The organism is Virgibacillus byunsanensis (assembly GCF_042675965.1).
In the GTDB taxonomy this organism is placed as follows: Bacteria; Bacillota; Bacilli; order Bacillales; family Amphibacillaceae; genus Virgibacillus_R; species Virgibacillus_R byunsanensis.
Window position 1 is genome coordinate 57,672 of record NZ_JBHTKJ010000007.1, and the last position, 57,671, is coordinate 115,342.

58 protein-coding genes and 5 pseudogenes (1 of these 63 only partly in view) are annotated in these 57,671 nt (G+C 38.1%); 51 read left to right on the forward strand and 12 right to left on the reverse strand.

All coding sequences use genetic code 11. From position 1 onward, the window contains the following. The 10 genes from ACFQ3N_RS01910 to ACFQ3N_RS01955 all read left to right on the forward strand — a co-directional run. Positions 1 to 478, forward strand: the 3' end of a protein-coding gene (locus tag ACFQ3N_RS01910; protein ID WP_390359032.1) for an NAD-dependent 4,6-dehydratase LegB. It extends 524 nt beyond the left edge of the window; only the last 478 of its 1,002 coding nucleotides appear in the window; its start codon lies off the left edge, out of view; its stop codon occupies positions 476 to 478. Next, positions 475 to 1,644, forward strand: coding sequence for a LegC family aminotransferase (locus tag ACFQ3N_RS01915; protein ID WP_390359034.1), 1,170 nt, complete (start codon positions 475 to 477; stop codon positions 1,642 to 1,644). Before ACFQ3N_RS01910 ends, ACFQ3N_RS01915 begins: the two co-directional genes overlap by 4 nt. Continuing rightward, positions 1,644 to 2,804 carry a UDP-N-acetylglucosamine 2-epimerase gene (gene neuC / locus ACFQ3N_RS01920; RefSeq protein ID WP_390359036.1) on the forward strand — a complete coding sequence of 387 codons (1,161 nt, stop codon included), beginning with the start codon at positions 1,644 to 1,646 and terminating at the stop codon, positions 2,802 to 2,804. Before ACFQ3N_RS01915 ends, neuC begins: the two co-directional genes overlap by 1 nt. A gap of 4 nt (positions 2,805 to 2,808) precedes the next feature. Then, positions 2,809 to 3,708: a methionyl-tRNA formyltransferase gene (locus tag ACFQ3N_RS01925; RefSeq protein WP_390359038.1), complete on the forward strand. Its 900-nt coding sequence runs from the start codon at positions 2,809 to 2,811 to the stop codon at positions 3,706 to 3,708. Further along, the gene (locus ACFQ3N_RS01930) at positions 3,705 to 4,367 is read left to right on the forward strand and encodes a PIG-L deacetylase family protein (protein ID WP_390359039.1); all 663 of its coding nucleotides are present in this window, start codon (positions 3,705 to 3,707) and stop codon (positions 4,365 to 4,367) included. The genes ACFQ3N_RS01925 and ACFQ3N_RS01930 overlap by 4 nt, the downstream gene beginning before the upstream one ends. Continuing rightward, the gene (neuB, locus tag ACFQ3N_RS01935; protein WP_390359041.1) at positions 4,367 to 5,437 is read left to right on the forward strand and encodes an N-acetylneuraminate synthase; all 1,071 of its coding nucleotides are present in this window, start codon (positions 4,367 to 4,369) and stop codon (positions 5,435 to 5,437) included. Before ACFQ3N_RS01930 ends, neuB begins: the two co-directional genes overlap by 1 nt. Next, the gene (locus tag ACFQ3N_RS01940; RefSeq protein WP_390359043.1) at positions 5,434 to 6,054 is read left to right on the forward strand and encodes an acetyltransferase; all 621 of its coding nucleotides are present in this window, start codon (positions 5,434 to 5,436) and stop codon (positions 6,052 to 6,054) included. Before neuB ends, ACFQ3N_RS01940 begins: the two co-directional genes overlap by 4 nt. 2 nt (positions 6,055 to 6,056) lie before the next feature. Then, entirely contained in the window at positions 6,057 to 7,106 is a 1,050-nt protein-coding gene (locus ACFQ3N_RS01945; protein ID WP_390359045.1) for a nucleotidyltransferase family protein, read from the forward strand. Continuing rightward, on the forward strand, positions 7,103 to 7,801 hold the full coding sequence (locus ACFQ3N_RS01950) for an acylneuraminate cytidylyltransferase family protein (protein ID WP_390359047.1): 699 nt from the start codon (positions 7,103 to 7,105) through the stop codon (positions 7,799 to 7,801). The genes ACFQ3N_RS01945 and ACFQ3N_RS01950 overlap by 4 nt, the downstream gene beginning before the upstream one ends. A gap of 83 nt (positions 7,802 to 7,884) precedes the next feature. After that, a complete protein-coding gene (locus ACFQ3N_RS01955; RefSeq protein ID WP_390359049.1) occupies positions 7,885 to 8,124 on the forward strand; it encodes a hypothetical protein in 240 nt (79 codons plus the stop codon). A gap of 366 nt (positions 8,125 to 8,490) precedes the next feature. On the opposite strand, the gene ACFQ3N_RS01960 is transcribed toward ACFQ3N_RS01955, so the two are convergent. The 4 genes and pseudogenes from ACFQ3N_RS01960 to ACFQ3N_RS01975 form a co-directional block, all read right to left on the reverse strand. Then, entirely contained in the window at positions 8,491 to 8,658 is a 168-nt protein-coding gene (locus ACFQ3N_RS01960; RefSeq protein ID WP_390359050.1) for a hypothetical protein, read from the reverse strand. After that, positions 8,655 to 9,456: pseudogene (locus ACFQ3N_RS01965) on the reverse strand (ATP-binding protein). The gene ACFQ3N_RS01960 and the pseudogene ACFQ3N_RS01965 overlap by 4 nt, the downstream one beginning before the upstream one ends. After that, on the reverse strand, positions 9,410 to 9,667 hold the full coding sequence (locus tag ACFQ3N_RS01970; protein ID WP_390359052.1) for a hypothetical protein: 258 nt from the start codon (positions 9,665 to 9,667) through the stop codon (positions 9,410 to 9,412). Before ACFQ3N_RS01970 ends, ACFQ3N_RS01965 begins: the two are co-directional and overlap by 47 nt. Beyond that, positions 9,657 to 10,025: a Mu transposase domain-containing protein gene (locus ACFQ3N_RS01975; protein ID WP_390359054.1), complete on the reverse strand. Its 369-nt coding sequence runs from the start codon at positions 10,023 to 10,025 to the stop codon at positions 9,657 to 9,659. Before ACFQ3N_RS01975 ends, ACFQ3N_RS01970 begins: the two co-directional genes overlap by 11 nt. A 742-nt stretch (positions 10,026 to 10,767) precedes the next feature. Here ACFQ3N_RS01975 and ACFQ3N_RS01980 point away from each other — a divergent pair. Further along, positions 10,768 to 11,322: pseudogene (locus ACFQ3N_RS01980) on the forward strand (ATP-binding protein); the annotation flags it as partial. 3 nt (positions 11,323 to 11,325) lie between these two features. Next, complete coding sequence (locus ACFQ3N_RS01985) at positions 11,326 to 11,676, forward strand: magnesium chelatase subunit ChlI family protein (RefSeq protein ID WP_449369431.1); 351 nt, start codon at positions 11,326 to 11,328, stop codon at positions 11,674 to 11,676. A gap of 254 nt (positions 11,677 to 11,930) precedes the next feature. Here ACFQ3N_RS01985 and ACFQ3N_RS01990 read toward each other — a convergent pair whose 3' ends face one another. After that, positions 11,931 to 12,422, reverse strand: coding sequence for a competence protein ComK (locus ACFQ3N_RS01990; RefSeq protein WP_390359056.1), 492 nt, complete (start codon positions 12,420 to 12,422; stop codon positions 11,931 to 11,933). Positions 12,423 to 12,591: 169 nt separating this feature from the next. Beyond that, the gene (locus ACFQ3N_RS01995) at positions 12,592 to 12,846 is read right to left on the reverse strand and encodes a helix-turn-helix domain-containing protein (protein WP_390359058.1); all 255 of its coding nucleotides are present in this window, start codon (positions 12,844 to 12,846) and stop codon (positions 12,592 to 12,594) included. Between the two features lie 677 nt (positions 12,847 to 13,523). Between ACFQ3N_RS01995 and ACFQ3N_RS02000 the strand changes: the two genes are divergently transcribed. From ACFQ3N_RS02000 to ACFQ3N_RS02040, 9 genes and pseudogenes are all read left to right on the forward strand, one after another. Beyond that, a complete protein-coding gene (locus tag ACFQ3N_RS02000; protein WP_390359059.1) occupies positions 13,524 to 14,078 on the forward strand; it encodes a sigma-70 family RNA polymerase sigma factor in 555 nt (184 codons plus the stop codon). A 58-nt stretch (positions 14,079 to 14,136) separates the two neighbouring features. Next, a complete protein-coding gene (locus tag ACFQ3N_RS02005; RefSeq protein ID WP_390359061.1) occupies positions 14,137 to 14,439 on the forward strand; it encodes a hypothetical protein in 303 nt (100 codons plus the stop codon). A gap of 3 nt (positions 14,440 to 14,442) precedes the next feature. Continuing rightward, a complete protein-coding gene (locus ACFQ3N_RS02010) occupies positions 14,443 to 14,907 on the forward strand; it encodes a hypothetical protein (protein WP_390359063.1) in 465 nt (154 codons plus the stop codon). Positions 14,908 to 15,186: 279 nt separating this feature from the next. Continuing rightward, a pseudogene (locus ACFQ3N_RS02015) lies at positions 15,187 to 16,199 on the forward strand (IS5/IS1182 family transposase); the annotation flags it as partial. Between the two features lie 75 nt (positions 16,200 to 16,274). Further along, positions 16,275 to 18,359: a S8 family peptidase gene (locus ACFQ3N_RS02020; RefSeq protein WP_390359065.1), complete on the forward strand. Its 2,085-nt coding sequence runs from the start codon at positions 16,275 to 16,277 to the stop codon at positions 18,357 to 18,359. A 217-nt stretch (positions 18,360 to 18,576) separates the two neighbouring features. After that, a complete protein-coding gene (locus tag ACFQ3N_RS02025) occupies positions 18,577 to 19,617 on the forward strand; it encodes a glycosyltransferase family 2 protein (protein WP_390359066.1) in 1,041 nt (346 codons plus the stop codon). 26 nt (positions 19,618 to 19,643) lie between these two features. After that, on the forward strand, positions 19,644 to 20,939 hold the full coding sequence (locus ACFQ3N_RS02030) for a lipopolysaccharide biosynthesis protein (RefSeq protein ID WP_390359068.1): 1,296 nt from the start codon (positions 19,644 to 19,646) through the stop codon (positions 20,937 to 20,939). Positions 20,940 to 20,942: 3 nt separating this feature from the next. Beyond that, on the forward strand, positions 20,943 to 22,703 hold the full coding sequence (locus tag ACFQ3N_RS02035; protein ID WP_390359070.1) for a hypothetical protein: 1,761 nt from the start codon (positions 20,943 to 20,945) through the stop codon (positions 22,701 to 22,703). A gap of 14 nt (positions 22,704 to 22,717) precedes the next feature. Next, positions 22,718 to 23,461 carry a 7-cyano-7-deazaguanine synthase gene (locus ACFQ3N_RS02040; protein WP_390359072.1) on the forward strand — a complete coding sequence of 248 codons (744 nt, stop codon included), beginning with the start codon at positions 22,718 to 22,720 and terminating at the stop codon, positions 23,459 to 23,461. Between the two features lie 353 nt (positions 23,462 to 23,814). Here the strand turns inward: ACFQ3N_RS02040 and ACFQ3N_RS02045 are convergent. Next, positions 23,815 to 23,925: pseudogene (locus tag ACFQ3N_RS02045) on the reverse strand (LCP family glycopolymer transferase); the annotation flags it as partial. Positions 23,926 to 24,155: 230 nt separating this feature from the next. After that, complete coding sequence (locus ACFQ3N_RS02050; RefSeq protein ID WP_390359074.1) at positions 24,156 to 24,299, reverse strand: hypothetical protein; 144 nt, start codon at positions 24,297 to 24,299, stop codon at positions 24,156 to 24,158. A gap of 168 nt (positions 24,300 to 24,467) precedes the next feature. On the opposite strand from ACFQ3N_RS02050, the gene ACFQ3N_RS02055 reads away from it, so the two are divergent. The 17 genes and pseudogenes from ACFQ3N_RS02055 to nagA all read left to right on the forward strand — a co-directional run bounded on the left by ACFQ3N_RS02055 (position 24,468) and on the right by nagA (position 38,753). Next, positions 24,468 to 24,692, forward strand: a complete 225-nt coding sequence (locus tag ACFQ3N_RS02055) for a DUF1659 domain-containing protein (protein ID WP_390359076.1) — start codon at positions 24,468 to 24,470, stop codon at positions 24,690 to 24,692. A gap of 40 nt (positions 24,693 to 24,732) precedes the next feature. Beyond that, positions 24,733 to 24,948 (forward strand): DUF2922 domain-containing protein, encoded by a 216-nt coding sequence (locus tag ACFQ3N_RS02060; protein ID WP_390359078.1) that lies wholly within the window; start codon positions 24,733 to 24,735, stop codon positions 24,946 to 24,948. 110 nt (positions 24,949 to 25,058) lie between these two features. Beyond that, positions 25,059 to 25,193 carry a YvrJ family protein gene (locus ACFQ3N_RS02065; RefSeq protein WP_390359080.1) on the forward strand — a complete coding sequence of 45 codons (135 nt, stop codon included), beginning with the start codon at positions 25,059 to 25,061 and terminating at the stop codon, positions 25,191 to 25,193. 370 nt (positions 25,194 to 25,563) lie between these two features. Beyond that, positions 25,564 to 26,141, forward strand: a pseudogene (locus ACFQ3N_RS02070) (group II intron maturase-specific domain-containing protein); the annotation flags it as partial. A 145-nt stretch (positions 26,142 to 26,286) separates the two neighbouring features. Next, entirely contained in the window at positions 26,287 to 27,186 is a 900-nt protein-coding gene (locus tag ACFQ3N_RS02075) for an ROK family protein (protein WP_390359081.1), read from the forward strand. Between the two features lie 77 nt (positions 27,187 to 27,263). Then, positions 27,264 to 28,517: an ABC transporter substrate-binding protein gene (locus ACFQ3N_RS02080; protein ID WP_390359082.1), complete on the forward strand. Its 1,254-nt coding sequence runs from the start codon at positions 27,264 to 27,266 to the stop codon at positions 28,515 to 28,517. Between the two features lie 35 nt (positions 28,518 to 28,552). Further along, complete coding sequence (locus tag ACFQ3N_RS02085; RefSeq protein ID WP_390359084.1) at positions 28,553 to 29,470, forward strand: carbohydrate ABC transporter permease; 918 nt, start codon at positions 28,553 to 28,555, stop codon at positions 29,468 to 29,470. Between the two features lie 14 nt (positions 29,471 to 29,484). After that, entirely contained in the window at positions 29,485 to 30,312 is an 828-nt protein-coding gene (locus ACFQ3N_RS02090; protein WP_390359086.1) for a carbohydrate ABC transporter permease, read from the forward strand. Between the two features lie 37 nt (positions 30,313 to 30,349). Continuing rightward, complete coding sequence (locus tag ACFQ3N_RS02095; RefSeq protein ID WP_390359087.1) at positions 30,350 to 31,603, forward strand: Gfo/Idh/MocA family protein; 1,254 nt, start codon at positions 30,350 to 30,352, stop codon at positions 31,601 to 31,603. A gap of 159 nt (positions 31,604 to 31,762) precedes the next feature. Beyond that, a complete protein-coding gene (locus ACFQ3N_RS02100) occupies positions 31,763 to 32,755 on the forward strand; it encodes a LacI family DNA-binding transcriptional regulator (RefSeq protein ID WP_390359089.1) in 993 nt (330 codons plus the stop codon). A gap of 130 nt (positions 32,756 to 32,885) precedes the next feature. After that, positions 32,886 to 33,602 carry a GntR family transcriptional regulator gene (locus tag ACFQ3N_RS02105; protein ID WP_390359091.1) on the forward strand — a complete coding sequence of 239 codons (717 nt, stop codon included), beginning with the start codon at positions 32,886 to 32,888 and terminating at the stop codon, positions 33,600 to 33,602. Between the two features lie 115 nt (positions 33,603 to 33,717). Next, positions 33,718 to 34,890 (forward strand): SIS domain-containing protein, encoded by a 1,173-nt coding sequence (locus ACFQ3N_RS02110; protein WP_390359093.1) that lies wholly within the window; start codon positions 33,718 to 33,720, stop codon positions 34,888 to 34,890. A 39-nt stretch (positions 34,891 to 34,929) separates the two neighbouring features. Further along, a complete protein-coding gene (gene agaV / locus ACFQ3N_RS02115; protein ID WP_390359095.1) occupies positions 34,930 to 35,409 on the forward strand; it encodes a PTS N-acetylgalactosamine transporter subunit IIB in 480 nt (159 codons plus the stop codon). Positions 35,410 to 35,532: 123 nt separating this feature from the next. After that, entirely contained in the window at positions 35,533 to 36,303 is a 771-nt protein-coding gene (gene agaW, locus ACFQ3N_RS02120; protein WP_390359096.1) for a PTS N-acetylgalactosamine transporter subunit IIC, read from the forward strand. Next, on the forward strand, positions 36,293 to 37,114 hold the full coding sequence (locus ACFQ3N_RS02125) for a PTS system mannose/fructose/sorbose family transporter subunit IID (protein WP_390359098.1): 822 nt from the start codon (positions 36,293 to 36,295) through the stop codon (positions 37,112 to 37,114). Before agaW ends, ACFQ3N_RS02125 begins: the two co-directional genes overlap by 11 nt. A 70-nt stretch (positions 37,115 to 37,184) precedes the next feature. After that, positions 37,185 to 37,601 (forward strand): PTS sugar transporter subunit IIA domain-containing protein, encoded by a 417-nt coding sequence (locus ACFQ3N_RS02130; RefSeq protein ID WP_390359761.1) that lies wholly within the window; start codon positions 37,185 to 37,187, stop codon positions 37,599 to 37,601. Between the two features lie 3 nt (positions 37,602 to 37,604). After that, the gene (nagA, locus tag ACFQ3N_RS02135; protein WP_390359100.1) at positions 37,605 to 38,753 is read left to right on the forward strand and encodes an N-acetylglucosamine-6-phosphate deacetylase; all 1,149 of its coding nucleotides are present in this window, start codon (positions 37,605 to 37,607) and stop codon (positions 38,751 to 38,753) included. Positions 38,754 to 38,934: 181 nt separating this feature from the next. On the opposite strand, the gene ACFQ3N_RS02140 is transcribed toward nagA, so the two are convergent. Beyond that, on the reverse strand, positions 38,935 to 39,177 hold the full coding sequence (locus tag ACFQ3N_RS02140) for a hypothetical protein (RefSeq protein ID WP_390359102.1): 243 nt from the start codon (positions 39,175 to 39,177) through the stop codon (positions 38,935 to 38,937). 80 nt (positions 39,178 to 39,257) lie between these two features. Here ACFQ3N_RS02140 and gatY point away from each other — a divergent pair, with 80 nt between their 5' ends. The 3 genes from gatY (at position 39,258) to ACFQ3N_RS02155 (ending at position 42,070) form a co-directional block, all read left to right on the forward strand. After that, positions 39,258 to 40,115 carry a tagatose-bisphosphate aldolase subunit GatY gene (gene gatY / locus ACFQ3N_RS02145; RefSeq protein WP_390359104.1) on the forward strand — a complete coding sequence of 286 codons (858 nt, stop codon included), beginning with the start codon at positions 39,258 to 39,260 and terminating at the stop codon, positions 40,113 to 40,115. A gap of 64 nt (positions 40,116 to 40,179) precedes the next feature. Next, positions 40,180 to 41,118 carry a 1-phosphofructokinase family hexose kinase gene (locus tag ACFQ3N_RS02150; protein WP_390359106.1) on the forward strand — a complete coding sequence of 313 codons (939 nt, stop codon included), beginning with the start codon at positions 40,180 to 40,182 and terminating at the stop codon, positions 41,116 to 41,118. A gap of 121 nt (positions 41,119 to 41,239) precedes the next feature. Beyond that, positions 41,240 to 42,070, forward strand: coding sequence for a hypothetical protein (locus ACFQ3N_RS02155; protein WP_390359108.1), 831 nt, complete (start codon positions 41,240 to 41,242; stop codon positions 42,068 to 42,070). 471 nt (positions 42,071 to 42,541) lie between these two features. On the opposite strand, the gene ACFQ3N_RS02160 is transcribed toward ACFQ3N_RS02155, so the two are convergent. Beyond that, positions 42,542 to 43,621, reverse strand: coding sequence for a Fic family protein (locus tag ACFQ3N_RS02160; RefSeq protein ID WP_390359109.1), 1,080 nt, complete (start codon positions 43,619 to 43,621; stop codon positions 42,542 to 42,544). A gap of 208 nt (positions 43,622 to 43,829) precedes the next feature. Here ACFQ3N_RS02160 and ACFQ3N_RS02165 point away from each other — a divergent pair, with 208 nt between their 5' ends. Further along, a complete protein-coding gene (locus ACFQ3N_RS02165) occupies positions 43,830 to 44,777 on the forward strand; it encodes a nuclease-related domain-containing protein (protein WP_390359111.1) in 948 nt (315 codons plus the stop codon). Positions 44,778 to 44,975: 198 nt separating this feature from the next. Here the strand turns inward: ACFQ3N_RS02165 and ACFQ3N_RS02170 are convergent, their stop codons facing one another. Both ACFQ3N_RS02170 and ACFQ3N_RS02175 read right to left on the reverse strand, forming a co-directional pair. Then, positions 44,976 to 45,149, reverse strand: a complete 174-nt coding sequence (locus ACFQ3N_RS02170; RefSeq protein ID WP_390359113.1) for a hypothetical protein — start codon at positions 45,147 to 45,149, stop codon at positions 44,976 to 44,978. A gap of 137 nt (positions 45,150 to 45,286) precedes the next feature. Continuing rightward, the gene (locus ACFQ3N_RS02175) at positions 45,287 to 46,828 is read right to left on the reverse strand and encodes a PucR family transcriptional regulator (RefSeq protein ID WP_390359115.1); all 1,542 of its coding nucleotides are present in this window, start codon (positions 46,826 to 46,828) and stop codon (positions 45,287 to 45,289) included. A 135-nt stretch (positions 46,829 to 46,963) separates the two neighbouring features. Here ACFQ3N_RS02175 and ACFQ3N_RS02180 point away from each other — a divergent pair, with 135 nt between their 5' ends. The 9 genes from ACFQ3N_RS02180 (at position 46,964) to ACFQ3N_RS02220 (ending at position 57,448) form a co-directional block, all read left to right on the forward strand. Beyond that, a complete protein-coding gene (locus ACFQ3N_RS02180; protein WP_390359117.1) occupies positions 46,964 to 48,421 on the forward strand; it encodes a CoA-acylating methylmalonate-semialdehyde dehydrogenase in 1,458 nt (485 codons plus the stop codon). 30 nt (positions 48,422 to 48,451) lie between these two features. Next, entirely contained in the window at positions 48,452 to 49,792 is a 1,341-nt protein-coding gene (locus ACFQ3N_RS02185) for an aspartate aminotransferase family protein (RefSeq protein ID WP_390359119.1), read from the forward strand. A 21-nt stretch (positions 49,793 to 49,813) separates the two neighbouring features. Beyond that, positions 49,814 to 50,113, forward strand: coding sequence for a YhdT family protein (locus ACFQ3N_RS02190; protein ID WP_390359120.1), 300 nt, complete (start codon positions 49,814 to 49,816; stop codon positions 50,111 to 50,113). After that, positions 50,110 to 51,579: a sodium/pantothenate symporter gene (panF, locus tag ACFQ3N_RS02195; RefSeq protein WP_390359122.1), complete on the forward strand. Its 1,470-nt coding sequence runs from the start codon at positions 50,110 to 50,112 to the stop codon at positions 51,577 to 51,579. The genes ACFQ3N_RS02190 and panF overlap by 4 nt, the downstream gene beginning before the upstream one ends. A 15-nt stretch (positions 51,580 to 51,594) precedes the next feature. Beyond that, entirely contained in the window at positions 51,595 to 52,818 is a 1,224-nt protein-coding gene (locus ACFQ3N_RS02200; protein WP_390359124.1) for a M20 family metallopeptidase, read from the forward strand. 1 nt (position 52,819) lies between these two features. Further along, a complete protein-coding gene (locus tag ACFQ3N_RS02205; protein WP_390359126.1) occupies positions 52,820 to 53,875 on the forward strand; it encodes a tartrate dehydrogenase in 1,056 nt (351 codons plus the stop codon). 12 nt (positions 53,876 to 53,887) lie between these two features. Further along, entirely contained in the window at positions 53,888 to 54,637 is a 750-nt protein-coding gene (locus tag ACFQ3N_RS02210; protein WP_390359128.1) for an SDR family NAD(P)-dependent oxidoreductase, read from the forward strand. A 20-nt stretch (positions 54,638 to 54,657) separates the two neighbouring features. Next, positions 54,658 to 56,100 (forward strand): aldehyde dehydrogenase family protein, encoded by a 1,443-nt coding sequence (locus ACFQ3N_RS02215; RefSeq protein ID WP_390359130.1) that lies wholly within the window; start codon positions 54,658 to 54,660, stop codon positions 56,098 to 56,100. 382 nt (positions 56,101 to 56,482) lie between these two features. Beyond that, entirely contained in the window at positions 56,483 to 57,448 is a 966-nt protein-coding gene (locus ACFQ3N_RS02220) for an NERD domain-containing protein (RefSeq protein WP_390359132.1), read from the forward strand. Positions 57,449 to 57,671 lie beyond the last annotated feature (223 nt).

Consider the following 57,671-nt stretch of genomic DNA (forward strand, 5'->3'; position numbering starts at 1 on the left):
ACCTTTTAATACATACGGCCCAAGACAATCTGCAAGAGCTGTCATTCCTACAATTATTACTCAACTCGCTAACAATAAAAAAGATATTAAACTGGGAGCTATACACCCGACAAGAGATTTTAACTATGTGAAAGATACGGTGGATGGTTTCATAACAATTGCAGAGTCAGATAAAGCTGTTGGGGAAGTAATTAATATTGGAAGTAATTATGAAATTTCTATCAAGGAAACAGCTGAACTTATTGGGGAAGCTATGGATAAAGAAATCAACATCGTTACAGATGAAGAGAGATTAAGGCCAAATAAAAGTGAAGTAGAACGATTATGGGCAGATAACGGGAAAGCGAAAAAATTGCTGAATTGGACACCTAAATATGGAAGTAGAGAAGGGTTCAAAAAAGGAATTCAAGAAACAGCTGAATGGTTTGCTAACCCGGAAAACCTCAAAAAGTATAAAGCTGATGTGTACAATATATGAGTCAATTAGCACAGGAAATCATTTCAGCAATCCGTAAAGTTGTTCCATATGAAGATACCTTTGTTCCTTTACATGAGCCTTCTTTCCAAGGAAATGAATGGAAATACGTGAAAGAAACTATTGATTCTACATTTGTGTCATCTGTAGGAAAGTATGTTGATCGATTTGAGAAAGACTTGGCAGAATTCACTGGAGTAAAAAGAGCTGTTGCAGTTGTTAATGGAACTGCTGCTTTACATGTAGCTCTCACACTTGTTGGAGTAAAAAAAAATGACGAGGTTTTTATTCCGAGTCTTACGTTTATTGCAACTGCAAATGCTGTTAGTTATTGTCAAGCTACCCCTCATTTTGTTGATAGTGAAGAAAGCACTCTAGGAGTAGATCCTTATAAATTAAAAAGTTATTTAAAGGAAATTGCAATTGTAAAAAATGATGAGTGCTTTAACAAACAAACAGGTAGACGTATTAAAGCTATAATCCCGATGCATACGTTTGGCCATCCTGTGGATATGGATCAGCTGATTGAAGTATGTCAACAGTATCATATTGATTTAATAGAAGACGCAGCTGAATCTTTAGGATCCTATTACAAAGGACAGCATACGGGATCTTTTGGCAAAATTTCAGCTATGAGTTTTAATGGTAATAAGATTATGACAACAGGTGGAGGGGGAGCAATCCTAACGAATGATGAGCGATTGGCAGATATGGCTAAACATATAACGACTACCGCTAAAGTGCCACATAAATGGGAGTATGTACATGATCAAGTTGGCTTTAATTACCGTATGCCTAATATAAATGCTGCTCTAGGATGTGCTCAATTAGAGAAAGTACCAGATTTTTTAAACAAGAAACGAAGTTTAGCTCATAAGTATAGTGAAGTTTTTAAAGGAGTTCCGGGAGTGACTTTTAAGCAAGAAACAGACTATTCCCAATCAAATTATTGGTTAAATGCTTTGGTTTTGGATGAGGCCAATGAAGGTATTCGAGATGAGATTCTAAATCTGAGTAACAGCAGTAACCTTATGACAAGACCTGTATGGATGTTAATGAATCATTTGCCGATGTTTCGAAATTGTCCTTCTATGGACATTTCTTGTGCGGAAAGTTTAGAAAAACGAATCATTAATATTCCGAGTAGCTCAGAATTGGGGGATAAATAGTGCCAACGAGAAAAATATGCATAGTGACAGGAACAAGAGCCGACTATGGCTTATTATATTGGATAATGAAAGAGATTGAACTAGATGATCGGTTAGAACTTCAAATAATTGCGACAGGGATGCATTTATCCCCAGAGTTTGGATTAACATATAAAAAAATAGAAGAAGATGGTTTTAAAATTGATGAAAAGCTTGAAATGTTGCTGTCAAGTGATACACCTGTTGGAATAACAAAATCAGTGGGTCTTGCAACAATAGGGTTTTCTGATGCGTTTGAAAAATTGAAACCAGATATATTAGTTGTATTAGGAGACAGATATGAAATATTAGCTGCCGCACAAGCTGCAGTTATTGCCAGAATCCCAATTGCTCACATTCATGGAGGAGAAGCAACAGAAGGCTTGATAGATGAAGCTATTAGACATGCAGTAACAAAAATGTCTCATATACACTTTCCCGCAGCTGAACCTTATAAAAATAGAATAATTCAAATGGGTGAGAATCCCGAAAAAGTATACAATTTTGGTGCGCCAGGAATTGAAAACATAAACAGGATGCAATTACTTGATAGAGAAAGTTTCGAGAAATCAATTGACTTCAAACTAGGGAAATTAAGTTTTTTAATTACCTATCACCCAGTTACTCTGCATAAAGAAGGGCCAGTTAAAGCAACTCAAAATCTACTAACAGCGTTAAGGGAATTTAAAGAGGCAAGAATGATTTTCACAAAGCCTAATTCAGATACAGATGGCCGAATTATTTCAAAAATGATTGATGAATTTGCATTGGAGTACCCTGACAGGGTCATAACTGTGACATCTTTAGGACAACTTCGTTATTTAAGTGCTATTAGGTATGTAGACATTGTGATTGGAAATTCATCAAGTGGTCTGATTGAAGTACCTTCCTTCAAAAAACCAACAGTGAACTTAGGAGTAAGGCAACAAGGTAGAATTAAAGCCGATTCGGTTATTGATGCAACTGAAGAAGTCGATTCAATAATAGAAGCAATTAACAAAGCTTTATCAAATTCATTTCAATCTAAACTCTTAAATTGTATATCACCTTATGGTAGTGGAGATGTCTCATTAAATATAAAAAATACATTAAAGACAATTGACTTAAATCATATATTAGAAAAAAAATTTGTAGATGGGTGAAAAAATGAAAATTATTTTTATCGGTTGTGTTAAATTTAGTTATCGCGCACTTAACGCGATTTTAGAAAAACAGAATCAAAATATAGAGGTAGTGGGAGTAGTTACGAAAAAAACTTCTCCATTTAACTCAGATTTCTGTTCATTGGAGGATATTGCGAAAGAAAACGACATTCCATGTTATATTGCTGAAACCAAAGAACAAAAGTTGATGCTTGAATGGATAGAACAATTTCATGCAGATGTAATTTACTGTTTCGGCTGGTCGCATCTTCTAAGTAGTGAAATCTTAAATGTACCTAAGTTAGGGGTTGTGGGGTTTCACCCTGCTCTCCTTCCTTATAATCGTGGTAGACATCCAATCATTTGGGCATTAGCGTTAGGATTAAAAGAAACTGGATCTTCATTTTTCTTTATGGATGAAGGTGCGGACTCTGGTGAAATACTTAGTCAAGAGAAAATAATAGTTGATCATTCAGATAACGCAACAACACTATATGAAAAAATCTCAATTGTTGCGATTAATCAGATACAAACGTTCACTCTAAAACTTGCTGAAAATAACTATAAAACAGAAGCCCAAGACCATACAAAAGCGAATACGTGGCGAAAACGAACAAAAAAAGATGGTGAAATAGATTGGAAAATGTCGGCTAAATCTATTTATAATTTAGTCCGAGCTTTAACAAAGCCTTATGTAGGTGCACATTGTGATTTTAGTGATAAAGAAGTGAAGATATGGAATGGAAGAATAGAAGAGGCCAACACTGACGAATATAGAAATATTGAGCCAGGAAAGGTAATTGAAGTCAATGAGAATGAAATTGTTATAAAGTGTGGTGAAGGGTTATTTACTATCACTGATCATGAATTTGAAAAAAAACCAGAAAGAGGTAGCTATCTATGAAGAAAGTACTTGTTGTGGCCCCCCATCCTGATGATGAAACATTGGGGTGTGGAGGTACTTTATTGAGACATTATCAAGAGGGGGATGAAGTCCACTGGTTAATTGTTACTGATATGAAAGGTGGATTTAACAAAGAGAAAATAAATTTAAGAAAGCTAGAGATTGAAGAGGTAGGGAAAAATTATCAATTTAAATCTATAACCCAGCTTGACTTCTCTACTACTACATTAGACGAAGCCCCCATGAGAGACTTAGTAACGTCATTTAGCGAAGTAGTACAAATTGTAAAACCAGAAATAGTTTACCTTCCATACAGAGGTGATGTCCATTCAGATCACAAATATGTATTCGATGCAATGATAGCCTGCACAAAGTGGTTTAGATACGACTTCATTAAAAAAATATTAGTATATGAAACTCTTTCTGAAACTGAATTTGGAATAAACCCTGACAATAATGGGTTTAAACCGAATGTATATGTAAATATAACCGACTACTTCAATAAAAAAATTCAAATAATGAATATTTTTAGTAGTGAAATGGGAGATTATCCATTCCCAAGAAGTAACAAGGCAATCGAGGCGCTTGCATCGTATCGAGGTGTTTCTGGTGGGTTCCATTACGCAGAAGCATTCATGCTACTAAAGGAAGTGTATTAATGGGAAATATAAAAATTATAGCAGAAGCAGGAGTTAACCACAATGGATCCATAAAGACGGCCTATGAATTAATTGATGCAGCACATAATGCTGGAGCAGACATCGTTAAGTTTCAAACTTACCGTACGGAGAATTTGGTTACTAGAGAAACTAAACAAGCGAAGTACCAAGTTGAAAATACAAAGAAAACGGAAAGTCAATATGATATGTTAAAAAGACTCGAACTGAGTTATGTTGAATTTGAAGAAATGAAGAATTACTGTGATGAAAAAGGGATAGAGTTTATGTCTACTGGATTTGATCATGAGAGTATTGATTTTTTATTAAATAATTTAAAACAACATACATTCAAAATATCTTCTGGAGATTTAACTAATGCACCACTTTTGTTTTATATTGCTTCAAAGAAAGTAAATATTATATTATCAACAGGTATGGCGACTACTGAGGAGATTCATAAAGCTTTAGGTTTTATAGCATATGGTCTGTCGGGACAGAAAGATATGAGTACAAATAAAATAAAAGAGTTTTACTATGAAAAAATTGCTAAAGATCTTTTGAATGAGTATGTCACAGTGTTGCACTGCACTACTGAGTATCCTACTCCAGTTTCAGATGTAAATTTGAATACTCTAGATTATCTAAAGAAAGAATTGCAACTTCCTATTGGATTTTCTGATCACACAGAGGGAATACTGTTTCCTATTGTAGCTGCAGGTAAAGAAATTAAAGTGATTGAAAAGCATTTCACTTTAGATAAGAATATGCCTGGGCCTGATCACAAAGCATCATTAGATCCTAGTGAACTACAAGAAATGGTTGCGAATATTAGATTAGTTGAACAAGGTTTAGGTTATAAAGATAAAGTAGTTTCTTCAATCGAACTGGAAAATCGTAATGTTGTAAGAAAAAGTATTGTTGCATCTGAAAGAATAAAAAAAGGTGAACGATTTTCTTTTGAAAATATAGCTGTAAAACGCGCTGGACTTGGTATCTCTCCCTTTCAATTTTGGGATTACATTGGTAAAAAAGCGGACAGAAATTATTTAAAAGATGAGTTGGTTAAATGAAGCCAGTGATTCTATTAGGTCTAGGTGGTAATGCAAAAGTGTTAATTGACATACTGGAACTTGGTAATTATGAAATTAAGGGCTATACTGCATCTTCAGAGCAAGAAAATCCATATGATATTCCTTACTTAGGGGATGATAGCCTTGTACTCAATTATGACGAAAAGGAATTCATGTTAGTAAATACGATCGGTTCTGTATCTGATATGAAATTAAGAAAAAAAATCTATGACAGTTTTAAATCGAAAGGTTATTCATTTGCTACATTAGTTCACCCAAATGCCTATGTTTCGGCTAGGGCAACGATTAATGAAGGTGTGCAGGTTATGGCTGGTGTTGTGGTACAACCTTTTGCTACTATAGGTGAGAATTCAATAATTAACACGAACGCCGTTGTGGATCATGATTCTTTAGTAAGGGAAAATTGTCATATTGCCCCGGGAGTAACGATATCAGGTGGTGTAAAAATTGGCACGTGCACACATATTGGTACGGGCGCTTCGGTTATTCAAAACATAGAGATAGAAAATAATGTAATAGTAGGTGCAGGTTCTGTTATTATTGAAAATGTCAGGGGAAATAAAAAAGTGATTGGAGTACCAGCCAAGGAGGTTTGAAAATGAAGAAGTGGGAAATGGCTTTAGTTGGGCCAGATCAGTCAATATATGATGTGATGAAGATAATTGATAAAAGTGCTACGCAGATTGCATTGGTGGTAGATGAAAAAGAAAAGTTATTGGGTACAGTTACTGACGGTGATATTAGAAGGGGTTTATTAAGCAAAATCCCATTAGACTCCTCAATTAAAGAAGTGATGAATTCAGAACCGAAGACAATTACAAAAAGCACAAAAGAAAGTCAAATTTATAAACTTCTCGTAAATAAGGGGTTAAAATTTCTCCCTATTGTAACTGAGGATAATGAATTGATTGATGTGAAAACACTTGAAGATATAAACCCTGTGAAAGAACGAAAAAACCCTGTAGTGTTGATGGCTGGGGGTCTTGGAACTAGATTGTTGCCACTTACAGAGGATACGCCGAAGCCATTGCTTAAAGTAGGGGATAAACCGATATTAGAAACGATTATTGAAAATTTTATTTCTCATAATTTCAATAACTTTTATATATCGGTAAATTACCAAGCTGAAAAAATCAAAGACTACTTTGGCGATGGTAAAGAGTGGGGTTGTACTATTCAATATATTGAAGAGTCAAAAAGGCTTGGAACTGCAGGAGCATTATCCCTGGTTCCTAAAGTACACAATGAGCCCATGATTGTTATGAATGGAGATCTCTTAACAAAAGCTAACTTTAGCAAGTTAATAGATTTCCATGAAGAATACGGAGCCACTGCAACAATGTGTGTTCGTGAGTATCAAGAAACAATTCCATATGGAGTGATTCAATCTAAAAACCATAAGTTTTTAGGTGTGGAGGAAAAACCTACATTTAGATATCTAGTAAATGCGGGAGTCTATGTGTTGAATCCAGAGGCGATGCAGTATATCCCAGATAATGAGTTTTATGACATGCCTACATTGTTTGGAAAACTAAATGAAATAGAAAAGGAAACATGTATCTTTCCAATTCATGAATATTGGTTGGACATTGGTCGGTTAAAAGACTACGAAAAAGCTAACGGGGAGTTTTCGGAGGTATTTAAATGATTGAGTCAAATAAAATACTAGCTATTATACCTGCAAGAGGTGGATCAAAAGGTATACCGAAAAAAAACATTAAACAAATTGCAGGAAAACCTCTTATAGCGTGGACCATTGAGGAAGCATTGAAGTCAAAGTATATTGACCGTTTGGTAGTATCTACAGAGGATGAAGAAATTGCATCAATTTCTAAAAGCTTTGGTGCTGAAGTTCCTTTTTTACGTCCAGATACCTTGTCAAAAGATACAACACCTGGTATAGAGCCAATTTTACATGCAATTGAGAATTTGCCTGGGTTTGACTATGTATTGATGTTGCAACCAACATCCCCGCTAAGAACAGTAGAAGATGTGGATGGGATTATCGAATGGATGATCGAAAAAGAATATCAAACTGCTGTTTCTATCTGTTTATCCGATAAAACGCCCTCCTGGATGTTTCAGTTAACAAATGATAGCAATCTAGAATCGGTCGTACAAGAAGAAGTAACAGTTAGGCGACAAGAGAGCAAAAATGTATATGCTTTGAATGGTGCCCTATATCTTATTAGTTCAAAAGAATTAAGTGAATTCAAGAGTTTTTTTACAAATAATACCAAAGGCTATGTCATGCCTAAAGAACGGTCTTTTGACATTGATGATTTAGTGGACTTTCAAATCTGCGAAAATTTTCTTGAACTTAAGACAGGTATCAGATATTAACTTCTTATTAGACAAAGGTTTAAATTGTTTGTTGATTTAGTGATAGATGTAGAGAACTCATCAGGAAAGTGAAGTTGAATGTTATGTTAAAGAAATTTAGAAACAATTTATTTCTGAAGTATTCCATATTATATACGGTTGGAGGTATGATGACGCCAATGATTGGTTTAATCATGCTTCCAATTTATACTGGTTATTTGACTCCAGCAGAATACGGAATTATGACAGTTCTAACACTTGTGGGTATGTTGCAACTTTTCCTATTACTTTCTTTGCATGGCGCAGTCACGCGTTTCTTTTATGATTTCTTGGATAAACCTTAAAAACAAAAAGAATATTTGGGGTCTATATTCGTATTTGTCTTAATACTTTCTACTGTTGTAGCTACTGCTTTATTGTTGTTTATTAATTCGATGGGTTCTATACTTTTTGAAAATATCCCAATTAAACCATTTTATTTTTATCTAATTGGATTATCGTGGTTATCAGCTCTATTAGAACTACTGAGTATTGCGGACAGATTGAGCCAGCTGTGCGAAGTTTTGAGCCACCATTTGCGGACAATAGAGCCAGTGAGTGCGGAAGAGAGAGCCACCTTATACTCGTAAAGGAGAAATTAATAACGAGCCATTGGACACATTCCAATGGCTCGTTATTTTATTTGAATCTTTTATCCTCTAACTGTTCTTTTATAATTTCAAGAGCCAAAGGATAAGTTCATCAAAGTCTAAATCCTCTTCCTCGTTGTAGATGCATGGCGGTAATAGTGTAACTGCTATTTCCATCATCACTTCATCAGGTAAATAATTATGGAAAAAGTACTTCGCTATGCGATTTTCAACATCTTCAGGAATCATTTCATTACTCCCAACCCATGACGTTCTCTCATTGAAACTTCACCATCTACTAGGATCTTATGGAAATCATGAACAATCCGATCAAGAATCGCATCAGCTACTTGTGCCTGTCCTAGCTTTGAGTGCCAACCTTCTGGAGAAAATTGTGAACAGAAAATAGTCGAGGCTCTTTTTAATCTCGTCTCAATGATTTCCAACACATGAAGTACATGTTCCTCTGAAAGCTCGGTTAATAACCATTCATCAAGTATCAATAAGTCGATCTTCTTATACTTTTGAATGATCTTACGGAAACTACCTACCATCGGCTTCATACTTTGCTACAGCTAATTCATCTAGTAATTCTGGTAATCTGATATATTTTACATTGTAAAATTGCTGGCAGGCATGAACCCCAAAGGCGTTCGATATCCATGTCTTTCCGTTTCCTGATGCACCCATTAATATAATATTATGGTGATTTTGAATGTAGTTTCCTGTTGCTAACTCTAGAATTAAGTTCTTATCTAGATTGCGATCAGGATGATATTCTATATCTTCTATAGCTGCTGTTGGCTCATTAAATGTTCCTTGTTTAATTAGTCGTTCGAGTTTATTAGATTTACGACGATCATACTCATAATCTACCAAAAGGTTGAAACGATCATCAAAATCCATGCCTTGATATTGGTTATTTTCCCCTTGTTGCTGATATAATTCTGCCATTGCGCCCATTTTCATTTCAGTTAACTTACGTAACGTTTCTGATTCATCATTTTTTATTCCCTCCAAAGTATTTAGCTCCACGTAAAAATCCATATTCTTCATTGTTCGTTTGGTCGCTGTTTTTATCTGTTTTTTGTTTTCGTTTCTTGCTTCTGTCCAACACACCCTTTAATACAGAAACCGTAGGGTTTGTTGATATTTCAAGTAATATTTGTGTTGCTTTTTCTAGTTCTTTTTTAGAGTGTTTTGTCGATAAGTTTCTTAATGAGCTAAGGATATTTAGTGCTTTCTTTTCAACATTCATATTCAATATACATGAAACAAAATTGGACCATTGAAGACCCAATAGTCTCTGCCCATTCGCGATTATTTTCAGGATTATGTTCAAGGTATAATCGATGATTGTCAGGCATATGTTCAGTGTTGGTAGATAGCTGACCGATCTCACCATTTAATCGTTTATGGGATGCAATTCTAGCCTCTTTAAAGTAAACTTCAATTAGATCCGTAGTTAGTCGAACATCGACATGCTGACGGACGTAATCATATGGAACGGAATAATAGATACGTTCAACTTGAACTTTTGCTGATTTCCATTCCGTAAGTTTGTAAAGTGTATGAGGAAGCTGTTGAAGGTAGGATTTCTCTTCTTCCTCATACACCTCGAGGGGAAAAGGGGTCAGACCCTCCGGAAAGACAAAGTGTTGATTTGCCCGTGGTGGAAGGACAGTTTGTGAGTGCTAGTTCAGATATTGGGGCTGTGATATTATCCCTATATACTTAATATGGGTGATATTCTTATGACTAAAGGGTAGGAATTGTACTGGTTTTGTCTGTATAAGATGAACTGTTAGTGTGGAGTTGCTATGAAAGATAGTGGCTCTTTTTTAATTTTTTTGTAGAAATGAGCAGGATATGGAGGATTAATGGAGAATATATATTAAATATGTTCAGATGTCTGCTATTGTTTTGCTCCTTTAACACCACTTCTCTAACTGTCTTCTCCCTACCTGATTTTCATTCTATCCATTTTAATAAACACCAAGGAGGTGTCTTAGTGCCAAGGAAAAAACGGATCTGGTATCCTGGTGCGCGCTATCATATTACGAGTCGGGGTATTCGGAGGACTTCTTTGTTTCATGATGAAGAAGACCGGCTGGAATATTAGATGGAATGGTGCAGTCGGTGGACGGGCTTCTTCCTAGTGTACTTGCTGGATCAAAACTAGGATTTAAGCATATCTATATTCCTTCTGCATTAGAAATTCCTTTAACTAGTATACCTGCTCTTACCATTTATCCGATTAATCATCTAAAACAGTGTCTGGACCATTTGGATGGTCAACTTTCCTTGGCATTTGAGGGACAGCCACCACCAAAAACTGTTGTCGCAGAAAATGATTCGATGCATGACTTTTCATTTATCATCGGGCAGAGTAGGGCGAAGCGGGCACTAACTATTGCTGCTAGTGGAGGTCATCACTTGTTTATGTCTGGTCCGCCTGGTTGTGGTAAAACATTACTTGCGGAAACATTTCCAACCATTTTGCCTGCCTTAACAAACGCTAAGTGTCTATCAACTGACAAGCGCCCAAGCCCCTGCTAGGAATATTCCGCCGTTTCGATCCCCACACCACTCATCCTCTTATGTTTCACTAGTTGGTGGTGGAAGTAGTCCAAACCCCGGTGAAGCGTCTTTAGCCCACCACGGCGTGCTTTTTCTTGATGAACTACCAAAGACATTAGATATGATTCGCGAGCCATTGGAAAGTGGTAAGGTTCATATTAGCAGAGCCCAAGGAACAGTTACGTATCCGGCACGGTTTCAATTAATTACGGCAATGAACCCGTGTCCATTGGGTACCACGGTGCTAAAAATCGTTATTGCACATGTAGTCCGAAAGAAATTCAGCAGTATAATAACCGCATTTCTGGTCCGCTACTTGATCGGATTGATATCTTTTTGCCGCTGGTACCAGTTGCAATCGATCGGAATGTTCATGATGGCCCATCATCCTATCAAGTTCGAGCCATTCAGCGCGAGCGTTATGGTAAGGACGTTTTGAATGCAACGGCTTCACTCAACACCTTTAAGGAAGTAGGCGGAGTTTCCAAACAACAGATTCAATTGATAGAAAGATGTTCCCAAAAGCAACTATGGAGCAACCGCGTCCAAGTAAAATTTTTGCGATTGGCCAGAACAATAGCGGATTTAAACAAAGAAGTGATCGTTACCGAAGAAGCATTATGGGAAGCAATGACCTATCAAAGGAAGCCTTTGAATAAAGCTTTAGTTCAGAAGCGCTTATTATGAAATAAAGGCTATCATATGGCTTGTAATCAAACTAGCAATCAATTGTCGATTAGGGATGCATAGAAAGGTGATGAAATAACGTGTATCCAAAGCAAAAGAGGAGTTGCCATGTAGTACTATTGTTATTGTTTTGTTTTAATTTTGTTTCGACTTGTTTAATTAGTGGGTTCGCACTTTGTTTGGTATTGTAGTTGGACTTATAGATTAGCTTTTCGGTATTGGGTTTTGAGATTGGGATGAGTGAAGATAGATAATTAGATTGTAAAACGGTGATTCAAAAATGCGGTATATTGAAGAATACAGAAAGCGGTGCGTTGCATTTGTTTTTCTAATAGATAGTAGGATTCATTCATGGCTAGTTGCTGTCCATTTTTAAAGCTGAAGATCGATTTGGTATTTTTTTGTGACGTGTGAGTAGGTTTGATAGATTCGATGTGATTGTAGAAGATCCAGTGACAGTCGAATTTGCTTGGCGAACGGGTGGGAAAGGCGAAGATGTTCTTACTTGGGCTAATGGGAATAGGAACTTTTCGATTCGCGCCGGTTTGATACATCACGGCTGTCCGCCTCCCATCATACGCCGCACCACCACTTAAACAAGCGGCCTTGATTAACTGAATTGCTGTTTTATTGACGAATAATGTGCGATTTACTTCGTACACAATTGTGTTGTATTCGAAGTGTGATGCTGGTTGTAAAACCATGGTTTGATTGTTGATGTGATAGTTCACTAGGACATCGGTCAATAGAAGACACTCCTTTTTGGGGGTTAGAAAGGTAGAGAGCTGTTGGTTGGAATGATTGGTAATGACACGAGAGGCAGGTGACATTTAAATTGGTTGGAAAATGGTTTGTCTGAGAGAACAACAGAAAAGGACAAATGGTATAGAAGTACTTGTTCAGTTGGATGTTGATTTAGAGTTTCTCGCTAATTTCCTTGTAGATATTATGAATATTGATTTCGAGTACTTTCTCTAGCTTGAAAACAGTCGAATTTCTGGGATCTGATACTCCGCGTTCAATTCTTTCAATTGTGCTAGTGTCGATCCCCGCGTCATCTGCTAGTTTTTCAAGCGTATCACCACGAGCTTCTCGGGCTTCTCGTATGTACTCACCAAATAATCGACAAAATTGTTTATTTCTCAAGACAATCTCCCTCTCACCATCCATTATCTAATTGAAATGGCTAAACTACCACGGCGTAAACGCCGTAATTTAGGGAGGGAAATAGAATTTTTTTGAAGCAATCAAGGGTGTTTTATTGATTAATAGGCTCATCACTTAAACGTGGTGAGCTTATTTCTTATGCTCAAATATAGAACTTAATGCATATAAGTCTGCTACAAACTCTGCTCTATAGAGAATCTAAAAGCCTTTAAATTTCATCCATTCAGCTTCATGGCATGGATTTCGTTTAAAACTAGTCCTCCAATAGCAGGTGTTTTAGGTATAACAACAAATTGTTTACAGTAAAATCAAGGGAAATATGTGTTAGGAACAGATGTTAAAAAAGCGCTTGTGAGAGGGCATTCATTACTCATATGTTTACCGACTATTGATTTATCTATATTATATTCTTCCAATTTTTATCCCCCATTCAGACACATTATCTAGTTAAATGTAGGATACTCCACGCATTGCAAGCCCCTTTTGTGTAGTTTTTTAAAAAATAATAGGAAACTTCAGGAAACTTCTCTCAAAATGGCATTTTCCAGCTAGGTTTTTCAATTTTAGGGTGTTATTTTCTATGGAAAATGGCATTTTACAGCAAAATTAGGAAGTTTCGTAGAATGACGATTTGTGGATCATCATCTATGATAATGAAAATAGAATAAGGGGGAGAAACAATGAACGAGGAAAGCAAGATGACGTTTGAAGAAGTATTTAAGCAAAATGAAAAAAGGATCCACTACCATATGTACAAGCTGGGTATAAATGATCCACACCGGGAATTTTACGTGGAAGGTTTATATGCGATGTGGATAGCATATAAGAAATACGAACCAGACAAAGGCCCACTTGCAACCTACTTTAACTTCACCATTCGCAACCGCCTCATCGACATGCTACGAAAGAAAACAAGGGAAGGACACCATCTGGAAAGGATAGCTCATGAGAAAGTATGTAAAATAGACGATGGGAATCGATTCGGACTATCGAAACTACCTGTCGTTGATCCATCAGGTATTACTGTCGAGGATGATGTGTTTTGGGACAAGGTGAAGTCAAAGCTAACCGAAAACCAATGGAAATGGGTACAATTTTATATCATCGAAAAGATGCCACTGGGGGAAATCGCCCACCAGGAAAGTGTAACAACCGATGCAGTGAAAAGCTGGGGAAGACAGGCTAGGATGAAATTGAAAGATAAGGCTGAATATCTGAGAATGCTTAATAAATAATGTAAGAACTCTCTCCCTAGCTGGGAGAGAGCTGTTTGATGCAAGCACATAGGAAAGGATGAGAAAAAGTGATTACATAAAACAAATAAACAGCTTTTACGATAAAATCGAACGAAACCCATTATCAGCATCTCCTGTTACGTTATGGCATGCACTTATGCATATTAACAACAAAGCAATGTGTACAGAATCATTTACAGTAGCAGCACCAGCCTTACGTTTGAAATCAGGACTAAAAGAAAGTACTTTTAAACGAGCAAGAACAGAACTGAAGGAAAAAGGCTATATCGATTATCAATCACGTAATAACAACCAAGCACCAGTATATCAAATGATTGAATTATCAGAAGGAGTGAACTAGCGTATGGACTGGGTTGAGGAGCAGGAAGCGGACCAGGGAATGGATCACAATAAGGACCAGCATGCGAACTACAGTATGAACCACCCCGCGAACCAACATACAGACCAAGACACGGCCTCATTAATTAAACTAAATAAAGACAAAAAGAAACCAAACCATACAAAACAAAATAATAATATAACAACAACATTCGCGTTCGTATTTTACCAAGAAAACTTCGGCGTAATCAGTCCATTTGTGTCTGATGCAATGTTGAATTGGGTGAATGACATGGGTGAGGAGCTAGTACTGGAGACCACGAAACAAGCATTTTTAATGTCGAAGCAGTACAAGCAGTGGAAGTCGCGTTTCGTCGGAATCAGCTTAGCTGGAAGCAGAAGTCTGTGTATTTTTCTTGGTCAAGGGAAGTTGTTCCAGACTGGTTTATGGAGCAGAAGCCTAAGGACAAGGGAAAGCAAGAACAGTTAAAGGTTCTGAAAGGGTTGCGTGATCCAGCCGCTGAATGGGATGAAGTGACAAAGTGGTTGGCTGTTTTATAGGATTATCCTATTAATATTTTTTCCCTTAGAGATAAAAAAATATTAAATACAACAGACAAATATCATTCTAGCTGATAAAATATAATAAGTAGAGTGAACTTCATATTTCATATCCCTTGTGTCCCAAGGGTTTTGAAACACTAAAAAGGAAGTGCCATACCAAATCTTGTATAATGGTAGTTGACAAAACATCCAAGAATTATATGAGATGGAACCTACTCATCCTGACGAATCGATTATTTCCGCGATAGATCTAGATACGATTTATTATAAAATAAATAGAATATCCTGGCTTGGTGCACCAGAAGAACTGATCCAAGAAGCGATGATTATCTCTTATTCGATACGTAGAACGTATCCCAACCTGATTCAACGGCTTAATGATGATTTTGTTTTTAATCTAAATTACGGGTTTCTTGTTTTTGATAATACTCCCACTGAAGCATATTATTCTCGACTTTTTTACGAAACTTGGTAAATTAACTGTCCTAGAAAAAGACAAGAAAAAGTTGTGCTTCAGGCGGTTTCAGGGGGATTCATGGATGACACTGTAGTCATTGACTGACGTACCTCATTTTGAAACTCGTGACCAAGCAGAAAAGAAAAAGAAAATAGAAGACCGATTGGATGTTCCGTTACACGAGCTGGAAGTCACTCAACACCCTAAAATGGGGTGTGAATAGTGAAGAAAAAACCTCGCATGGTTTGGATACAGGGGACATTTAGCTATTGGTACATCCCTAGTCAATACATTTTGCAGTCTCTATTTTCGTCTCGCAGTCTAAATGAGGGGAAGGTACCTATCCCATATTTAAAGGGTATTGATTTTTACGCTATCAGACAATGGATGTCGGCTATGACTATGACCCCATTTACGTACAGGTACATCGAATGGGTCAGCAATCTATGATTGCTTATAACAAGAAAAGTGAAGGAGAGCCCATTGGCTTTGAAAAGTATTTTTATCCAACTGTTTTTGATAGCACTCTTATCGTTACGGCAGTTTTGATACTAAATATGAAACCTTGAAATCACAGCCGAAGATATCTGTCAAAAGGTTTATAAAGCAAAGATAACTACAGACCTCTGAAAATATACTGCACCAGTCGTGGGTCAATACCTTGGAGACTATTTAAACGTCGCTCCGCTGTAGTGTGTGTCAATAGGTATCTTAAGGAATTCTTTCAATTCAACAATGTTAGTTATCAAACAGGAAAACGCGATCTTTGTATTTTTAAAAAGAGCAATTATGAAATTGGATCAGTAGCAAAAAAAGAGAATAAAGGGGATTAAGAATTGTTAAAATTACATCATAAATTTTTTCTCATTTTTATTTCTATATTATTTCCTATTGTTTCTTACCACCCAGTGAACTCATACGGAATGGACAATATTGAAATGGATGTGATTATTGGTTACGAAAATGATATTGGCAAACAATTAATTATCGAAAAAAGCAATGAAGTAGATTATGAGTTTAATAGTTTGTCAGCAATTTCTGTATCAATTGACCAAGGTAATTTAGACGATTTACGACAAAATTCCAATATTACATACATCGAAGATAATGTACCTATTTCATTAACAAATGATGGTCAAAGTATTGAGGAAATCTCTGAATACAATAAATTAACTGAAGAAGAGTATTGGAATATTGAATCAATTAATAGTTATTTTGCATGGGGGGACGGAATTAGCGGCAAAGATATTAACATTGCTGTTATTGATACAGGAATTTCCACACATTCAGATCTAAGGGTCTCTGGAGGATACTCAAGTGTTGATTATACCTTGGAATGGAAAGATGATAATGGACACGGAACTCATGTTGCGGGTGTTATTGGGGCAGAACGTAACGATTCTGGAGTTGTTGGAGTTGCCCCAGAGGCTAACCTTTTTGCTGTGAAGGCTTTAGATCGAAATGGTGAAGGGAATCTGTTTGACTTATTAGAAGCAATTGAATGGTCTATTAAAAATGATATGGACATCATTAACCTTTCATTAGGAACAAACTATGATAGTCCAAGGTTAATGGAGATACTAGATATAGCTTATGAATCTGGTATTCTAATTGTTGGCGCAAGTGGCAATGGCGGAGAGAATAGTTCTGTTATATATCCAGCTAAATATGAAAATGTTATTGGGGTATCAGCTGTAGATGAACAGTTAAGTATCGCCTCATTCTCTTCAAGAGGAAGTGAAGTTGAATTTTCCGCACCTGGGTTGAATATTGTTAGTACATTTTTAGGTAATTCATATGGTATAGCTGACGGTACTTCTCAAGCAACTCCGCATGTGTCCGGGATGCTAGCATTATTGAAACAAAAATTTCCTAAAATGACACCTGTTGAGCTTAGAAAAGAATTAGTTAACAATGTCAAAGATTTAGGAGAATCAGGTAGAGATTCATTATATGGTCATGGGTTTATTAAGTATTCTTCAGATCAAAGCAAGAAATACTACCATAACAGCAAAGGCGAATTAGCTTATGCTGAAGAATATGAGGCTGGAAAACTAATAAAAATTCAAGAGTTTTATCCAAACAGTAATGTAGGAAATGCAAACGAGAATATTAAGTATATTTTCTATTTGAATAGTAATGGACACATAATTAATGCTGAAAAACTAAATGATAAAGCTCAAGAAGTGATTAGCTATTATGAATATCATCCTAAAACAGTATACGGCAAGCACGGAAATAATATTAAATATCTATTTGACCTAAATACTAAGGGACATGTAACAAAGGCAACGAAGAGGGAGAAAGGGACCCAACGAATACTGAGTTGGTATGAATATTATTCGAATACAATATACGGCAAACACGGAAATAATATTAAATATTTGTTCGATCTAAATACTGCGGGTCAAGTAACAAAGGCAACGAAGAGGGAGAAAGGGACCCAACGAATACTGAGTTGGTATGAATATTATTCGAATACAATATACGGCAAGCACAGAAATAATATTAAATATCTGTTCGATCTAAATACTGCGGGTCAGGTAACGAAGGCAACGAAGAGGGAGAAAGGGACCCAACGAATACTGAGTTGGTATGAATATTATTCGAATACAATATACGGCAAGCATGGAAATAATATTAAATATCTGTTCGATCTAAACACTGCGGCTCAGGTAACGAAGGCAACGAAGAGGGAAAAAGGGACCCAACGAATACTGAGTTGGTATGAATATTATTCGAATACAATATACGGCAAGCATGGAAATAATATTAAATATCTATTCGACCTAAATACTGCGGGTTATGTAACACAGGCAACGAAAAGAGAAAAAGGGACCCAACGAATACTGAATTGGTATGAATATTATCCTAAGACTGTTTATGGTAACCATGGGTCAAATATTAGTTGGAAAGGATAAATACCAGTACTGAGCGAGATGAAAAAATATTATAGATAATTTAAAAATAAACCGGCATTTTGCAGGTTTATTTTATTTGGGTGTAATGCAATATTTTATTAGTATTTGAAAGCAGTTTTAATTAGATGAAAACAAAAGGAGCCATGATTTTAAAAGTTCTCCATTATGTTAATACTAAATAATAGGTTTCACACACTTTCATAATAAGGAGAAACAAATGGATCAACCTTTAGTAACAGTATTTATACCACTATATAACTGTGAAGCATACATACAGGATGCCTTAAAAAGTATCATCCATCAAACATATACAAATTTAGAAATATTAATTATAGATGATGGCTCAACTGATAACTCTGTTAACATAGTAAATTCCTATACGGACTCTCGTATTCGGTTAATTAAAAATAGAAGTAATAAAGGTATACCATATACGAGAAATGTAGGACTTGAAGAATCTAACGGTGAATATATGGCTATCATGGATGCAGATGACATTTCGTATGTAACTAGAATAGAAAAACAGGTAGATTTTATGGAAAATAACTTAAACATAGATGCTATTGGCAGTTATTACAACATTTTTGGTGGAAGGTTCAATAAGGTTATGAAACCAAAAAGTATTACTTCTGAAGAAATTAAGGCAGGATTAGTTTTACTTAACCGTATTGCTAATCCTACTTCTTTCATTCGATTAGAGACACTGAGAAAGTATGGGATCCGGTATAATTCGGCTTATTTTGTTGCCCAGGATTATGATATGTGGGTTCAGATCTCTAAAGTGGGTAACCTGTTTATTTTACCAGAGGTATTGCTTAAGTATAGGACTGGCCACAGTAATATCACTAAGAAATCAAAAGCGGATAAAGTCATTCAAAGGAAACAAATAAACGATTCCATTCATGAAGATATTTTGAGTTTCTATAATTTCAATCTTACAGAAGAGGAACTCAGTATATTTAATGAATTTTTCAATGATAATTACCACAGCAAAATAAGTGATAATACACTTATACGCTTACCAAGTTTGCTTGCAAGTCTTGAAGAGTATAATAGACGTAATAAACTATTTAATGAGGATCTATTTTCAGAAGTAATCAGGGATACTGTCTTGGTAATTTTAAATCGCCGTAAGATAGATTTAAGACATAAGGTTCATTTATATAACAAGGTTTGTAAAGTAAGAAGTAATCGATCTACAACGAAGGATTTAAGCTATATGGTACCAAAGCATATCTATAACTTATTATTTTCCTAACTCCAGTCAGGAAAAAGGAGTATTGAATGAAGCGTAAAATTGAAGCATTAATTAAAAAGCCATTTGTTCGTAATGTCTTCATAATGGCCAGTGGGACCGCGGCTGCTCAGGCAGTAACCATGGCGTTTTCTCCATTTATCACACGTTTATATGGACCGGAAGCTTTTGGATTGATGGGGGTCTTCGTAGCCATTGTTGGTATTATCGCCCCTATTGCTGCCCTTACATACCCAATAGCTATTGTACTTCCTAAGCATGACAGTGATGCTAAAGGGATCATTCGGCTATCGTTGTATATTTCATCAGGTATTGCGGTTCTTACAGCTTTTATCTTGTTTGTTTTTAACAAGTCAATTGTTCAGCTATTCCAATTAGGAGCGGTTGCTCCATTTTTGTTTTTGATTCCTGTAGTGATCGTCTTTTCGGGTTTCCTGCAAGTCATAGAGCAATGGCTTATTCGTACGAAACAGTTTGGGATTACTGCTAAAGTAACGTTTCTTCAAGCGTTATTTATACAGGGGAGTAAGGTGGGAATTGGCTTTTTTCACCCTGTAGCTGCGGTACTTATTATTCTTTCAGCGGCAGGTAATGGACTGAAAGCATTCATGCTTATGCTATTCGCAAAAGGGTCGGACTATAATGAAACAGCTGAAATAGAGGCGGGTCAGACGTCGATTAAAGATATTGCTAAAAAACATAAGGACTTCCCGTTATACAGGGCTCCAGAGGTTTTCTTGAACACTACTTCTCAAAGTCTGCCAATCCTGTTGTTAACGAGTTTTTTTGGCCCAGCATCAGCGGGCTTTTATTCTATTGGCAAAACAGTACTCAGCATACCAATACAACTTATTGGTAAGTCAGTAGGGAATGTATTTTATCCACGAATTTCGGAAGCGGCAAACAAGGGCGAAAACCTCACGCATTTGATTAAGAAGGCAACGTTAGCTCTTGGAGCAGTCGGGGTTATCCCGTTTGGAATCATAGTGATTTTTGGTCCATGGCTGTTTAGTTTTGTCTTTGGTGCAGAATGGATAACAGCTGGGGAATATGCACGGTGGATAGCACTCTGGACCTTTTTTGGATTCATAAATAGACCTAGTGTTGTTTCGCTGCCTGTTTTGGCAGCTCAGGCTTTTCAATTGTATTTTACCATCTTCATGTTAGTCACCCGGGTTGCTGCTTTAGCAATTGGTTATTATGTATTTTTAAGTGATGTAATTGCAATTGCATTTTTTGGTGTATCGGGTGCAATACTTAATATTAGTTTAATTTTAATAACACTTCGTATCAGTAAAAATTATGATGAAAACGGATGGCGGTAGGCTATGAGTGATTTCATTTATTCTAATAAGTCTATAGAAGAGGGAAAGCTGACAAAAGAAATACAAGCCATTTATCATCAGGATAAACCGTCAGTTCAAGAGTTCCATGGAGAATGGGGTTCTTTAGCTATAAGCGAAAACTTATACAATGGGTTTCAGGCATATGAAAGTCCTGAACATATTTGTGTCGTAATTGGAGGACCTGTTTTATATTTTCGGGATAACCGGTTTTTGAATAGTGATTCTAGTATGGCAGGTACTAGGGCGATTTATGAGCGTTGGCTTGAATGTCTATTAGAATGGGATAAAGATTTGAGTGGCCCCTTTGCTGTATTAATCATAGACAAACGCTCGTCAGAGGCTATATGTATCACAGATTTAATGTCATTTATTCCAGTGTATGCGTATCGGGATTCGGCAACCGTTATGCTATCAACTCATGTTGATGTTTTGGCGAGTGCCTCTGGTCAAGAAGCTCAAATAGACGTGGTATCAAAAGTAGATTTTATACTTCATGGGGTCGTGACATATCCATATACGGTATATCAGGCAATACGTCAATTAGCACCAGCAACGGTGCATTTTATTAAGGGAGAGGATTCGCAATCTCATCCTTATTGGGTTCCGGAAGAAAAAGACATGTATGGATCGATTACTAAAGCGGCTAAAGATCTTAGAGAAGGCCTACAGCGTTACGTGAAAAGGATTACTAGTGAAGTGAATCCTATCGCGCAATTTATCAGTGGTGGTGAAGACTCGCGTATGCTTTCTGGTCTTTTACGAAATGGATACGCTCACGATGCTTTTGTGTTTCTTGATCAGGTGAACCGAGAAGGTGAGATTGCAGGAAAAGCTGCTCATGCTTATGGGGTGAATTTCAAGTTAGCTTTACGGGATAAACTACATTATCTAGACATTTTAGCATCTAGTACAAAACTGGTTGGAAGTGGATCCCAGTATTTCCATGCTCATACTTTTGGCTTTCATAAAAGCTGTCAGTTAAATGACTATCAAGCAGTATTTGGTGGCTTATTTTCGGATGCGTTATTAAAGGGTGCACGGGTTAAAAAGATGCGTGGGTCGGGAAGGCTTCCGTTTTTGCCTCAGATTAAGAGATCTGGTTATACTGCAGGTGAATCCATTACTAACAGTCATTTCACCCGAGAAGTATTATCGGCGTTAACCAAACGGAGACAAGCCCATTTAAAGTATGTTAGCAGCTTTAGAAATCAATCAGCTGAGGAATGGTTTGAGCTATGGCCAAGTTCCATGAATATGAACATTCCTAACTTACATGCAAATCGTAGACTTTTCCGCAGCTATGAACCATTTATGGCAAATGATGTGGTGAAGATCAGTGCTGCAGTTCCACAACACTGGAAATTGAATAGAAGGTTGTTCCATAAAATAGCTAAGCCATGGTTGAAACCAACAAAATGGTTGCTTCATGGTGAAGGTCGACTTCCGTATTTTCCGTGGCACATTAATCTATTTGTTCAGTTTTCAAACTGGGTTTATCAAGAAACAGGAAAAAAAGTTGGTTTGATAAAAGGTAACCAAGGTCCTTGGGCTGGATGGGATGAATTAATGAATAGTCCGGAATGGAAAAGAGCTAGAGACACCTATTCAAACGGTATAGAAGATATACAATCTGCACTTAATGGAAAAGATGTTAAAGCATTATTGGAGAGTAATGAGTTGGATTATATACAACAAATTAATCTGATGCAGACTTTGTATAGTGCTCATAAGAGGAACGTGTAAAGGAGGCTTTATCAATGGTCAGAAACGTACTATGGACAGGTGGCTGGGACTCAACTTTTAGAGTTCTTGATTTGGTTTTTAACAAAAAAGAGAGCTTACAACCCTATTATATTCTCGATAATAGACGTAACTCTACGTTTATGGAGATAAAGACAATGGAACATATAAAAAGGATAATCGAAAAAGAGGATCCTGAAGCTAGAAAACGTATACTGGATACGATTACGATTGAAATGACAGAGATTCCGGGAAATGAAAGTATAACCAAAAAATACAATCATTTAGCATCCCAATCTCATTTAGGAGATCAACATGATTGGTTAGCGAGATATACAGATTATATGAATATAGATGGTTTAGAGATAAGTGTTCATGTAGATGATAATGCTGCTAATTTTTTAAAGGATGATGTTGAATTAATGGAGGGTACTTATAAATTAAAGAAAAACCCATCCGATCCAGGGTTGAAACTTTTCGCGCGTTATCATTTTCCATTACTTAACATGACAAAATTAGATATGGAAAAGGCAGCAAAAAAATCTGGGTTTCAGCATATCATGGAACAGACCTGGTTTTGTCATAATCCAAAGAAAGATGGAACTGCCTGTGGTTTATGTAACCCTTGTAACTATACACGGGAAGAGGGGTTGGGAAGGAGGGTTCCTACGCCAAACGCTATTGATAAATCAAAGTTTATTTTGTTAACAACTTATAGGAGAGGTATAGGGAAATTTAAGAAGGTTATGGGAGGAAGTTAATTTAAAAATTATGTGAAAACTCATCCGAAAAACCATTGCTATTCCCAAATAGATGATGATTCATGATAATCAAAGTAAGGTGAGCTGTAGCAAATCAAAAAAACATAACACTACGTTTTTTTATGATAATGAGGATATAGAAACTGACATGACCAATTTACAAGATAAAAATCTTAAAAACATACGCTGTTACTGTTCAATTGATTGCCGATTGCAAACTATTTCCAAATTAACGACAGTCCTATCCTAGAGAAGACTAAAGCCAACACTTCTTCTCCATTCAGGTTCTGTATACCTGGATATAAATATTATCGTTTGAATCTGATTCTAATATTTCGTATGGCACATCATACTTAATCCCAAACCAAGGCGTCAACAACCTCAATAAATCCTTCGAAATTCATACGAACATAGAAATCAACAGGAATGTCTAAAAAGTTTTCTATTGTACCCACAGTCGATTTTGGCCCACCAGTACATGACTGATTTTAGTGTAGTAACCACTATCTGGTACGCTTCTCTTTATTAAACGTAGCTAGCAATAGCGCGACTGATCGACTGTTTTGTTCATTATTACGATGTTCACTTCTATCTATACCAATAAAAAGCACTGAAACATTATCTACTACAGGATCTACCTTATTATCACGTATCGAAGTGTCATCATCTCTATCTACCTCTTGGAGTGATTCATTTACAATTCCTTCTGTTTTATTAATAAGTATAGAAAGTATCCGATACCAATTGCCATCAAAAAAATTAGACTTAATCCAATGAGATGAAGTAATTTTTGTTTGAATGATTTCCGTGATTTATGAGATCTTCGCTTTTTATGCATAGGATTATCTCCTCGTTGTTTCACTGCACCTTTTCTATAGTACTTACCTATATAATCGTAAAAAAACGACCATTTAGGTGCATTTTTTTATAAATGTAAAATAATTTTTTGTACATGCCCCCAAGTCCATCCCTCATTCGATTGTAGTTGTGAGAGGAGGTGGTAAGCATGGCAGTAGCAGATAAAATAAATTCAACACTACGTTTAGTTCTTTACGATGGTGAAGACATGGAAACAGGCAAGCCCATCTACAAAACGAAGAGCTTTAACAACGTAAAAACAGACGCAATTGCTGATCAATTGTTACCGATCGCTGAAGCAGTTGCAGGTTTGCAAGAACGCCCATTATTCAACGTTCAACGTAACGACAGTTCCGAACTTAGGGAGGCTTAATGAATCGGAATCAAAATAAACGAGGAAGGGAGGATAAATCATGAAAAAGTTAGAGCTTAAATTTCTGAACGAGCTTGGTAAAATTGTCACTTACTCACTCGATAAGCCAATCGAACCAGTAGATCCTATAGCAGTAAATGCTGCCATGGATGAAATCATCACACAAAACGCATTCACATCATCAGGCGGAGATCTATTACAAAAGCATAGCGCACGCGTAGTTGAGCGTAATGTGGTAGATGTGGAATTGGCGTAACACGGCAACTTTATAAAAGAGAAAATAGTTTGTTTGCAGAACATGACCAGTGGATGTACCACTGGTCTGTTTTGGTAGAAGGGTATTAATTACCGAGAGGAGGTTATACAGTGGAAACATGGGTATCTTTTGTGACAGAAGTCGGCTTCCCGATTGTGGTAACGTTTTATTTGCTGCACCGGATTGAAGGTAAACTCAACGATCTCATAGAATCCATTCATGCTTTGCCTGAGAAGATGAAATGATGAACATAATAAGAACTTCGGTCCTTGGACCGAAGTTTTATTTCGTGTGTCAGGCATGCACACATTCTTTAGGGTTTGAGTCCCGAGTCGTGAGGTTAGTAGTAGCGATTAGCTCAAGACAAGGGTGTCTGGGTGACCTAGAATCTGAAGGAAGTCAGCTACAAATTTACGCCTATAGGAACACGAACTTCATAGAAGGCTAGGTGTACGTGGGCGAGACTACGAAACAAGTCAAAGGCCTTACTGCCGAGGTTATACAGAGTAAATGAAGTGAGGACATGGAGAGGAAGAATGTGTGCTTACCCTGGGAGGTCTGATAGGAACGCGGTGCACACGCCGTAACCGAATATGTAAATGTTCGCTGAACTATCAGAGCATCACAGAATTTATTGAAGGAAAACCGAAGCTTAAGGTAAATGAGGAGAAAAGTGAGGTAGACCGGCCGTGGAAACGTAAATTCCTAGGTTTCTCTTTCACAAAGAAAAGCCGAAAATTCGGATATCTAAAGAGAGTATCAAACGCTTCAAACAACGTTTTCGACAGTTAACAAAAGAAATCCATGAATATGAAGGATAGGATGGAGAAGTTAAATGAATATCTGGTAAGTTGGCTGGGTTATTATCAGTTGGCTGAAACATCTTCCATATTTAAAGGGTCTGGATAGTTGGATACGAAGAAGGCTGCGGATGATACGGTGGAAGGAATGGAAGAAAGTTAAAACCATGTACAAGAATCTCATGAAACATAGAGTGAAGAAAGAAAAAGCGTGGGAATAGCCCAATCTTGCATAAAGCCCTTGAAGACCAATCCTGGACTAAGTCTACAACGTCGATATTAAACGAAGCGTTGGACAATGAAACGCCGTATACGGAACCTTACGTACGGTGTGAGAGGTCGGGGGTTAGTCACCCCCTCCTACTCGATTTAAAACTATTAATCAAATGGTAATTTTGAGAAAATTGTAGACATAATTTATTGTCTATGATATTATGAAAAAAATTAGTAAAACATTTATTAAAAATATTTACTAATTATTTTATTATATGAAAGCGTATTCCTTATAAACATATTTCGAAACTTAAGAGGTGAATTGATGAGGTATACATTAGGAGTTGACATCGGTGGTACGAAAGTTGCTGCTGTCATAATAAGTGAATCTCAAGAAATACTTTATCGTGCGGAAGTTCCAAGTAATCCACAAGATAAAGAAAAAATGTTTAAACAAGTAGTAAAAAGCATTGATATGGTTTTAACAGAATCGAATTTACAGGTAAAAGACATTGAAGGAATGGGGGTAGGAGTTCCTGGAAAAGTAGATAGAGAGAATGGTATCGCTATTTATCAAAATAATCTACCATGGGAGAACTTTCCTATAGTCAAACGGCTGCAAGAAAGCTTTTCGATAGAAAATATAATTATTGATAACGATGTTTACATGGCTGCATTTGCAGAATGGACAGCAGCCAATATAAAAGGTGAGAAAACGTTTGTTTATGTAACAGTTAGTACTGGAGTATCTTGCTCAATCATACATAATGGTTCATTTATCCGAGGGGCAGGGTTTGCAGGCGAACTTGGCTTATTTCCGGTTTTATCACATTCTACATCGAGGGGGTTAAATAATCTAGAAAAGGCTGCATCTGGTCCGGCTATACAAAAGCTTGCTGTGCAATACTTTGATGATGGTGATATAACTTTAGAGGATATTTTTCGAAAATATCAAAATGGTGATTCAACTGCACAAATTTTGATTCAAGAAGTAATTGATTCTTTAGCACATGGTATATACTCTATTATTTGTTTATTAGATCCACATAAAATAGTTTTTGGTGGGGGTGTGATGATTCACAATTCTTTTTTACTAGATTTAGTTAAAACGGAGCTACGTAACTATTTAATACCTGAACAACAGAATATTTTATCCAGAATGGAAATCAGTCATTATAAGCAGAATGCAGGCATTATTGGTGCGGGATTAAAGGGTAAGGAATAAATTATTGGAGGAGGTACACACGAGGATTTAACTTTCTTTACAAATCTTATAAAAAAATTTTGAGGAGTGAAATTATAATGAAAAAGTTTGTATTGTTTATTACTATTTTAATGTTATTGCTATTGGCGGCATGTTCAGGTGATGAAGAAACGTCAGCAAATGAGGAATCTACTATTAAATACGGTTATTGGGATAAAAACCAAGAAGATATGTTGAAAAGTTTAGTTGAGGAATTTAACAAAGACAATCCAAATATTAATATCACTTTGGAATTAACACCGTACGATCAATACTTTACCAAACTAGATGCTGCAGCAACAGGGGGAGGATTGCCAGATATTTTTTGGATGAATGGCCCGAACTTTGTAAAGTATGCTTCTAATGACATGATAGAACCTATTGACGAAAAGATCTCGAATGATGATTTAGATACAGCCCCATATCCAGAAGGATTATTAGGTCTTTATCAATATGACAAAAAAACATATGCGCTACCAAAAGATTATGACACGATTGGGTTATGGTATAACAAAACGCTTTTTGACAATGCAGGACTCGATTATCCGGATGATTCATGGAAATGGGAGGATCTTGTTGAGGCATCAAAAGTGTTAACGGATCCGGAAGAGGATGTGTACGGGATTGCAGCAAGTATCCAAGATCCTCAAGCATCTTACTTTAATACAATTATGGCAAATGGTGGATATGTTATTTCAGAGGATAAAAAAGATTCAGGGTTTGATGATCCAAATACAATAGAAGGCATCCAAAAGTATCATGATTTAATCCATGAACATGAAGTTTCACCAACTCATGAACAGATGGAAACAACTGATGCTACAAGCATGTTTGAATCTGGAAAAGTTGCCATGATGTTTCAGGCGTCCTATATGATTCCACAATTTAAGAATAATGAGTATACCAATGAGAATGTAGATGTAGCAGTACTACCAGAAATGAATAAACGTTCAAATGTAATTCACGGTTTAGGAAATGTAATTGCTTCCAATTCAGAAAACAAAGATGCTGCATGGGAATTTGTGAAATTTCTAAGTTCTGAAAAAGCAGCAAATATTCAAGCAGAAGCTGGGATTATTCCAGCATATGAAGGAACTCAAGATGCTTGGGTGGATGCGACACCTAATTTCAATTTACAGGCATTCCTTGACATGGCAAACAAATCAGAACCATATCCAGTATCAAAAGATACATCAAAATGGTCGGCAATTATACAGGATAATTTAGCAAAGGCATGGTCAGGACAGCAAACAGTCGAGGAAGCAAGTGAGATTATTAATGAAGAAATGGAAGAAATATTAGCAAATGAGTAATATAGCATAGCTCTGTATAATTGAGGTGATCAGTATTGAATAGTAAAAGTAAGTCACATAAGTCATCAAAAAATAGTAGACGAAGTAATGATATATTTTGGGGCTATTTTTTCATCGCACCTACATTACTGGGCTTGTTGATATTTTATATTTTTCCCGTAGTTCAAACGTTCTTCTATAGTTTTACGGAATGGGGAGACTTTGGAGACTATTCATGGTCCGGATTTGAAAATTATAAGAATATGATGGATGACCCAGAAATATGGCAGTCCTTCAAAAATACATTAATTTATGCATTTGTTATGGTTCCGATAAGTATCGCTATTTCTATATTCGTGGCGGTACTTCTGAACCAAAAAATTAAAGGGTTAACCGTTTATAGAACTTTATACTTTCTTCCAGTTGTAACGATGCCTGCTGCGGTCGGTATGATATGGAAGTGGTTATATAATTCAGATTACGGAATTATAAATCAAGTTTTGGAATGGTTTTCAATCAATGGCCCTAATTGGTTAACAGACCCTAATTGGGTTCTAATCTCCATTATTGCTGTTGGTATTTGGAGTGTAATTGGTACAAATATGGTTATTTTATTATCAGGACTTCAAGGCATACCAAAAACATTGTATGAGGCCGCATCATTAGATGGTGCTGGTGTTCAATATATGTTTTTTCGTATAACGTTACCATTACTATCTCCGACCATATTTTTTGTGGCAGTTATTTCATTTATTTCGGCTTTCCAAGTTTTTGATTTCATCTTTATGATGGTTAGTCCAACGAATCCAGCAATCGATAACGCACAATCTGTTATCTATTTATTTTACCATTATGCATTTGTAATAGGTGATAAAGGACTAGCAGCAGCTATTGCGTTTATTTTATTTATGTTTATTTTGATTTTAACGATAATCCAATTTAGATTGCAGAAGAAATGGGTTCATTATGAGTAGGGGAGGGTACTTTTATGGATATTGTTAGTAAACGGCGAAAACTTTTGATACATGCGTTGTTAATCTTAGGCGCAGTTGTAATGGTTGGTCCTTTTTTGTGGATGATATTAACATCATTGAAAACACTCGGTGAGGCATCACAAGTACCCCCGAAAATATTTCCATCTGTACTTCAGTGGAGCAATTATATGGAAGTATTCAATTCCTTTCCATTTGCTGGATTTTATTGGAATACATTTATCACTACAGTTGCGAAAACGGTAGGTCAACTCTTACTATGTTCAATGGCAGCTTATGCATTTGCTCGGATTAAATTTCCAGGTAGAAACTTTTTCTTTATACTATATTTGTCAGTATTAATGATTCCGCCACAAGCGTTTTTGATCCCACAGTACCAAATTATAGCAAACTTAGGATTACTTAATACATTAAGTGCACTTGTTTTACCCGGTCTATTCAGTGCTTTTGGAACATTTTTATTAAGACAGTTCTTTATGACAATGCCTGATGAGTTAGAAGAAGCTGCTAAAATCGATGGGTGTAGTCATTTTCAGATATATTGGAGGATTATGTTGCCTCTTGCAAAACCAGGATTAGTAGCTTTATCCATTTTTACAATATTATGGTCCTGGAACGACTTTTTATGGCCGTTAATTGTTAACAGTTCTCCTGAGAAAATGCCGTTATCTGCTGGATTAGCATCACTACAGGGACAGTATAGTACAAATTTTCCGATTTTGATGGCTGGAACATTTTTAGCATCGTGGCCACTTATCCTAATATTTATTTTCTTCCAGAAGTCATTTGTTGAAGGGATAGCGTTGAGTGGTAAAAAAGGATAATGAACGATTTTATCTTTTATAAAAAGGAGCAATTTTTATGATAAAAGCAGCACTATTAGGTGCAGGGAATAGAGGGATGTTTGCGTATGGATCATATGCATTGGATCGCCCAAATGAAATACAATTTGTTGCTATAGCTGAACCTAATACGAAAAAAAGAGAGAAGTTTGCAGAAACTCATGGGATAGAAGAGGATATGCAATTTTCAAATTGGGAGGATCTATTGGATAATCCTAAACTATGTGATGTACTGCTGGTTTGTACACAAGACCGTAATCATTATGAACCAACAATGAAAGCATTGGATATTGGATATGATATTTTACTAGAAAAGCCTATGTCACCAAATCCATCAGAAACATTAGAAATGGCTGAAAAGGCACATCAGTGCAACCAAATTCTCACTGTTTGTCATGTGTTACGATATTCAACTTTTTTTAGTGAGTTAAAAAGTATAATTGATGACAATAAAATCGGGGATATTATGTCAATTCAATGGAATGAGAATGTAGGTTATTACCACCAGGCACACAGTTTTGTAAGGGGGAACTGGAGAAACTCAACAGAATCTAGTTCGATGATTTTACAAAAGTGCAGTCATGATATGGATATGTTGCAGTGGTTGATAGGTGAACAATGTACCAAGGTATCTTCATTTGGTAGTTTGTCATATTTTAACGAAGATAATGCCCCTGAAGGCTCTACAGAACGATGTACAGATGGCTGTGCAGTTGAGCACGAATGTCCATATTCAGCGTTAAAATGGTACCATAATGAAAAAACGACATGGCCAGTAAATGTAGTTGAGTTAACACCAGATTTGGATATGCGTTTAAAAGCGATTAAAGAAGGGCCATATGGACGTTGCGTGTATCGTAGTGATAATAATGTGGTAGATCATCAAGTTGCTAATCTACTATTTGAGAATGGGGTTACCGTAGCATTTACGATGTCTGCATTTACTAAGGAACAGGGCAGAACATTTCAACTAATGGGTACGAAGGGTGAGATTATTGGCTCGACGACTAAAAATGAGATTACTATTAAATATTTTTCTGGTAAAGAAGAAGTCATATCCCCTGCGCAAGTACAGGGTGGTCATGGAGGTGCTGACACAATGATTATGCGTGACTTTGTTAAGCAAATTAATGACAAAACTTATAAAAGTAAAACATCAGCAATGGAATCCGCAAAAAGTCATTTAATAGCTTTTGCAGCTGAAGAATCCAGACTATCTGGCGAAACGATTTCAATGGATGAGTATATGAACCAATTGAAACAACTAAATTAGTAATAAAAAGACAAGTGGTTCTTAGACTGAAAATCTCTAAGAACCTTTATTTTTCAAGGACAAATCATCAAATAAGTATTATAAAATGTTATACTGGTATTATGGAAGTAATAGAAACATTACATAGGCGTATTCCTAAGGTTGAAAGGAAGAAGTGGTTTGGCGACAATAAAAGATATAGCACAAAAGGCAGGAGTTTCACCAGCAACTGTATCGCGAGTACTTAATTACGATGCAAGCTTATCTGTTGCTGATAAAACAAAAAAGAAAATTTTAGAAGCTGCAGAGGACTTGTCGTATCGTAAAAGGTCTACGAATAAATACGTTGGTCAAAAGATTGCTGTTGTTCATTGGTATACGGAGAAGGAAGAACTAAGTGATCTTTATTATTTATCGATAAGACTAGGTGTCCAACAGCGTTGCAAAGAACTGGATATGAATCCAGAAATCTACTTTTTTGATAACATACATGAAATTAATGCTGATGAAATTGAAGGGATTATTGCTATAGGGAAATTTAGCATTTCTCAGGTAAAGGAGTTAACTGAAATAAATTCAAGGGTAATCTTTGTTGACTACAGTCCTGATGACGATAAGTTTGATGCAGTAGTCATTGACTTCGAAAAGGCCACCAAAAAAATAATTGATTATTTTATACAAACAGATCATCAAAAAATAGGATTTATCGGTGGTAGAGAGATTTTAAAGGGTGAAAACGAACCTCTAATAGATTTACGTGAAAAAACATTTCAATTATATATGAGTGAAAAGGGATTGTATGATGAACGGTTTGAATTTGTTAGTACCTTCTCAGTAGATGACGGTTATAATCTAATGAATCAAGCTATAGAGGAATTAGGTGATCAATTACCTACTGCCTTTTTCACTAGTAGTGATGTAATGGCAATTGGAAGTTTACGAGCACTTCATGAGGCTAATATTGCTGTGCCTGATCGTGTAAGCGTAATAGGGCTGAATGATATGTCTGTATCGAAATATGTATATCCATCGTTGAGTACCATTAAGGTATATACAGAAGTAATGGGCGAAACAGCAGTTGATACATTAATAGAACGGATTGAAGGAAGAAGCATTCCAAAAAAAATCTTTATATCAACTAAGTTAGTTATCAGAAAAAGTGTCAGATCTTAATGATCTGACTTTTTTATACGGAAAGCCTTTACATTTTTCGACAAGTATTTTATACTAAACCCAACTGGTTATAACCACATGAAATATGATATGTTTTACTGATATTTTTAAGGAGGTGGGATGAAATAAATTGGATAAGACAAGTAAGGTTCCACTGTATTTACAATTAATGGAGGGCTTAGTTAAAAAAATTGATGCCCAGGAATATCAGGAGCACGAAAAGCTTCCTTCAGAGCGTGAGTTGTGTGAAATTTACGATTTGAGCCGTATTACGGTAAGGCAGACGTTGCAGGAGCTAGAGCGGGAAGGTTATATTTATAAGCTTCATGGTAAAGGGACGTTTGTTTCATCGAAATCATTTAATCAGAATTTGGTTAAGCTATATAGTTTTACAGAAGAAATGAAGGCAATGGGAAAGACTCCCACTACACAGGTTATCTCATTCCAGGAAATAGCAATTGATGAGCGGTTAGCTGCTAAGATAAATCTTGCACCATTGGATGAGGTGTATCAGGTCGTTCGTTTGCGGCTTGCAGATGAGGAACCATTGATGCATGAAATATCGTATTTGCCGAAGAAGAATTTTCCTGATTTAACGGAAAAGGATTTAAATCAACGCCCAATGTATGATGTGTTCTATGAGGATTATCAAATTCGAGTAACAAAAGCAGTTGAACGCTTTTCCGCAACCAGTGTGCGAAAAGAAGAAGCGGATCATTTGCAAACAAGTGTAGGGCAACCGGCGATGCTTATCAAACGTTTTGCGTACCACCATGAAGATTTAATTGAGTATACCATAAGTGTAGCTCGTGGTGATAAGTTTGATTATACGGTTGAACTAACTTAAAACTCTATTAAGATAGTGTATTTTTTCTTAATAGAGTAATTTAAAGCCTTAACTGGTTATGACAACATAACCACTGTGATTGCTGTGATAAATACGTTAAAGATGGAGGATGAGAATGTTTAATATAACAGCTGAAGAATTAGAAAATAAACAAGCAGTTCATACTGCAACAGAGATTCAACAACAACCTGTCGTATGGCAGGAGTTGGTCGCCTCAATATTCCAACAAAAAGAATCGCTAAGAGGTTTTATTGAATCAATTTATGCAAAACATCCTCAGGTGCGTGTTATTTTAACTGGTGCTGGAACTTCAGCATTTATTGGAGATACAATCGTGCCTGAACTGCAGAAGGAACATCAAGGAAAGGTGCAATTTGAAGCAATTCCAACAACAGATATTGTTTCAAATCCAACAGCATATTTGTTCAAGGAAGTGCCAACTATTTTGGTATCGTTTGCAAGATCGGGGAACAGCCCAGAAAGTGTTGCAACTGTTGAACTTGGTGAACAACTTATTGATGAATTTTACCAAGTTGTCATTACGTGTAATAAAGATGGCAAGCTTGCTCAAAACATTAAAAACGATGACAAAGCTATTACGGTATTAACGCCAGACAAAGCGCATGATCAAGGGTTTGCGATGACAAGCAGCTTTACATGTATGATGATAGCGGCTTATGCATTGTTCACGGAGAAAGCATTTACTGGAAATGGAACGAAGCAGATTATTGCAAATGCGGACAGATTAGTAGACACGGTGTCAGAAAGTGTTGATGACATTTTGAAATTTGACTTTGAACGAATTGTTTATTTGGGATCTGGTTCACTTGCTCAGCTTTCCCATGAAGCAGCCTTGAAAATGTTGGAACTATCCGCTGGGAAGACTGTTGCCGTTCATGAATCATCACTCGGATTCCGTCACGGTCCTAAGTCCATTTTGAATGATAAATCAGTAGTTGTCGTGTTCATGTCACAGGATAAACACACACGAAAATACGATATGGATATTTTGCGAGAAGTAGCAGCTGAGGAATCAGTGAAGGTCGTAGCGCTTACCGAGAGAAATGATGCTGAAGTGGAGAAGCTAGCAGATTGGACAATTCCAGTCAATTTTGGAAAAGAAAATCTATCAAGTGATTATTACCTATCCTTGTTATACGTAATATTTGCTCAAACACTAGCATTAAAAAAATCACTGCAGCTTGGCATTACACCAGATAATCCAAGCCCGGATGGCATCGTAAATCGTGTTGTCCAAGGTGTTACGATCTATGATTACAAAAAGTAAAACTACAAATTTATTAAAAATCTGAAAGGGATGAACAGTATGTCAGGACCTAATATTTTATTAACTAGAATTGATAATCGGTTAATTCATGGACAAGTAGGAGTAACGTGGGTGAACCATCTTGGTGCTAACCTTGTGGTTGTTGCAAATGACAAGGTTTCAGAGGATGAGGTTCAGAAAAGCTTAATGGATATGGTGTTACCTGATGTGATTCAAGCACGTTATTTCTCATTGAAAAAAACAATCGATGTGATTCATAAAGCATCACCTCGTCAAAAGATATTCTTAGTTGTAAAAGATGTGCATGATGCGCTGGCACTAAAAGAAGGTGGCGTGCCGATCGATCACATTAACGTTGGAAACATGCATTATGAAGAAGGCAAGAAACAAATCTCTTCTACTGTGTCTGTTGATGAAAAGGACATCGAGGCATTTAAGCGCTTGGATGAGCTGAATGTAGAACTGGATTTACGCAGAGTACCTGATGAAAAAGGTCAAAACATAATGAATCTATTGTAGAAATCTATTTTTTTAGAAAACTTGGCTTATCGTTAAGCCTTAATGGCACTTATGTAGATAAGAAAGTTTTATACTCTTTTATCTACTAAAAAAAGAAAGAATTTTTAAGGGAGGGTTTTATCCATGTTATTGGAAGCTATTTTAATAGCAATTTGGGCCGGTATTATCGGTATCGATCTGTATAACGGGTTGACGCATATTCACCGTCCTGTTGTGACTGGTCTCGTAGTCGGAATGATTTTAGGTGATGTAACGACTGGTCTAATTGTCGGGGGTACATTGGAATTAATCTGGATGGGCATGGTGCCACTTGCGGGTGCGCAACCGCCTAACGTTGTAATTGGTGGGGTTATTGGTACTGCATTTGGTATTATCGCAGGCCAGGATCCACAAGTAGCCGTTGGTGTAGCAATTCCATTTGCTGTAGCGATGCAAGGTTTAATCACACTATTTTTCACAGTGTTTGCGCCAGTTATGCATAAGGCAGATCAATATGCACTGGATGCGAATTACCGGGGAATCGATAGGATCAACTATTTAGGTTTAGGGATACTATTTGTCTTTAATGGACTAATTGCGTTCTTACCCATCTATTTTGGTGCGGAAAAAGCAGCTGCATTTGTTGAAACGGTTCCCCAATGGATTATTGATGGCTTGTCCATTGCAGGTGGAATCATGCCAGCAATTGGTTTTGCGATGTTATTGAAAATCATGATGAAGACTGAATACGTTATGTTTTTTATTGTAGGGTTTGTCCTTGCAGCGTATCTGGGAATGCCAATTCTCGCAATTGCATTGATCGGTCTGGCGATTGCCTTGTATGACTTTTATAAAAACAAGCAAGGACCAGATAATCAACCACCTCGAGAGGAGGAAATAACTGATGGAATCTAATCACTATCAATATGAAGACCAAACAGAAGCGAAGGAACTGCAACCGAAACAATTACGCCATTTAGCTTGGAGATCTTTACTATTACAAGCATCGTTTAACTATGAAAGAATGCAAGCAGCTGGCTGGCTCTATTCGATTTTACCGGGGCTCCGTCAGATTCACAAAAATAAAAAAGATTTAAGTAAATCGATGAAAGATAATATGGAGTTTTTCAATACGCATCCATTCCTCGTTACCTTTATTATGGGAATTATTCTCGCAATGGAAGGTAAGAAAGAGGACAGAGAAGCAATTCGTGGTATTAAAATTGCCACAATGGGTCCACTAGGTGGTATTGGGGACGCGATGTTCTATCTAACGCTACTCCCGATCACAGCTGGTATTGGTGCCTCACTGGCAGTAGATGGAAACTTTATGGGGCCAATCGTGTTCTTACTGATGTTTAACGTTATTCATTTTGGTGTACGCTTTGGTTTAATGACTTATGGGTATAATACTGGTGTAAAAGCGATATCCAAATTAAAAGAAGGAACACAGCATGTTTCTCGTGCGGCATCTATTGTTGGTTTAACAGTAGTTGGTGGTCTAATAGCGACGTACGTTTCATTCAACATTGATTATGTATGGGTATCTGGCGAATCTGAATTGAATATACAAAGTGATGTATTAGATCAAATTATGCCTGCCATGCTTCCACTAGGCTATACGTTGTTAGTGTATTGGTTGCTGAAAAGAGGACGTTCTCCACTAACATTAATTGGTCTTACTGTTGTAGTTGGACTAATCGGATCATTCTTTAATATCTTATAAATTTTACTGGGTACAGGTTTTCTTGGGATAGAAAACCTTACCTTGTTCATCATGAGAAAGGGTGAAGAAAATGATTGGCATTGTACTGACAGGTCATGGATCATTCCCAAATGGTTTGCTTGAATCTGTTGAATTGATTGCAGGGGAAGTCAAGCAAGTAGAGGTCATTCCGTTTGAAGAGGATCAGGATAAATTAGAGCAAGCAGTTGTAAAAGCAATTGACGAGGTAGACACAGGTTCAGGTGTTGTCTGTTTTACAGATTTAGCAGGTGGAACGCCATTTAACGTGTGCTCACGCGTTGCTTCTTCAAAAGAAAACATACGCGTAATTGGTGGTACAAATTCACCAATGCTGCTGAGTGGATTATTTCAGCGAGAGTTAGAAGTTGAAACGTTCGTTGAGGCAGTATTGAAAGAAGGTAAAGAAAACATAAAGCAATTCGAAGTAAAGAAAAAACAAGTACCTGAAGATGCAGATGGAATATAAGCGATGACATATTTTATAAAAGCAGACCGTTTTTTACTTGAACAGGAGGAAAAGCGGGGCGGTTATCTGCAAGTGGAAAATAGTCGTTTTGGTGGATTTGTTGATGTTGTTCCAACGGGTGCTGAGGTCATCGATTGGAGCGGTCATACGATTGCTCCGGGATTATTTGATACGCACATTCACGGTATTAACGGCCATGACATTATGGATGGTCGGGTTGATGCAGTTTACGGGATTTCAGACGCTATTTTGAAACTTGGTGTAACACGGTTTTTGCCGACTACACTCACATCTTCAAAGGACGACTTGGATCGTGCGATTTCAGCTGTGGCGCAGGCTACTAATGAAGGCTTGAGTGGCGCTCAATCAGAAGGTATATTTTTAGAAGGACCTTATTTTACGGAAAAATATAAAGGTGCGCAAAATCCAGGTTACTTCCGTGATCCGGACGTTGCAGAATTTTGTGAATGGCAGAGGCTTGCTGCGGGATCAATTGTAAAAATTGCCCTGGCGCCTGAACGAGATGACTCGATGGCGTTCATTCGTACGGTAAGTGAGTCGGGTGTGCTGGTGAGTCTGGCACATACAGACGCCAGCTACGAATGTTGCGTAAATGCTATTGAAGCTGGAGCGCAGAATTTTGTTCATTTATTTAATGGCATGTCAGGACTGCATCACCGGGAGCCCGGCGTGGTGGGTGCAGCGTTTGCTAGTCAGAAGTCGTATGCTGAGCTCATTTGTGATGGACATCATGTGCACCCGGACGTGGCAGCGTTGGCCGCTCGTGTGAAAGGTGAAAAGCTTATGTTGATCACCGACTGTATGCGTGCAGGTTTGAAGCCAGATGGAAGGTACCAGCTTGGTGAATTCCCTGTCGTTATGCAGGATGGCATAGCCCGAACAGAGACAGGCTCATTGGCAGGCAGCACACTTCGTTTGATTGAAGGTGTGAAAAATTTACAAGCATGGAGCAATAAGCCGTTGCATGAAGTCTGGCATCGCGGCTCACTATCACCAGCCATGAGTCTTGGCCGAGATAATGAGCTAGGGAGCATTGAGTCTGGCAAAGTTGCAGATTATGTCGTGCTTGACGGTGACTTGGAAGTGAGAGCTACAGCTGTTGCTGGTGAGGTTAAGTATTGTAAAGATTGATTTTCTGCTGAAAACGGTGATTGAATTGTAGGGGGTTGGCGCGGTACAGCATGAGTTGAGCTATAATTGCTGAAAGCTGGGCAAAATCTGTGCACTTACAGCCTGAACTTGTGCAATAATCGTGAAAAGATATGCAAGAGCAATACATGTAAGGTGGATTTTCTGCATTCGCAGAAAATCTTCAGATTGGAAGAGGAAGTTGTGCAATAAATGGGTAAAGTTGTGCAACTCCGGCCGAAAGCTGTGCAATAACGGCAAAAAGTTGTGCAACACCATCCGAAAGCTGTGCAATAACGGCAAAAAGTTGTGCAACACCGTCCGAAAGCTGTGCAATAACGGCAAAAAGTTGTGCAACACCGTCCGAAAGCTGTGCAATAACGGCAAAAAGTTGTGCAACTCCGCCCGAAACTTGTGCATCAATCACCAGAATAGTCACCTATTAAAATAAAAAGGTTTTCTGCCCCGCAGAAAACTCAACATTTTTTACTAAAGAGGAGGAGCATCATGGGATACGTACAAAATACGAAAGAAATGCTTATAAAAGCTAGAAAAGAAGGGTATGCGGTACCTGCTTTCAATATTCATAACCTGGAAACAATTCAAACGGTGATTGACGCTGCGGTTGAAACACGCTCACCAGTTATTTTGGCTGCGACACCTGGGACAATGAAATATAGTGGTCGTGCTTATATCCAGGCGATTGCTGAGGTTGCTGCGAAGGAAAATGATATCCCGATTGCATTGCATTTGGATCATCATGAAACGATTGAGTCTATTGAAGAATCGCTTGAGCTCGGCGTGAAAGCTGTTATGATTGATGGATCACACGCTGATTTTGAAGAAAATATTAAAATCTCGAAAGCTGTAGTAGATAAAGCGCATAAATATGGCGCGACTGTTGAAGCGGAACTTGGCAAATTAGTTGGTCAAGAGGACGACAAGATTGTTGAGGCGGAGGATGCTGCGTATACAGACCCTGATGTGGCACAGGAATTTGTCGAGCGAACTGGTATTGATTCACTCGCTGTAGCAATCGGAACGGGCCACGGCCTATATGAAACAAAGCCGAATCTAGATTTTGAGCGTTTGGAAAAAATTAAAAATCTGGTAGAGATTCCAATCGTGCTACACGGTGCATCAGGAATTTCTAAAGAAGATGTGCAAAAATCCATCTCACTAGGTTGCGCAAAAGTAAATATATCAACTGAGTTAAAAATTCCTTTCTCAACAGGATTGCGTGACTTCATGATGGAGAATCCAGAAGAAACAGATCCACGTAAATATATGAAACCAGCCAAAGAGGCAATGAAAGAAGCGGCAATTGAAAAAATCAAAATTTGTATGAGTGACGGTAAGGCATAAGCAATCAAGAAGGAGGGGTGAGAGAACGTTCTCACTCCTTTACTATTAGGTGAGGTGATACGACATGATTTTAACGATTACATTAAATCCGGCAGTCGATATTAGTTATCGGCTCAACCATCTATCCATCGATTCTGTCAACCGAGTAAATGGCGTAACAAAAACGGCTGGAGGCAAGGGTCTGAATGTCGCACGAGTGCTGCATCAGCTCGAGGAAGATGTAGCAGCATCAGGGTTTCTAGGTGGAAGCTTAGGCAACTTCATAAGCTCACAAATTGCCGAGCTTGGCATCCAGGATTATTTTGTACCTATTAAAGGTGAAACGCGCAATTGTATCGCAGTTATTCATGACGGGAAGCAGACTGAAATTCTTGAAAGTGGACCAAACATTGACTTAGATGAGGCCGCGCTATTTTTAGAAAAATTCACAGTATACGTACAGCAGGTGGATATCGTCACGATTTCTGGAAGTTTGCCAAAAGGAATTGCCAATGATTTTTATGAAAAATTACTCACAATTGCTGCTGAACATAAGACACCAGTGTTGCTGGACACAAAAGGAGAGTTGCTTGCGATCACGCTAAAAAGCAAGACAAAGCCATTTTTAATAAAACCAAACCAGGATGAACTGGCTGATTTAGTTGGGAAAAATTTGGCCGAGGAAGCGGATATTATTGATGCACTTAACACCTCCATATTTGCAGATGTTCCATGGGTAGTCGTGACGCTTGGGGCTAAAGGAGCTATTGTTAAAAATGAGGGAATTATCTACCGAGTAATGGCACCGAAAGTAGATGCAACCAACCCGGTAGGCTCAGGCGATTCCGTAATAGCGGGATTTGCAGCAGGACTATCTCGTGGCTTGAAAGGTGAAGATCTTGTCAAATTCGGATTAACGATGGGTGTACTTAATGCGATGGAGGAGAGCACGGGACAAATTGATCCTGAAAAAGTGGAGTGGTGTGTTGGAGAGATGGAAGTGGAAAAAATAGCTGGAGATTAATGAATGAGATGCTTATCATTTTTTATGATAGGCATTTTTTAAAAATATGCTCAGTTGAACTGCTCCCCCATCCCTTGATACTATCAGAAGTATATGAAGACAAACTATAAGGATGAGCACTATGGAAATAATCGAACAATACATACAATCAAAAACAGGGGACATCAGTCTCTGTGAGGATACGTTTTACTGTAATGATCACTTTGCAGTTGTAATTGATGGTGCAACTAGTGTGTCAGATCGTTTATATGAAGGAAAGACACCAGGACAACAGGCAGCTGAAATGATAAAAGAAGCGGTAAAGCTTTTAAACGGTAAGGAAGAGATAGAACAAATTATCGACGTGATTAATGAAAACTACAGCCAGCTATACAAGCGGTTAAATATCGAAGAAGAAGTGCTCGAAAAGCCATACATTCGCCCTAGCGCTTCGATGATTATTTATAGCAAACATCATAGTAAAGTGTGGATGATTGGCGATTGCCAGTGTTTCTTTAACGGTGAACAGCACCAAAATAATAAACATGTGGATACTGTTTTCGAAGAGGTTAGAAGTATTATTTTAAAAGGCGAGTTAATGAGTGGTAAAACAATGGAAGACTTAGCAACTGATGATATCGGCTTTAAGCTGATAAGACCACTGATTCAAAAGCAATATAACTTTCAAAATACAACGCCAGACAGCCCTTTGAGTTATGCTGTGGTAAATGGATTTCCGATACCACCCGAATTAATCAAAACCGTTGATGTACCAGCAGGTTTGGAATATATCTCGCTAGCCTCAGATGGTTATTCAAAAATTTATAGCACATTGGAAGAAACGGAACAGGAATTAGACCGCTTACTCGAAGTTGACCCACTTTGTATTAATGAAAATATATCTACAAAAGGGCTTGTGAAGGGTAATGTGTCTTTTGATGATCGTACTTATGTGAGGATTAAGATAAGGTGATTTTTAAAAATTTATTTTTCAACTCTCCACTTTGCCAACTTTAACGTTTTATCTTAATGAAAATCATGAAAAGTTTAATCATGGTATGTAACACATATAGAAAGTTCAATTTTATACTATTAATCTGACCCGAGCGTTTCAACGGATGGACTTGGAGCTTTAACGATTGAAGAAGATGACGACGTCTGGAAAATCCATTCAGCGTCTGAAAACGAGACGAAGCAGGTCTTATACAGCTATAAGGTCGAAGGTTCGTTAAAAAATATACGGATGTTGCTGATCTGACGTATCATTCCCAATGAGGTAAGCTTTAAAACCACTCACATCCAACTCAATTGCCCTCGTCATTCCTTCGTACGAACCTTCAAATGTATAATCGGCCACTGGCGGCGGGGGTGCGGGAGCGTTTTAGGAATGAATAATAATCAAAAATAATAGGGTGGAAACGTTTAGTACCCCACCCTATTTTCTTTATCCTCGAATCACATCAAGCAATTCATAAAAATAGTATGTTTTGTTTCGTTGACGTGCATTTGAAAAAATGATCTTATTTTCCTCCAATATAGTTAGATACCTACGAATAGTCGCTATGGATACATCAGTGTTTTTTGAGATAGTGTTTGCGCGAAAAACAGGCGTAACGAATATAGCAGTAATAACTTGGTTGATATTACTGGAGTTAATTAACTTTTGAGCAGCCTGTAATGTTTCTTCGTATAATATATTTATATCTTTGATCAAGGTAATGTTTTTCTTTGCTTGTGTATTAACAGCATTCAGGAAAAAAGTTATCCACTGATTCCAGTCACTTTTGTAACGTGTGTCATTTAAATAACGGTAATATTTATGCTTATCACGCTCAAGTGTGTCACTGATGAAGAAGTTAGGATAGCTAATAACCTTTTTATCGTATAAATAAAGCGGAATTAAGATGCGACCAATTCGTCCGTTTCCATCTAGAAAAGGGGGAATGGTTTCAAACTGTGCGTGAATAATTGCTATTCTCACCAGTTCATCAAAAGAGTCATTCGGATTGTTGATAGAGTTCTCCAGATTCGTCATATATTCTAAAACGGGTGGTGCAGGAGGTATGAATGTAGCACTTTCCCTATTGCCAATGTAATTTTGGACTTTCCTGAACTCACCAGGGTCCCTTGATGCCCCTCTAACATTACCTGACATTAATATAAGATGTAAGCGTCGAATTAACCTTGTAGAAATAGGTAACTGTTGGAGCACTTCTTCGGCTTCCATTACAGTTTCATAATAATTTAAAACCTCCTGAACATCCTGATTGGTACGCTTACTTTCTGCTTCTACCTCTAGTACGTCTTCGTATGTTACTTGTGTACCCTCTATCTTCGTTGACTGTACGGCTTCTTGCTTTATGATTAGGTTTAAAAATATATTTTTGTTTATTTTTGTGTTTTCTAATAGGGTCTCATATTGAACAATATGTTTATTTGCTTCGATAAGCAGGTGAATCATAGAATGTTGATTTACGACATTATCATTTATTGGTAATGATAATGGAACGAATGATTTACTCATCTTCAATCCTCCTATCAATCAAAAAACTAAATAATGATTGTATAATTAGAAATGAATTAATTAGTAATCATATAGTATACATTTTGAACTTAAAAGAAAAGTTTTATAAGTTATTTGTAAAAAATATACGTAATATTGGTATTGTGCTATATTTATTTTATTGAAATATTTCCCGCTGTTTAATAAAAACTAAATAAAGGAGTAAATGATGATTATGAAAAAACGCAACAAACCTCTCCCCCTAGTAAAGCTGGATGCTATTATCCCAAGAACATCACCAAAATTTCCAAGACTACCTGATATGAAACAAGATGCTGCAAAACGTAATAAAGGTTACATTGGCGAGTTGCAGGTTGACTATCATCTGGATCATTTAGCCAAAAGATATACCATATTGAAAGATGTATACATGCGGATTCATGGCAAAAATGTTCAGATGGACACAGTTGTTATTGCGGAGCATACCATTTTTATAATTGATAGTAAAAATTACGACGGTACGATCACCTTCGACACGATCCTCAACCAACTAACCCGCAACGACGGCATGAAAGAAACAGGCTTCGAATATCCCATCACCCAAATTGAAAATCAACAACTACAACTTCAAAACTGGCTTCTAGACCACAATCTTCCTAACATCCCCGTGCATTTCTTCATTGCCATAAGTGATCCAAGCACCATAATAAAAGTGATTGGTGATCAGCAAGCAGTTGCTAAAGTTGTTGGGCACGGCGCACGTATACCTAGGATGATTCTAAATAAAGATGAAGAGATTGCTCAAACTGGTTCACCTAAACTACAAGTCAGCAAGATAGGAAAGATGATTTTGGCTGAGTGCCGGGAATTTGATATCGATATCATGGGGCAGTATAAAGTGAAGAAGTTGTTGCCAGGGGTGCAGTGTATGGAATGTGGGTATTTGGGGATGGACTGGATATATGGTAAGTGGGTTTGTAAAAATTGTACTAAAACATCCAAACATGCTCATGAAAAAGCGATAGCAGATTATCTACTATTAGTTAAACCATGGATAACTAATAAAGAATGCATGCGCTTTTTAAACTTAAAATCTAGAAGTGTAGCCACAAGAATTTTACAATCTAGTGGTCTACACTATCAAAAGGAACATAAAAGATGGATTAAAAGAAGGTAGATTTTCTGCCTCCGCAGAAAATCCTCATTTAAAAAGTGATCAAAAGCTGGAAGATGCGCGATAAAGGGTAAAAGCTGTGCAATAATCAGCTGATCCTATGCAATAACGGCCACAAGCTGCGCGGTAATGTCATTAAGCTGTGCAATAACGGCCTCAAGCTGTGCAATAACACATCAAACCTGTGCAACAGCCTGTATTTCAGTTCTTCAGAAGGTAGATTTTCTGCCTCCGCAGAAATTCATCATTTAAAAAGTGACCAAAAGCTGGAAGATGCGCGATAAAGGGTAAAAGCTGTGCGATAATCAGCTGATCCTGTGCAATAACGGCCGCAAACTGCGCGATAACGTCATTAAGCTGTGCAATAACGGCCATATCTTGTGCAATAACACATCAAACCTGTGCAACAGCCTGTATTTCAGTTCTTCAGAAGGTAGAATTTCTGCCTCCGCAGAAAATCATCCACTAAAACTAAATCAAAAGAACTCCAGCCGCGCTGGAGTTCTCACCTCTTACTCTTTAATTCCGTCTTCATAAGCATAAATAGCAAATTCATACATAAAGCGGTTCTGCGGCAGCTCAATATCGTAGTGTACTAACGAGGCTATCTTCTCCAGGCGGTGATAGAGTGTTTGCCGTACGATAAATAGTTCTTCTGCTGCTTGTTTTTTGGAGCATTGGTTCTTCAGGTAGATGTGCAAGGTGTACAACAGGCTGGAGCTGTTTTGTTTATCGAATTCTATGATTGGCCCGAGGTAGTCTTGTATGATGTCTTGGGTTTCTTGGTTATTTGCTAGGTTGCTTAATAGTCTGCTTACATTTAAGTTTTGGTATAGTGTGATGGTGCCTTTGTCTTTATTTTTTTGTAACCGGTAGGTTTTTTCTGCGGTTTTGTGGCTGTATGTTAGTTTGCTGTAATCAGTCACGAAAATCCCTACGCTCATGTAGTCAATTTTATATTTTTGGATGTCAGTTTTGTTTTGGTTTTTAATTTGGTTTATGGCGTTGTCGAATCGTTCGAATAGATCCGCACTTCCCATTTGATTAATCAATACGAAGATAAAATAGCTGTTCTTAAAGTCAGTCGTGGCATATAAATGAAAGCCGTGACTTCTTAAGGTGTCTCGTATTAAGAGCATGATGTAACTTAATGATCGGTTGGTGTTGTTATTTTGGCTGGTGAACGGGATCAACGCCATACTGATTTCATTTTGCTTGATGGAGTTATCCAGAAATTCCATCTGGTTGATGACGCTCTGGTGGTCTGCATTTTCACTAACAATCGAATGAATCCAGTCATTTTTCTCGATTTGCTGGCGTTCGATGTGTTGATATTTTAATAGTAAGGATTGACTGATAAAGTTGGCGCAGCGTTCGATCGCTAACTTTTCAAATTTCGATAGAAGGTGTTCTTTCTTTTTACAATAAAGGGCACCTATTTCGTTATTTAATACAAAAACGGATAGTTTCATCCAATTATCATCAGGTTGGACTCGAGCTGTTTGTTCAGGTGAACTCGAAAAAGGCTCATCGATTTGGTAAAATGTCACATTCAAGTTAATCGCATCACGAAGTATTTTCAAAAAAGCGTCTACTTCTTTATTTTCGTTCAGTGCGGTATTCAGATTGTTAAATAGGTTGTCCAATTCGTCCCAGATGGAGCCCTCAAAGTCGAGCAAGTATTTGTGAAGATCCATGGTAATATCAACGAATTTCACTTCTTCGTTAAATAGGATGATCGGCAGGTTGTGTGAATCAGCCGTGTTGATAAAAGCTGGTGATAAGGGAGTTGTTTTTGAATCAAGATCGATGCATAATGCTGCCACATTTTTGTCGATGATTTGTTTTAAAAAATAGAGGGACGTTTCTTCGTCTTTATTCCATTCGATTCCTGTTGTGAGAACTAATTCTCCTCCGTTAATTAAATTACTGCAGTCCGCTTTCTCAACAACGTGCACCCATTTGAAGGATCTTGTTAGAAAGTTGTTGCCTGAGAGGATTGTTATGTTGGAAAAAGATGGTCGTTTCACTGCTTCTTGCACGGTTATGCTCATCATAGTATCACCCTATTTTTGATTCGATTTGTCATTATGTTAGTTGAAAGCGCTTATAAATTTTACATTGTGTCTAATGCATTTTAATTGTTCTGCCTATATAATGAATTATAACAAATCAAGGGGGGATAAAACGTGACTTTTAAAATATCAGAAAATATAAATAACTATATAAATGGAGAATGGGTTGAATCAACAGGAGAGGATTCCCTACATGTGGTAAATCCTGCAAGTGGAGAAACATTAACGGTTGTACCTGTCTCAACAAAAGGTGATGTTGATCAAGCAGTTAAATCAGCAAAACGAGCATTCCATTCCTGGAGTAATACCCCGGTTCCAAAACGTGCACGAGTTATGTTTAAATACCAGCAACTTTTAATGGAGAATGCCGATGATTTGGCAAAAATTATTACAACGGAAAACGGCAAGACGTTTGCTGACGCCAGTGGGGAAGTGCAGCGAGGTATTGAATGTGTGGAATTCGCCGCTGGTGCTCCTGAGTTAATGAAGGGAGAGGTGATTCCTGACATTGCCCAAGGGATCGAGTCAACGATGTATCGTTATCCGGTCGGTGTTGTAGCGGGGATCACACCGTTTAATTTTCCGATGATGGTTCCACTTTGGATGTTCCCGCTCGCAATTGCTTGTGGTAATACATTTGTGTTAAAGCCTTCAGAGAAAACGCCAATCCTCGCTGCTAGATTAGTAGAATTAATGACGGAAGCGGGCTTACCTAAAGGCGTGTTAAACCTAGTTAATGGTGCACATGATGTGGTGAATGGCTTACTGGAACACGATGAAGTTGAAGCTGTATCGTTTGTTGGTTCGCAACCAGTTGCAGAATACGTGTATAAAACAGCAGCGCAATACGGTAAACGGGTACAAGCGTTAGCTGGAGCGAAAAACCATGCCGTTGTGATGCCAGATTGTGATGTGGAGAAGTCAGTAGATGGTGTTATTAATGCAGCGTTTGGCAGTGCTGGTGAGCGTTGTATGGCCTGTTCAGTTGTCGTTACAGTTGGTGATATTGGCGACACCTTTGTCGAAAAGTTAAAAGAAAAAGCGGATCAGCTAAAAATGGGTGATGGCCTGGAGGCTGAAACCACACTTGGACCGTTAATTCGAGCAGACCATAAAGACAGAGTGTTAAACTATATTGATCTTGGTGAAAAAGAATCAGCCAAATTGATTCGTGATGGAAGAAAAGATACGGCTAGCAACAATGGTTATTTCCTTGGGGCTACTATCTTTGATCATGTAAATACAGAAATGGCAATTTGGAAAGATGAAATATTTGCACCAGTTCTCAGCGTTATCCGTGCTGAAACGTTAGAAGAGGCGATCGCGCTTACCAATCAGTCAGATTTTGCTAATGGCGCCGTAATTTATACAGATAGTAACAAAGCAGTACGAGCATTTAAGGAAAATATCGATGCGGGAATGGTTGGGGTCAATGTTAATGTACCCGCACCAATGGCATTTTTCCCATTCTCCGGTTGGAAAAATTCTTTTTACGGCGATTTGCATGTAAATGGAAAAGATGGTGTTAACTTCTTTACCAGAAGAAAAATGGTTACGTCTCGTTACTTTTAAAAAAATCCCAGAGTAAAGCGAGTGATGTACATGGAAAGGGTAGGCAAAAGTGTAGCATCTAATCATAGTGAAACAGATGAAAAATATCTTTGGCATCATCTAAAACCGTATAATCCCGAAGCTACAATGATTGCAGAATCATCAAGTGGTGCTTGGGTTACGACTGATCAAGGGGAAACCTTCTTAGACGGAATGTCTGGTCTCTGGTGTGCCAACATTGGTTATGGCAGAGAAGAACTGGCACAAACCGCCTTTGATCAAATGAAGAAACTCAGTTATTTTCCGCTGTCACATTCACATCAACCAGCCATTGATTTAGCTGAAAAAATTAGTGATTGGCTTGGCGGAGATTATGTTGTATTTTTTTCCAATAGTGGTTCAGAGGCAAATGAATCCGCATTTAAGATTGCTAGACAGTACCATCAGCAAACAGGGAATAAAGGAAAATATAAATTTATTTCCAGATACAGAGGGTATCATGGCAACACGTCTGCAGCGCTAGCAGCTACTGGCCAGTTTCAACGGAAATACTTATATGAACCACTCGCACCTGGATTTTTACATGTACATCCTCCAGATAGCTACCGGGATGAACCGTACGTAGATCGGGCAAACGAAATGGATCTGATGATGAAGTATGAAACGAGTGAATCGATTGCCGGTGTTATAATGGAACCGATCATTTCAGGGGGAGGTATTTTAATTCCACCTGATGATTATATGACAAAGGTGAAGAAGATTTGCGAGGAGCATCATGCGCTATTAATAGCAGATGAAGTAGTTTGTGGGTTTGGTAGAATGGGAGAGAAATTTGGCCATCAGCATTACGGGGTGAAGCCTGATATTGTTACGATGGCAAAAGGGTTAACAGGAGGCTACTTACCTCTATCAGCTACTGCTGTACGAAGGGATATTTACGAATCGTTCAACGGAGATGGGGAGTTTGACTTCTTAAGGCAAAATAATACGTTTGGCGGTCATCCCGTATCTTGCGCAGTAGCATTGAAAAATCTGGAAATTTTAGAGAGAGAAAATCTAGTAGAACAGTCAAACGTACTAGGTGAAAAGTTATTAACGGAATTGAAAGAATTGGAAGCAATGAACAACGTTGGAAATGTGCGTGGCAAAGGTTTAATGATAGGTATGGAACTCGTGACAGACAAGATGAGTAAAGAACCAATTGACGTTGAAAAAGTGAATCAGGTTATCGCTGCATGTAAGAACAGAAACGTCATTATTGGTAAAAATGGTGTGACGGCTGCAGGGTTTGATAATGTGTTAACAGTAGCCCCACCTCTTTCGATAACCGATCAAGATTTAGTATATATAGTTAAGGTTCTAAAAGAATCTGTAACAGAAGTACTAACTTAAAATAAGAAAGGAGAAAGTTACATGAATGTGAAGCGTAAAAATAATGATTTTCGTTTTGATGTGGCCCACCGGGAAGCGCTGATAGGTTGTGCATTAGCTGCGTTTAACATTATTTGGTGGTACGGGTTTGCTTATGGAATGGGATCAAAACCGCCAGAGGAATATGCGTATGTATTTGGTTTTCCAGCCTGGTTTTTTTATAGCTGTATCCTAGGATTTCTTGTAATGGTTGCATTAGTGTTTATCGTCGTTAAATTTGTACTAGTAGAAGTTCCTTTTGATGCACAAGAAAAAGAAGATGATGAGGTGAATTCGGCATGAATTGGGGAGTAATTATACCGTTAATTATATTTTTAATGATCGTTTTTGCAGTTGGTATATGGTCTAACCGCAAGATGGCTTCCTCCAAATCATTTCTTAGTGATTATTTTCTAGGAAGTCGTGAATTTGGAGGTCTCGTGCTCGCGATGACCATGGTTGCTACATATGGTAGCGCATCCAGTTTCTTAGGTGGACCGGGTGCCGCGTATTCCATAGGTTTAGGCTGGGTACTCTTGGCCATGACACAAGTAGCAACAGGTTATTTTGTCTTACTTATTTTAGGTAAAAAATTCGCCATTGTAACGAGACGCTATAACGCGGTTACATTGATTGATTTTTTGAAAGAAAGATATAAAAGTAAGACTGTCGTATTGCTATCATCTGGTAGTATTATTATATTCTTATTCTCGGCAATGGCTGCCCAGTGGGTAGGTGGAGCTTACTTAATTCAAACCTTAACTGGCATATCGTACACGAGCGCATTATTTATTTTCACGATATCCGTTTTAGTGTATGTCATTATTGGTGGATTCCGTGCGGTTGCGATCACCGATACGATTCAAGGGATTGTTATGTTCTTCGGGACGTTGATCCTGTTGATCGCGGTTATTATTGCAGGTGGCGGGTTATCGAATATCTTTGCTGACTTAGTTGGAGAGAACCCTAACTTAGTAACACCTTATGGACAAGACGGTCAACTGACTGGTTTATACGTGTCCTCCTTCTGGATACTGGTTGGTGTTGGGGTTGTCGCACTGCCGCAGGTTGCCGTGAGGGCGATGTCCTATCGTGATTCGAAATCGATGCATAAAGCAATCATGATCGGGACGGTTGTTGTCGGGTTTATTATGTTGAACATGCACTTAATCGGTGTATTCGCAAGACCAGTTATGCCAGGAATTGAGGTAGCTGATCAGGTTATCCCGTTAATTGCCTTAGACACGTTACCACCTTGGGTAGCTGGTATTGTACTCGCCGCACCACTTGCAGCGATGATGTCAACAGTCGATTCATTGCTACTATTAGTTAGTTCTGCTGTTGTGAAAGATGTGTACATTAACTACATTAAGCCAAAAGCATCGTATGACCATGTCAAAAAAGTGAGTATGGGCTTCACAACGATTATTGGTGTTATCGCCTTTTTACTAGCGATCAATCCACCTGATTTGCTCATATTCTTAAATCTATTTGCATTTGGTGGACTTGAGGCAGCATTTGTTTGGCCGATCGTCTTAGGTTTATATTGGAAGTTTGCCAATAAACACGGGGCAATTGCTTCGATGGTTACAGGGATTGGGTCCTATATAGGTATTCATTTCTATAATCAGGAATTCGGTAATTTACTAGGTGTTCACACGGTAACCGTACCTGTTTTCTTATCACTCGTAGCATTTATTGTCTTCAGTATTCTATTTAAAAAAGAAGCATATGAATTTCCAACACAAACACTCAAACAAGAGGCATAAGGAGCGTATTAAATCATGAATGTAACCAAAGAAGATCAAATCAAGAGAGACTACGAACGTGTAGTCTCTCTTACACAACAACTCGTTCGAATCAAAAGTGTATTTCGCCCGGAAGACCCAGAAGCAAACGAAGAAAAGGTTGCTAATTTTGTTGCGAATTATTTACGTAAAATTGGCATTGAAGTGCACATGGAAGAAGTGGCACCAGGACGTCCGAACGTGATTGGTGTAATCGATTCTGGAAAGCCAGGTAAAACGTTATTATTTGAAGGGCACACAGATGTGGTAACAGAAGGGGATCCGTCCAGTTGGAAACATGATCCGTTTGGTGCTGAAATCATCGAAGGAAGAATGTATGGCCGTGGCACAAATGACACAAAAGGAAATCTTGCCTGCATGATTACCGCTGCCCAATCGCTTGTAGAAGATAAGGAATCCTTTACTGGAAAAATCATTCTGTGTATCCCCGTTGATGAAGAAAGCATGATGCTTGGGATTAAACACTTTATCAATCAAGGATGGGCAGATGATGTCGACGGGGCGATTATTTGTGAACCAGAAGAAAATCAAATCTGTGTCGCACAACGCGGAGCATTACGTATTAAAATTACCGTTGTTGGGAAAATGGCGCACGGTGCTATTTCCTGGAGTGGTGTGAACCCGAACTGGCGCATGGCTAAGATTATCACAGCACTTCAGCAGTTGGAACAAGAAGAACAGGCAACACACGGAGAGCATAAATATTTAAAATGGCCAAGCATTACACCAACCATTTTACAAGCACCAGTTAAAGGGGATGCCCAAATTAATGTGATTCCAGAACGTTGTATGACGACATTGGATATCAGAACCGTTCCCGATCAAGATCATCAGGATTTAATCAAAAAAATCGAACAAATCTTTACTGACTTAAAAGCGGATGATAAAGATTTCAAAGTGGAATATGAAATTATCGAAGACCGTCCAGCGACAGAAACCGATAAAAATCAACCTGTTGTCCAGTCCGTTTATAACGCTGTAAAAGATGTATTAAATGAAGAACCAAGGTATAATGGCGTACCAGGTGCGACAGATGGCACATTCTTACATGTCCACGGTGTACCAATCGTGACAATCGGTGCTGGGGATAGGGATATTCCACACCAAATAAATGAATATGTAGCGATTGATGAACTCGGAACCACAACCCAAATATATCGCAAAGCAGCACTTGATTTTCTAAACGGAGATGGTAAGTAACATGACGTACAAAATTGCCATTATCCCTGGAGACGGAATTGGAAAAGAAGTGATGACACAAGCAGTTAAAATGCTGGATGCGATAACAGCTCATGAGTCGATTGACATTGTCTATGATCAATTTGACTGGAGTTCAGAATACTATTTAGAGCATAATCGCATGATGCCAGAAGACGGTTTGGAACAATTAAAAGGCTATGACGCTATTTTATTTGGTGCGATTGGTGACGCCCGGGTACCTGACCATGTGTCCGTCTGGGAATTAATCATGCCAATTAGAAAGTCATTTCAACAGTATGTGAATTTTCGTCCTGCTAAACTATTAAACGGGATTGAAAGCAAGCTTAGAGGAGATAAGCCGATCGATTTTGTCATTTTAAGAGAAAATGCAGAAGGTGAATATTCAAATGTTGGCGGATCCCTGTTTGAGGGCGAAAATCGAGAAATGGCCATTCAAAATACGGTTATGACTAAGCAAGGTATTGAGCAAATCACCGAATTTGCCTGCAGGTATGCAAGGGATAATAACTTAAAAAAAATAACGAATGCGACTAAATCGAATGCGATCATCCATACGATGCGGTTCTGGGATAAAACAGTGGAAAATGTAATGGAACAAAACAAAGATATCGAGTATGAAAAATATTATGTTGACGCACTGGCTGCCTATTTTGTGCAACGACCAGAAGACTTTGAAGTAGTACTCGCGTCCAACTTATTTGGTGATATTCTATCAGACTTAGGTTCTGCGATTGTTGGCGGACTCGGGATTGCCCCATCAGCTAATATTAATCCAGCAAAAGAATTTCCATCCATGTTTGAACCAGTTCACGGGTCAGCACCAGACATAGCTGGACAAGGAATCGCAAATCCAATTGCACAAATCTGGTCACTGGCACTTCTGTTTAATCATTTAGGCAGAAAAGATATCCATGATAAAATTCTCTCTTCAATTGAGGAATTATTAGTTGAAAAATCAACGCTCACTACCGATTTAGGTGGCACTGCAACAACCGAACAAGTCGGTGATAAATTAGTCAAGATACTTTATACGTAATGGAGTGTTAACATGTCAGTAGAAAATAAAACAATTGTAGTAGCAGGTGCTGGTGGCGGCATGGGCAAAGAAATCGTCCGATTATTATTAGCAGATAAAGCAAATGTTGTCGGCTGTGACATAAATGTTGAAGGTCTCTCGGAATTTCAAACAGAAGGTAATTTTCTCGCATTACAAGGTGATTTACTGGATGAAGCGGTTGTAAAAGACATGTTTGATCAAGCGAATACCACATTTGGCGGGATAAATGGGCTTGTCAATGCAGCGGGTATTGCCCAGCGCGCAACACCGATTGAAGAAGTTAGCTTAAAAGCGTGGCACAAAATCATGAATTTAAACATGACGATGGCCTTTTTAACGTGCCGGGAAGCGGTCCGATATATGAAAGAAAACAAGGCAGGATCAATTGTTAATATCGGATCGGTTTCAACGACCAGACCAAGACCTGGTTTACAGTCATACGTTGCCTCCAAAGGCGCAATTGAATCATTCTCAAAAGCCTTAGCGCTGGAGTTAGCACCAGATAAAATAAACGTTAATATATTACACCCAGGTCCTTGTGATACGAGTATGCTGGAGCAATTTGCAAAAGAAGGCGCCAATATTGATGAAGTTAAGGATAGTGTATTTAAACAGAGTGTACCATTAGGCGAGTTACTAACGCCGATTGATATCGCCAATTCTGTCAAATTCCTACTATCTAATGAAGCTAAAATGATAACAGGAACCGTCATGCATGTAGACGGTGGCAGAAGCGTATAACGTGGTTAGGAGGTAAGTTAATGAAAAATATGAAGATGTATGTGAATGGGAAATGGGTGGAAAGTTCGAACAACGACCGAATTGATGTCAAAAATCCGTCCAACGGTGAGGTGATCGCAACGATTCCCCGGGGACAAGCTGAAGATGTTAATGCTGCTGTCCAAGCAGCAAAAGTAGCTTTTCAAAGCGAGGAATGGCGTAGTGTTAAAGCCTTCGAACGGGGACGGTTATTAAATAGAATCGCTCAAAAAATTATGGATAATCGAGATGAGTTAGCAAGACTAGAAACAATGGACGTCGGAAAGCCCTTAGCACAAGGCTATGCAGACATCGATGCAGCAGTAAGATACTTTGAATTCTATGCTGGTGGAGCAGATAAAGTAATGGGAGACACAATTCCGATTGAGGACGGGCTGATTGATTACGTGGTCCGTGAACCAGTAGGGGTAACAGCTCATATTGTTCCCTGGAATTATCCAATCCAAATCCTGTCCAGAAGTGTAGCAGCAGCCATTGCAACGGGTAATACCGTAGTCGTTAAAAGTGCAGAAGACACACCGAAGACAGCAACACGAATTGCAGAATTCTTTGACGAGCTGGACATACCGGATGGCGTGTTTAATCATGTGACCGGATATGGATATGAAGCAGGCGCAGCCCTGTCCTCACATCCGGAAATCAACCATGTTACCTTCACCGGATCCGTACAAACAGGAACAGCCGTTGCCAACGCAGCAACCAAAAATGTCGTTCCTGTAACACTGGAGCTTGGTGGGAAATCACCTAATATCGTCTTTGCCGATTGTAATGTCGAAAAAGCAGTTGAAGGTGTTGTCAAAGCAATCATTCAGAATGCCGGTCAAACCTGTTCTGCCGGATCGAGGTTACTTGTTGAAGAGTCATTTAAGGATGCGTTCCTGGAAAAAGTAGTCGATCGTTTTAAAGCATTAACCGTTGGCCCAGCACTAGAGGATAAAGATCTCGGCCCCATCTTAAACGAAAAACAGTTTAATCAGATTATGAAGTTTATCGAACTAGCGAAAGAAGAAGGAACAATCGTGACTGGCGGAAACCAAGTGTCGATTGAAAACGCAGAAAACGGATGTTACTTGGAGCCAACGATCATCGATAACGTATCGACCGATAGTAAAATCGCCCAAGAAGAAATCTTCGGCCCAGTCCTATCCGTATTCACGTTCAAAGACGACGGGGACGCTATTAGTCTCGCGAACAGTACAGAATATGGTCTCGTCACCGGAATATGGACCCAAGACATAAGCCGAGCACACAAACTCGCAAGCCGAATCGACTCCGGCCAAATATTCGTCAACAACTACGGAGCAGGCGGTGGCGTCCAAATGCCGTTTGGCGGATATAAGAAAAGTGGATTCGGCAGAGAGAAAGGCTGGATCGCTTTGTATAATTATACGCAGGTGAAGAATGTGGCTATTAAGTATGATTAGTAGTTGTGGGGAGGTGTCTATCAGGTTTGATGATAGGCATCTTTTGTTTTTTTAATAATGGATTTTCTGCGTTAGCAGAAAATCATCCTTCTCGAATTAGGCGAAAGAACTCCAGCTCGCTGGAGTTCCACCTTATTGATTGTTGAGGTGGCGCGCGAGTTTTTGGCAATTGCGCGCGACTTTGATCGTCTACCGAGTGAGAAATCTAGTAAGGTGCGCGAGTTTTAGAGTATTGCGAGCGACAAAATGACAATGGTGAGCGACTTTGTGAACGCCCTGCGCGACAATCATGGAAAGTGGCGCTACTTTAACTTTATTTAAGATAGATAGTTTAATAGTAATATGCTATAATTCTTAAAACTAAATAAAAAAGGAGCTTATCATGAACATTCGAAAACGGCCAAAACCAATCACTCTAGCAAAGATTAAAGCAGCTAATCGCAGGATCTCACCGCATTTCAAACGTAGGAATGATCTGAAAAAGGAGGAAGAGAATCGAAAGAAAGGATATCTCGGCGAATTACAAGTAGATCGATATGTAAATAATTACTTCGCTCCAACATACACAGTACTCGAAGACTTATGCTGGAAAGTAAACGAGTTCACCACCTGTCAGATAGACACCACCATCACCACACCTCATGCTTTATTTTTCCTGGAAGTTAAAAACTACACTGGTACGGTCACATTTGATACCAACTTCAATCAACTTATCCGCTCAGACGGTTCGAAGGAAATCGGCTACCGCTACCCCATTACACAAGCAGAAAACCAGAAATTCAACCTTCATAACCACCTTGTTCATAACGGCTATCACAACATACCCATATACTACTTTGTTGTCTTCAGCGATCCAAGCACCATCATAAAAGTAATAGGCGATCCTGAAAAGATTACTGACCTTGTTATGCATGCCGAGAGTATGCCACAAAAGCTAATGGCAATAGAGGAGAAAATTAAGCTGCAAGGCAATAATAGAATACCTCACCAGCAGATCGGGCAAGCGCTATTAAGAAAAAGTGTAGAATTTGATTTTGACGTGTTAGGTGAGTATGGTGTGAGTTCGCATGACATCTTAACAGGTGTATCATGCCCAGCGTGTGGAACACTTGGGATGGAACGTATTTATGGAAGATGGGAATGTAAGCGATGTAACCATCAATCAAAGAATGCTCACCTATATGCAATTGAAGACTACCTGCTATTAGTTAGGCCATGGATCACAAATAAAGAATTCATGAAATTCACACACATTACATCCCGCTACATAGCAACCAGACTACTTCAATCAAGCGGCCTCTATTATGATAAGAAACACAACAGATGGATAAAAGATAAAAGAAGGTAGATTTTCTGCCTCCGCAGAAAATCATTGATCTATTTAATGATAAACATGCAGTACCCTGGAAAGTAGCGCGCACCGGCTTAAAAGTCACTCGGCATCTGGGGAAAGTGGCGCACCCCAGTATGAAAGTCACTCGGCATCTGGGGAAAGTGGCGCACCCCAGTATGAAAGTCACTCGGCATCAGGGGAAAGTGGCGCACCCCAGTATGAAAGTCACTCGGCATCA

Bases quoted from the DNA above. Each gene is read 5' to 3' on its own strand.
- ACFQ3N_RS01915 (WP_390359034.1), top strand. From the start codon at position 475: ATGAGTCAATTAGCACAGGAAATCATTTCAGCAATCCGTAAAGTTGTT.
- ACFQ3N_RS01925 (WP_390359038.1), top strand. From the start codon at position 2,809: ATGAAAATTATTTTTATCGGTTGTGTTAAATTTAGTTATCGCGCACTT.
- ACFQ3N_RS01930 (WP_390359039.1), top strand. From the start codon at position 3,705: ATGAAGAAAGTACTTGTTGTGGCCCCCCATCCTGATGATGAAACATTG.
- neuB (WP_390359041.1), top strand. From the start codon at position 4,367: ATGGGAAATATAAAAATTATAGCAGAAGCAGGAGTTAACCACAATGGA.
- ACFQ3N_RS01940 (WP_390359043.1), top strand. From the start codon at position 5,434: ATGAAGCCAGTGATTCTATTAGGTCTAGGTGGTAATGCAAAAGTGTTA.
- ACFQ3N_RS01945 (WP_390359045.1), top strand. From the start codon at position 6,057: ATGAAGAAGTGGGAAATGGCTTTAGTTGGGCCAGATCAGTCAATATAT.
- ACFQ3N_RS01950 (WP_390359047.1), top strand. From the start codon at position 7,103: ATGATTGAGTCAAATAAAATACTAGCTATTATACCTGCAAGAGGTGGA.
- ACFQ3N_RS01955 (WP_390359049.1), top strand. From the start codon at position 7,885: ATGTTAAAGAAATTTAGAAACAATTTATTTCTGAAGTATTCCATATTA.
- ACFQ3N_RS01960 (WP_390359050.1), bottom strand. From the start codon at position 8,658: ATGATTCCTGAAGATGTTGAAAATCGCATAGCGAAGTACTTTTTCCAT.
- ACFQ3N_RS01970 (WP_390359052.1), bottom strand. From the start codon at position 9,667: ATGAATGTTGAAAAGAAAGCACTAAATATCCTTAGCTCATTAAGAAAC.
- ACFQ3N_RS01995 (WP_390359058.1), bottom strand. From the start codon at position 12,846: ATGGATGGTGAGAGGGAGATTGTCTTGAGAAATAAACAATTTTGTCGA.
- ACFQ3N_RS02000 (WP_390359059.1), top strand. From the start codon at position 13,524: ATGAACGAGGAAAGCAAGATGACGTTTGAAGAAGTATTTAAGCAAAAT.
- ACFQ3N_RS02005 (WP_390359061.1), top strand. From the start codon at position 14,137: ATGAGAAAAAGTGATTACATAAAACAAATAAACAGCTTTTACGATAAA.
- ACFQ3N_RS02010 (WP_390359063.1), top strand. From the start codon at position 14,443: ATGGACTGGGTTGAGGAGCAGGAAGCGGACCAGGGAATGGATCACAAT.
- ACFQ3N_RS02025 (WP_390359066.1), top strand. From the start codon at position 18,577: ATGGATCAACCTTTAGTAACAGTATTTATACCACTATATAACTGTGAA.
- ACFQ3N_RS02030 (WP_390359068.1), top strand. From the start codon at position 19,644: ATGAAGCGTAAAATTGAAGCATTAATTAAAAAGCCATTTGTTCGTAAT.
- ACFQ3N_RS02035 (WP_390359070.1), top strand. From the start codon at position 20,943: ATGAGTGATTTCATTTATTCTAATAAGTCTATAGAAGAGGGAAAGCTG.
- ACFQ3N_RS02040 (WP_390359072.1), top strand. From the start codon at position 22,718: ATGGTCAGAAACGTACTATGGACAGGTGGCTGGGACTCAACTTTTAGA.
- ACFQ3N_RS02050 (WP_390359074.1), bottom strand. From the start codon at position 24,299: ATGCATAAAAAGCGAAGATCTCATAAATCACGGAAATCATTCAAACAA.
- ACFQ3N_RS02055 (WP_390359076.1), top strand. From the start codon at position 24,468: ATGGCAGTAGCAGATAAAATAAATTCAACACTACGTTTAGTTCTTTAC.
- ACFQ3N_RS02060 (WP_390359078.1), top strand. From the start codon at position 24,733: ATGAAAAAGTTAGAGCTTAAATTTCTGAACGAGCTTGGTAAAATTGTC.
- ACFQ3N_RS02075 (WP_390359081.1), top strand. From the start codon at position 26,287: ATGAGGTATACATTAGGAGTTGACATCGGTGGTACGAAAGTTGCTGCT.
- ACFQ3N_RS02080 (WP_390359082.1), top strand. From the start codon at position 27,264: ATGAAAAAGTTTGTATTGTTTATTACTATTTTAATGTTATTGCTATTG.
- ACFQ3N_RS02090 (WP_390359086.1), top strand. From the start codon at position 29,485: ATGGATATTGTTAGTAAACGGCGAAAACTTTTGATACATGCGTTGTTA.
- ACFQ3N_RS02095 (WP_390359087.1), top strand. From the start codon at position 30,350: ATGATAAAAGCAGCACTATTAGGTGCAGGGAATAGAGGGATGTTTGCG.
- ACFQ3N_RS02110 (WP_390359093.1), top strand. From the start codon at position 33,718: ATGTTTAATATAACAGCTGAAGAATTAGAAAATAAACAAGCAGTTCAT.
- agaV (WP_390359095.1), top strand. From the start codon at position 34,930: ATGTCAGGACCTAATATTTTATTAACTAGAATTGATAATCGGTTAATT.
- agaW (WP_390359096.1), top strand. From the start codon at position 35,533: ATGTTATTGGAAGCTATTTTAATAGCAATTTGGGCCGGTATTATCGGT.
- ACFQ3N_RS02125 (WP_390359098.1), top strand. From the start codon at position 36,293: ATGGAATCTAATCACTATCAATATGAAGACCAAACAGAAGCGAAGGAA.
- ACFQ3N_RS02130 (WP_390359761.1), top strand. From the start codon at position 37,185: ATGATTGGCATTGTACTGACAGGTCATGGATCATTCCCAAATGGTTTG.
- nagA (WP_390359100.1), top strand. From the start codon at position 37,605: ATGACATATTTTATAAAAGCAGACCGTTTTTTACTTGAACAGGAGGAA.
- gatY (WP_390359104.1), top strand. From the start codon at position 39,258: ATGGGATACGTACAAAATACGAAAGAAATGCTTATAAAAGCTAGAAAA.
- ACFQ3N_RS02150 (WP_390359106.1), top strand. From the start codon at position 40,180: ATGATTTTAACGATTACATTAAATCCGGCAGTCGATATTAGTTATCGG.
- ACFQ3N_RS02155 (WP_390359108.1), top strand. From the start codon at position 41,240: ATGGAAATAATCGAACAATACATACAATCAAAAACAGGGGACATCAGT.
- ACFQ3N_RS02160 (WP_390359109.1), bottom strand. From the start codon at position 43,621: ATGAGTAAATCATTCGTTCCATTATCATTACCAATAAATGATAATGTC.
- ACFQ3N_RS02165 (WP_390359111.1), top strand. From the start codon at position 43,830: ATGATTATGAAAAAACGCAACAAACCTCTCCCCCTAGTAAAGCTGGAT.
- ACFQ3N_RS02170 (WP_390359113.1), bottom strand. From the start codon at position 45,149: ATGGCCGTTATTGCACAGCTTAATGACGTTATCGCGCAGTTTGCGGCC.
- ACFQ3N_RS02175 (WP_390359115.1), bottom strand. From the start codon at position 46,828: ATGAGCATAACCGTGCAAGAAGCAGTGAAACGACCATCTTTTTCCAAC.
- ACFQ3N_RS02185 (WP_390359119.1), top strand. From the start codon at position 48,452: ATGGAAAGGGTAGGCAAAAGTGTAGCATCTAATCATAGTGAAACAGAT.
- ACFQ3N_RS02190 (WP_390359120.1), top strand. From the start codon at position 49,814: ATGAATGTGAAGCGTAAAAATAATGATTTTCGTTTTGATGTGGCCCAC.
- panF (WP_390359122.1), top strand. From the start codon at position 50,110: ATGAATTGGGGAGTAATTATACCGTTAATTATATTTTTAATGATCGTT.
- ACFQ3N_RS02200 (WP_390359124.1), top strand. From the start codon at position 51,595: ATGAATGTAACCAAAGAAGATCAAATCAAGAGAGACTACGAACGTGTA.
- ACFQ3N_RS02205 (WP_390359126.1), top strand. From the start codon at position 52,820: ATGACGTACAAAATTGCCATTATCCCTGGAGACGGAATTGGAAAAGAA.
- ACFQ3N_RS02210 (WP_390359128.1), top strand. From the start codon at position 53,888: ATGTCAGTAGAAAATAAAACAATTGTAGTAGCAGGTGCTGGTGGCGGC.
- ACFQ3N_RS02215 (WP_390359130.1), top strand. From the start codon at position 54,658: ATGAAAAATATGAAGATGTATGTGAATGGGAAATGGGTGGAAAGTTCG.
- ACFQ3N_RS02220 (WP_390359132.1), top strand. From the start codon at position 56,483: ATGAACATTCGAAAACGGCCAAAACCAATCACTCTAGCAAAGATTAAA.